Source organism: Marinobacter gelidimuriae (assembly GCF_000372805.1).
GTDB lineage: Bacteria > Pseudomonadota > Gammaproteobacteria > Pseudomonadales > Oleiphilaceae > Marinobacter > Marinobacter gelidimuriae.
Genome location: NZ_KB889829.1, coordinates 1 through 57,160, shown reverse-complemented (window position 1 = coordinate 57,160; position 57,160 = coordinate 1). Strand labels below are relative to the sequence as shown.

Here is a 57,160-nt window from a genome sequence, read left to right as displayed (position 1 = left end):
GTCGTCGCGAAGCCAACACGCTGCTGACCATCGCATTTATCAACGAGCTGGTTGAACAGATCCCCGTCGAGGCAGTTCGAGAAGCCATGCAGCTTCGGCTGAATGACTTTTTCAATCAAACGTTTCAGGAGGCCTGAGCCGTTATTCACGGCCCTGCAGAAAATCCAACGTCTTTTCGCCTGATGGAGGTGGAACCATGACAACCGAAGTATTCACACCAACCGTTGCCGTCACAATGACGCCAAGCGCGGTCAAACATGTGCGTAAACAAGTGGACAGGCACACGCAAGCCAAAGGCATCCGCCTGACCATTCGGAAGAGCGGTTGCTCCGGGTTCAAATACGAAACCCAATGGGCCGAAGATGTCGCAGCGGACGACAAAATCTTCCACATTGACGGTGTCGATGTTTACGTCAAAGAGGAGCACCTGGCGCTGGTCAACGGTATCGAAATCGATTTCGTGACGGAAGGCGTGAACTCCGTGTTCCTGTTCCGCAATCCGAATGCCACCGCTGAGTGCGGTTGCGGGGAAAGTTTCACCGTCTCTTGATTGACATCAAACAAGGCCCGATAAGGCATGCAAGAACGTGAAGTGGTCCTGACCAAACGCGAGGTAGACGCTCGACCGATGCTGACAGTGTGTCAAGAGCTTCCCTCATTTTCACAGTGCCTGAGGAGGTAACGATGACTTGCAACATGCCCGAGCATAGTAAAGACGAGAGCTGGGATCAGCACTTGAGGTGGCTGGATCTTGTAAGCAAAGAGTGTAAAACCAACCAGCTCAAGCGCAGGCGTGAAAACACAGAACACGGCGGGTATAGCTCGTGAACATTAATGCTGAAGTAACACCAGAAGCCCATGACTTCCTGATGTCCTTGCTTGCAAAGCAGGAAGTGCCTGGAATGGCGGTACGTGTTTATGTGGAGAAGGGTGGCACTGAGAAGGCCGAGACCTGCCTCGCCTTCTGCCCACGCGGCGAAGAGGCAGCCAAGGATGTCAGGAAAGAGTTTGATGACCTGATCTTCTATTTCGAAGCGGCGAGCCTGCCCTATCTCCAGGACATGCAGATCGGCCTTGAGGAAGAGGGTGGCCTTCAGACCCCGACGATCAAGGCACCGAACTTGAAAAAGCCGCCCAAGCCGCCCAAGACATTCGTTTTGCCAGAAGACTGTAGTGCCCTAAAGGTACCTTCCGGTGAGTCTGTCACGCTGACGCAGGGAGCGTCTGTCTCGATAACCCAGGCGCTCGGCGGCAGTTTCACCGTTAACTACCAGGGCAATCTGTATCGACTGTCCCCAGAAGTTACCCAGGAGCTGGGCTTTCAGTCAGACGCCATCGTGTTCGAACACCCTGAGGATGGGCAAATCAGTGAACAGCAATGCTGGGATGCGATGCGACTGGTCTATGACCCGGAAATTCCGGTGAATGTTGTCGGTCTGGGTCTCATCTATAAACTGGATATTGACCAGGACAAGTATTTTGTATTTGTTGAAATGACCCTGACGTCGGCGGGTTGTGGAATGGGCGCCATTATTGGCGGCGACGTAAAAGACAAGTTATTGCAGGTTCCGAATGTCAAAGACGCCAAGGTGGATGTGGTGTTTGATCCGCCTTGGAGCTACGACAACCTGGAGGAGGAAGCGCGGCTGGAGTTAGGGCTGATCTGAGCCAGTATCGTGACCAGTACTGGCCAGGCAGGCGACCATCAGAAACAAGTGGAATTTCTGGCCTACTCAGATCCCGCCTTGGAGCAACAACATACTGACCGATGAAGCCAAACTGATGCGGACCGCCAGAAATGACCGTACCACCCACAAACGAGCCGGATCTGTCGCAAATCTCATGGACACCCCACACTCGCCGGGCCGGGCCCAGGCCATCGCTTATGCCAATTTTGCCCTTGTCAAGTATTGGGGCAAACGTGATGCGGACTTGAACCTGCCGGACGTCGGGTCGATCTCGATCACGCTTGACGCGTTGTGGACCCGCACCCGGGTGGAACTGGATCCGGCACTGGAGCGGGACAGCTTCGAGCTCGATGGTCAGATTGAGGCCCACGGTTCGGGGCGCGTGACGGCACTGCTAGAGCGCATGCGCTCCATCGGTGGAAGTAAAACCCGGTCCCGGGTTTTTAGCCGAAACAATTTTCCTACCGGTGCTGGTCTGGCCTCGTCGGCGTCGGGTTTCGCCGCGCTGGTGACTGCGGCGGATCGCGCCTATGGGTTGGTTCTTTCTCCCTCCAGGCTTTCGGAGCTTGCGCGGATCGGGTCCGGGTCCGCCGCGCGCTCGATTTTTGGCGGATACGTGGAGATGCACCGCGGCGAACTCCCCGACGGCAGCGACAGCGTTGCCGAACCGTTGGCCGCGGCGGCGGACTGGCCGCTGGAGGTCGTGATCGCGGTCAGCGACCGCGGCCGCAAGTCGGTGGGATCCACCGAAGGCATGCAGCGGACCGCACAAACGTCACCGTTCTATTCGGCCTGGGTAAACAATCAGCCCGACGACCTGGCGCTGGCGCGAACGGCTATCGCGGCTCGTGATTTCGATGCGCTGGCGCACGTTTCCGAAGCGAGCGCACTGGCCCTGCACGGCCTGGCCATGTCGGCCCGGCCTGGTCTTCTGTATTTCAATGCAACTACCATGGAATGCCTGCATCGCATACGCGGGTTGCGCGGCCGGGGCGTTGCGGTGTTTTTTACCGTCGATGCCGGCCCGCAGGTCAAGGCGATATGTGCACCGGAAGCGGCAGATACGGTGGCCGCCGCGCTCGAGGATGTGGCCGGCGTAACTGAGGTTCTGCGTGCTGGGCTGGGCTGCGGTGCGGTGAGCATGGACGACGGTCAGACGTGAACGTGAACTGCGTCCAGGCCTCTGCGCCGGGCAAACTGCTGTTGATTGGCGAATATGCCGTGCTCGACGGGGCACCGGCGCTGGTGATGGCGGTGGATCGGCGGGTGAAAGTCAGGTTGCAGCGGGCATCGAGCGGTACGGGCTGGTTGAGTGCCGTCCAGCTCGGGTTCGAGCGGGCGGCCATGCGGGTCGAGGGCGAGACGCTGCGCTGCGATGGCGCGGATTCCTACGTGCTGGGCCTGACCGGGCGGTTGATACCGGGCATCATGCGGGCGCTGGGTCGGTCACCCGGCGAGATCATGACAATAAACATCGAGATCGATTCTGGGGCCCTTTTCGAATCCGACCGCAGACGGTTGGTAAAGCTGGGCCTGGGTTCCAGTGCGGCCGTCTGCGCAGCATTGGCGGTGGCGTTGACCGAATGGTTCGCGGGGTCGGCAGGTCCGTCGGATCCGCGCGAGCGTCTGCGTCGATGGTTGCCGGTCTATCGCGAATCACTGGGCGCCCGTGCCAGTGGCGCAGACCTGGCCGCGGCGTTTTGCGGTGGTATCAGCGAATTTCGATCCACCGGCGAATCCGCGATCTGCACGCCGGCGAACTGGCCGGAAGACCTGTATTGGCGCGCAATCTGGACCCGTCAGGCTGCCCAGACCACGGATTTTGTCGGTGCGTTCGATACCTGGAAGCTGGCTGATCCTGTTGGTGCAGGCCGGATCCGGTCCCGCCTGGACGATATTGCGCGCCACGCCGTGGCCAACGCGCACGACGGGGCTGTGCTGTTCGATGCCTGCGCCGCATACGCCGTTGAGATGGTTGCGCTGGGCGATGCCATGGGCAAGGAGGTCATGACCGCCCCCCATCGACGGCTGGCCGAGCATGGACACGAGTGCGGCGTGGTCTACAAGAGTTGTGGCGCCGGTGGTGGCGACCTTGGAATTGCCCTGGCGCGTGACCCGGAGAGACTCCGGGCATTCGAGCTCGGCGTCTCAGATTGTGGCGGGGTTCCATTAAACTTGGCAATGTCAGAATTTGGCGCAGAGGCTGTGCGGCGCCAGGTGCCCGAATCGGGCAGAGAACACTCATAAGGAACGAGCATGGCAAGAATTCCCGAGTTCTACAAACTTTCGGTTTCGCAGCGGGTTCGCGAAGTTCGCAAGCAGGGCCTGCTTTCGAGCCAGGATTACCAGGCGCTGGCCAGCGGCGATCACACGCTCTCGATCCAGTCGGCCGACAAGATGATCGAAAACGTCATCGGCGTCATGGGGCTGCCGTTGGCGCTGGGCCTGAATTTCCTGATCAACGACAAGGCATACGCCATTCCACTGGTCGTGGAGGAGCCTTCGATCGTTGCGGCGCTGAGCTCTGCGGCCAAGATCGCACGGGCCGGCGGCGGCTTCCGGGTGGAAAGCTCCGAGCCGATTTTGATTGGCCAGATCCAGGTCGTCGACGTACCGCATCCGCAGCGCGCCAAGGCGGCACTGCTGCAGCGCAAAAGCGAAATCCTGAACCTTGCCAACAGCCTGCACCCGAACATGGTGGCCCGCGGCGGCGGGGCCAAGGACCTCCAAGTGCTGATTCACCCATCGTCGGGCCAGCGCGGTGACATGGTCGTCGCTCACCTGCTAGTGGATACGTGCGACGCGATGGGCGCGAACCTCGTCAACACAATGTGCGAAGGCGTTGCCTCGCTGGTCGAGAATATCGCCGAAGGCAAGGTGTTCCTGCGGATTCTTTCAAATCTGACCGATCGAGCCCTGGTCAAGGCCCGGGTCTCGATTCCGCTGGACGCGCTGGCCGGCCGCGGCTTCGATGGTGAGCAGGTGCGCGACGGAATCATCCTGGCCAACGAATTTGCCTCGATCGACCCCTACCGTGCAGCGACCCATAACAAGGGCATCATGAACGGAATCGATGCCGTGGCGCTGGCCACAGGCAACGACTGGCGCGCCATCGAGACGGGCGCCCACGCCTGGGCTGCGCGCGGGTCCCACTACACGTCGCTGACCCAGTGGACGCAGGGCGAAGACGGCTCGTTGGTAGGCCAGCTCGAGATTCCGATCAAGGTCGGTATTGTCGGGGGTCCGCTGCAGTCCAATCCCACGGCGGGAATGAACCTCAGGCTTCTGGGCGTGAGTTCGGCGCGCGAGCTGGCCGAAGTGATGGGCGCGGTGGGTCTTGCGCAGAACTTTTCGGCAATCCGCGCGCTCGTGACCGAAGGCATCCAGCAAGGCCACATGACGCTGCACGCCCGAAGCGTGGTAGCCGCGGCCGGTGCAACACCCAAAATCTTCGAAACCGTCGTCGACCGGCTGATCGAATCCGGCGAGATCAAGATCTGGAAGGCGCGCGAGTTGATCGAGCAGGTCGTCAACCCTCGCGTGGAGGCCGCTGAGGAGCAGCCGCAGTCCGAAACCGCTGCCGAGGAACCTAACATATCCGGCGGACACGGCAAGATCATCCTGCTGGGCGAACACGCAGTTGTTTATGGGCGGCACGCGATCGCGACGCCGGTACCGCTGGCCATACAGGCGCACGTGCAGCGCGGCGGGGACGGCGTGCAACTGATCATTCCGCGCTGGGGCGTGGAGCAGCGATTGCACCGAAGCGCGGAAAAGCAGCATTCTTACGAGAAATCCTTGGCGATTATCTTCAAGACGCTCGGACTCGAACGCGAGAGCATGCGCGTGGAAATCTTCCCCAACGTACCGCGAGCCATGGGGCTGGGCGGGTCGGCGGCGATCGCGGTGGCCACCATTCGCGCGCTAGACCGCTGTTTCGAACTCGGCCTGGACGACGAGCGCGTCAACGAGCTGGCGTTCGAGTGCGAAAAGATCGCGCACGGTACGCCATCGGGTATCGATAACACGCTCTCGACCTATGGCCAGACCATGCTCTTCCGTTCCGGTGAATCGCCGCTGCGCAAGGTGATCGAGATCGATCAAGCCGTGCAGCTGGTCGTCGGTATCAGCGGTATCGAGAGCCTGACCGCGGCGACAGTCGCGCGTGTTCGCAAGGCACGCGAAGCGCACCCCGAACTGTACGAGAATATCTTTAACCAGATCGATTCGCTGGTGATCGAGGGCGTGGATGCGCTGGTCGGGCACAAGCTCGAAACGCTGGGAGAGCTGATGAACATTTGCCAGGGCCTGCTCAACGCGATGCAGGTGTCGAGCTGGGAACTGGAGGAAATGATCCAGATTGCCCGCCGCCACGGCGCTCTCGGGGCAAAGCTCACCGGTGGCGGTGGCGGTGGTTCCATCATTGCCCTGTGTCCGCCGGAACCCGGCGCTGCCGATCGCATTGAATCGGGTATCCGTGAAGCCGGCTATCAGGCGATTCAGGTTACAGTAGGAGGTAAGCCGAAAAATGGTTGAGGATATGCGCGAAAAAGTATCGTTCGATGACGAGCCCCTGATACTCGTTGATGAAGATGACAACGAGGTTGGCTATCGCTCAAAGGGCGACTGCCACGAGGGCCATGGAACGCTGCACCGGGCGTTCTCGATTTTCCTGTTCGACAAGCAGGGCCGGGTGCTGCTGCAGCAGCGTGCTGCGGGCAAACCGCTCTGGCCGCTGTACTGGTCCAACAGCTGCTGTTCGCACCCCCGACGCGGCGAGACGATGGACCAGGCGCTTCACCGCCGTCTGCGGGAAGAACTGGGGCTGGAAGCGTCGCTGAAATTCGTTTACAAGTTCATCTACCAAGCCGATTTCGGTGATCGTGGTGCAGAGCACGAATTGTGCCACGTATACATCGGCGCATCGGGCGGCGAGGCCCGGGTGCACCCGGCCGAAATTACCGACTGGCGCTGGGTGCCCATGGAAGAAGTGACTCGCGAACTCGAAGACGCGCCATCCGGGTACACACCCTGGTTCAAGATGGAGTGGAAGGCACTGATGGACCAGGGGCGCAACCATATCGACGCACTGCGCGAACGTGGGGCTGATGCTTAGCGGCGAGGGCCGCAATCCGAAGCTTTCCGGAGAAAAGCGTTTTCCGCTGGTATTGATGCTGGAGCCTCTTTTCCAGTGCAATCTCGCGTGCGCCGGTTGCGGCAAGATCGATTATCCGAAGGAAACCCTGCAAAAGCGCCTTTCCGTCGAGGAAGCGCTTCGGGCAGTCGGCGAGTGCGGGGCCGCCGATGGTTTGAGTAAATGACCACCACCCGACTGGATAAAGTACGATCAGGGGTGGTGCTGGAAATCACTGGTTTTCGTATCGACACTAGATAGTGAACGAACTGCCGCAACCACAGGTTGAGCTGGCGTTCGGGTTCTGCACGACAAATTGGGCTCCTTGTAGCCCCTCCTGATAATCGACCATTGCGCCCACAAGATACTGATAGCTCATCGGGTCGACCAGCATACTCATGCCGTCTTTTTGAATCACCGCGTCTTCATCATCTTGCACCTTATCGAACGAGAAGCCGTACTGAAATCCAGAACAGCCGCCCCCGGTTACGAACACCCGAAGCTTCAGGTTCTCGTTGCCTTCTTCTTCGGCTAATTCACGTACTTTGGACACCGCACTTTCACTGAGAAACAGCGGGGTTATGGTGTGTTCCTGGACTATGCTCAAAATTGCCTCCGGGTACTTTGATATTTGACTGTTGAATTTCTGACTAAAACCATAAACGGTTCCCTAGCCAGTCGTCATAGGGCCTTGTTGGGTGAATTGACTGCTTTTTACATCACGTGTTTGGCTGTGCTAAGCGTTGCAAATGTTTTTTAGCGATGGGGTCGCCTTGCTGTGCTGCAAGACGATACCAATGAGCCGCCAGGGTAATATCCTGCGCGATACCCGAGCCATTTTCGTAAAGCTCGCCCAGACTGCGGTGTGCCAAGGCAAAATTTTGTTGTGCGGCGAGCTGCATCCAATAAAAAGCGATGGCCTCATCTTTAGGCACTCCACGGCCGCGCAAGTATCGCATCGCCAATAAACGTTGCGCACGGGCGGAGCCCTGTCCAGCATCGGTTTGTAAGGCCACCACCGATTCTTCCCATGTCAAAAATGCTTTTTTTTCGTTAAGTTGATCAGCCATGCCCATGGCTCCTATCGATCTTTTCGTCACGCCTCATAGCGTCTACGCTCAGGTGGTTTTCGATCAACTTTTCCGTTACTTTTTGGGTCACGATGAGCAGCTATAATACGACGAGCCGCCAACGTCGAAGAGCTCCAGCGGCTTCAGCCGATAGTATTTTTCCTCTACGTCTTTCGATTGCTCGGCGTATGGCTGCGTCATGACGTCCTGCAGTTCTCGCACTAGAGAGTAGTTACCGGCAGCTGCTTGCTGATACGCAGGCACAACGAACCACTCCCGCAAACTGTATTTCGGGTTGACGAGTTTCATCTGTTGAGAGAGTTCCTCACGAGCGCGCGGCGCAGTTGTAGTTGCGTCGGTTGTGCTGAGAATGCCGACATGCATTTTCCATTTTGTGAGCCACTCTGCCCAACGCTTGTCCATGCCTTCGAGGTCTGTTTCAAAAGCTGAGCCCTTGTAAAAGCTTTTTTTGAGTAGGCCAATGTCGTCGGGCACCGTCGAGAGCTGGCGAAAGAAAATGGTGTAATCAACAGGCGTTTGCACCATCAGCGTGGCGAGCTCACTGAACAAGGCCTCGTGAAAGGTGGCGAGTCCAAGTTTGGCAGCCCACATCTTCTCCATTTGTGTTTGCATCGCTTTCGGGAAATCACTTTGAATCTCGTCGAGCTCAAGCAGACAGTCCTGATGCGCCGTCAGCAACGGGCGCAACGCCGAACAAAACATGTGGAAGTTGCGTTCGGCGGCTTCTGGCTGATTCAGAAACGAGAAGTGATGTCCGCCACCCGTCCATGGCTGGAACTGCGGATTAAATACATCGCAGAATCCGAAGGGGCCGTAGTCGAGTGTGAAGCCGCCGGCCGCACAGTTGTCACTGTTGAAGTTTCCCTGGCAGTAGCCGACACGAATCCAGTTCGCCACAAGCGATGTGAGTCGGCCGCGGAACTCCCGCGCAAGCAACACCACTTTTTCGGTGGTTGCCAGGTTCTGATCGATGACGTCACCGTATTCACGGTCGATCAGGTGCAACACAATCTTCTCAAGCTCTTCCACCGCTTGTGGGTGTTCTTTCTTGCGAGCACGGCGACCGAAGAGCTCCAGTTGACCAACCCGAATAAACGAAGGTGCAACCCGCGTCGAGATGGCGACTGGCTCCGATACAAGCGTGTCTGGATCTATCGAGCGTGAGCCCTCCGAATACCACGGCCGCTTGACCTTCTCCGTTTTCGACACGTACAAACTCAGCGAACGTGACGTTGGCACCCCAAGCGCGTGCATGTGCTCCTGCGCCAGAAATTCCCGGACACTCGACCGCAGGACGGCCCGACCGTCCGCACCGCGGCAGTATGGTGTCCGGCCGCCACCTTTTAACTGCATCTCCCAGCGGTGACCGTTAATGACGGCCTCAAGCACTGAAATTGCGCGACCGTCGCCGTATCCGTTGCCGGTTTGGAATGGGCACTGTTGATTGTATTCGGTGCCGAAGATGGAAAGTGCATAGCCACACGCCCAACCGACCTGGCGCATCGGCTCCGGAACGAACGCGATGTTGCCGGAGAACACGCGGATGAAGTCGGCCGACTGCGCCATTTTGTCGGCGAAGCCCAGTTCGCGAAACAGGTTTTTGCTGTGCGCGACGTACTCCGGGTTTTCGATTGGCGTGGGATTGACGGGAACATAGTGGCCCGTGAAGACTTGTCGTGGGGCGTGGTCGCGTCCATTTACTTTCGCGTCAGGGTCGCAGTTGAGGGAATCCATGAGCGAATAGTTTGCCAACGTTGCAAGATCGTCGAGGGTCGACACAATAGGGGCGGCTTTCTGGGGCGGTCGCTTTATCACAATGACGCCTTATGGCGCGGGTAGAAAGGTTGCGTTCCTGCTGCGTGGTCGGTCACATCAATAATCTCCTCGATTTCTGGGGCGACTCTTTTGAGCATGACTTCGAATCCCTGCCTCAGCGTTACCTGAGAGGAAGCGCATCCCTGGCAGCCTCCGCTCATGGTGATAGAAAGCTTCCCTTGCCGGACCCCCACAATAGAAATTTTTCCGCCGTGGTTAGCGATTGAACGATTGACCTCTTTGTCCAGGAGCTCCTGAACAGCCGTAGTGAGCTCTGCATCGGTTTTTCCTTGCCTGCAGTTATGAACAGGCATCTCCAGGATCGCCGGCACGCCACTACGCAGCTGCGTACGGATGGCCATTCCGATACCTGCTTTCAGCCCTGACCAAGAGGCGGCCGGCTCTTTGCAGACGGTCACCACGCTATCGGCAATGAGCAAGTTAGCCACGCCAGGGAGTGCGAACAGTTGCTCTCCGAGCGGCGAACCAACGGCTCGTTCTTTGTTGCCAAAAAAGAACGGGCCGCCAGGATGCAAGGTACGGCTGACGATGAACTTACACGTGTCGGGGTCGGCGAGCGAAAACTCGGCACGAATACTGACCGGCTGATCCGCAAGCAGGAAATCAGACATTTTCAACATCGCCCGCTGCAGCGCTCGCACCCAAGGCACGTAGGTTGTTAAACGAATATATTCCGCTGCTATGGCCGTCGTTCCAATCGAATTTGACCGCGTAGTTACCAATGCTCACGATCTGTTGCGGAGCCACATCAGGCCGTATCGTCTTTGGATCGAGCAGCTTGCGTCCGCTCATCTCCTCGACACAAAGGGCACAATGACATGCCAGGCGCAGATCGCGGACGTCGAAGTCGTCGCGATGACCGTCCTCCCAGAGAATGGATAAAGTGCGCGGATCGCGACGCAGTAAACCGATTGGGGTGTTCTGCGATCCAGCAGGCCGCGCCGCACCCTCCGCCCAGTCAGGTGCCCCCTCGTTACTGTCCCACGTCCAGACAAAGGGTTTTAACACTGTAACCATCGCGTGAAGCTGCTCCACAAGCGCCGTTGCGATGGAGGCATACACCTTGGCGCTGACCGATGTTGGCTGTCCCGCCACGATCGGCCGACCTTCATCACCGCTGGTAACGACATCGGCATCGAGAGGTAAGGCGCCCAGAAACGGGACGCCAAGCTCCTCGCTCATCTGCTCGCCGCCGCCGTGACGAAAGATATCCGTGTTCTCGCCGCAGTGAGGACAAGTGAAGGTGCGCATGTTCTCGACAAGCCCAAGAATCTTGACCTGCACCTTCTCAAACATCCGCAAACCTCGGCGGGCGATCTTGAGGCTCACGGTCTGTGGCGTCGTTACGATCACCACGCCCGACAGCGGCATACTCTGTGCAAGCGTTAATTGGACGTCGCCTGTGCCGGGTGGCAGGTCAATAATCAGGTAGTCCAGCGATCCCCATTGCACGCCGTCGACGAACATTTTTAAGTATTTTCCCACCATTGGCCCGCGTAAGACAGCCGGCTCGTCGTCTCCGGTGAGCATGCCCATCGACACCACCTTCAGGCCGTGCTGTTCCGCCGGAATCATTTTTCCCTCCGGGGTCGTCGCTGGCCGCTCACCGGTTGGGATGCCGAGCATGCCGGGGATACTGGGGCCAAGAATGTCGGCGTCGACGATACCGACGCGCGCGCCTAGCCGCTGCAGTGCCAGGGCTAAATTCACACTCACCGTAGATTTTCCGACGCCACCCTTGCCACTTCCGACGGCGATGATATGACGTATCCCCGGCAGTTTATCGGCGCTAACGGCCGACCGGGATGACGCGTCAGGCGCGTGAGATTGATTATGGTCAGTGGTCTGCATGGTTAAGTTCCTTGTATTTTCAATTAACGGGGGAGAAATTGGCTTTGATCTCTGCCGCCAAAATAACAACCAATCCCAATTCATACGCTTATTGCCTATCATCATTTTTGCGAAAGTCGATAAACCTGAAACTCAATAGGTCGGCATCGTGCCGTCGATTTGCAGAGCCCAAGCATGAACGCCACCTGTAAGGTTGCTAACGTGGTTAAAACCATGCGCCCAGTTCTGGTGCAGTCAAGCTTTGCATCGTTGGAAGCCCGCCCCTCACCGGTTTCAATGTCATCAATCCAGCGCTGATTGGAGCAATTTCTGCAGTTCACCTTGCTCATACATTTCACGCACAATATCGGCACCACCGACAAACTCGCCCTTGATGTAAAGCTGAGGAATGGTCGGCCAGTTGCTGTACACCTTGATGCCATCGCGGATTTCCGGATCGGCTAGCACATCGACAGCAGCAAAATCCTGCACGCCGCAAGCATTTAATACCTGCACAGTCGTATCAGAAAAACCACACAGCGGAGACTGGGGGTTGCCTTTCATGTAGAGCACAACGGTATCAGTTGTGACCTGACTGAGAATTTTTTCCTGTACGTTCATTTTTCATTTCTCCGACGTTATTTGGTGGCTGGTCGCGCCCAGGCTTGGGGCGTAAAAGTGCGCATGGCCAGCGCGTGAATCTCCGAGCGCATCCGATCTCCGAGTGCCAGATAAACCAGTTGATGCTGCTGTATCTTATTTTTCCCGGCAAATTGCTGGCTCACGATGACCGCTTCGAAGTGCTGGCCGTCGTCGCCCTGCACTTCCACATGATCGCAGGTCAGGCCACTCATGATGTAGTCTCTTAAATTATTCGCTGTCAGCATTCTGTCCTCCCAAGGGTTACCAAGGCCTCATGACCTTCACCAATACGGCAGGATTATAGTATCGTTCCGAAACTATAATATTGTCAAGATAGTTTAAAAACGCGACTTTCAAAACATAACGAAAGGGGTTGAATATAGACAGTCGTGCGATCGCAGATTTGGTCTATCACTTGGGGCGTATCGCGAACGCCATCCGCCTTCGACACTTTCCATGGCACGACCCGGGGTACGGCTTCACAGACAATAAAAAACATCGAAACCCTAGGGCCTGTTGACAATTGCTGAAAGAATCTGGCGAAGATAGCGTAAGCCCATGTATTTAATGATGTAAGCTCGTATACTGAATTTCCAACAAAACAATACACGAGCCTACAATGCCCCGAACAATGCTCAGTGACGAGCTCTGGTCGAAACACAGAGAAATAATGCGTCAGTTTACTATATATGACAAGCCTGGCCTGAGAATGGCGGTCGAAGGCGTACTCTTCAGGATTCGGGTTGGATGCCCATGGAGAGACCTTCCAGAGGCGTTCGGTAAATGGAATTCGGTTTATAAGAAGTTCAATCAGTGGTCTAAAAATGGCATATGGCTAAAGCTGTTTCAGAGCCTGACTTCTGATCCTGATACGGAGTGGATGTTCATTGACGGCAGTTACGTCAAGGCTCATCAGCGAAATATTGGGGTCAGACCTATACATTGAACTTTTCAAGCAGACACCTTCCCTATTCTGTACTCCCGTTAATCTGTCGCCTTGTGCAACCGTTCCAGCTGCCTGAGCGAGATTCACCAATGAGAGTACGGTCATGGTCTCTGTTTCCTCCAAAAATCACTCAATGCCCGACCGCGCGTATCGCTGTTTCAGCTGGGCCGGTGCCTACGCTCCGATATTAATGCTGTTTTTCGCAATACTGTTGATCGGAGGTCTTTCCCGGGCGTTGTTGGTGGCGTGGCAGTTTGACCGGGTTGTGGAGACGTCCGTATGGCCCAGCATATTTTTCCATGGCTTAAGGGTCGACCTGATCATGGCTGGCATGGCCGTAGCACCGCTGGTTTTGCTCCTGCCGATTCTGGGCCATCGTTTCAGCTGGACTGCCTGGAAGCGTGTGACAGGGCTGTGGGCGCTGGTTGTCATTTTCGGGTTTCTGTTCATGGAGCTGTCAACGCCAACCTTCATCACTGAATACGATACTCGGCCCAACCGTCTGTTTATCGAATATCTGAATTATCCCAAGGAAGTGCTGAGCATGCTTTGGGAAGGCTATTTGCCAACCGTGGCCACGGGTGTCTTTCTTTGCGTTTCACTGACCGCTGTTTTCGCCTGGTTAATGCGGCCTTGGTTACGAGAGGCCACGCCAGGCCGCTATGGCAGAGCGATTCTGGTATGGCCAATCGTCGTTCTCGCCGTATTTATGAGCATTCGCTCCACCACTGGCCACCGCCCTGCCAATCCGGCGATGTTTGCGTTGACCTCCGACGCACTCGTGAACTCGCTGATTATCAACTCTACCTGGTCCGTGGCGTTTGCGATCTACAACCTCAAGCATGAAGCAGACGCGAGTGCCCGTTATGGCGATATGGAAATGGCTGACATGCTGGCAGAGGTCAAGAGCGCGCCCTGGCTCAGTGGCTCAGACTTTACCTCCCGTCAGTTTCCGACCCTGCACCATCAAACCCCTGTGCAACAGAAACCGCGCCCTCTTAATTTAGTGATCGTTCTTGAGGAAAGCCTGGGTGCGACCTTTGTTGAATCGCTTGGTGGCACTCCGGTTACTCCTCGCCTGGAAGCCTTGAAAGAATCCGGTTGGTGGTTCGAGAATTTATACGCAACTGGCACAAGGTCCGTTCAGACCAGCCCGGTCGGGCGGTGATGCAATTCAACGATTATTACGCGTGGATGGACGACCGCTACAACGTGACAGTATTACGCCCCGATCAAAAGCCGTTGGCAGGAATCTATTCACGGGAAGCCAGGAGCACCCAATATCTGGAAGATGCACCCGAAGAAATTGCCGTAAGAAAAGCGTTGGCCCACGCACTTCTTCCTCTGGAACTGTATCAGGAGAAGGCCTATGGGCTACCTGGCCAGCCTGACCCGGGCCGCTAGATTAATGGATTACTGTGCAGCGAGCCGTGCCTGTCAGGCACGATTGTGAACGTGTATCAGGAACTCCGTTCCCTTGTTGTCTGACTGTGCGATCTCCAGATTCCAGCCCAGTCGTTCACAAACCAACCGCACGATCAGCAACCCAAAGGTTGTGTTACTGAACTCTTCGGCCGTGGAGGTAATGGCACTGGGAGCTCCGGTAGCGCTCAAGTGCTCCGTTATTTTACTAGGAAGCCCGGGGCCGAAGTCTCGCACCGAGATTCTGTTTTCGATCATGCGAACCTCCACCCCGGCATGAGTGTGCCTTAGCGCATTCTGCAACAGGTTACGGACCAACATTCGCACCAGAGCGGGATGGGTTTTGACTCTCAGGTCAAGGTTATTGTTGCAGACAGTGATTCGCCCGGCGTGAGCCGGATTTCCATGTTCCAGGTCATCAATGGTGCTTTGAATGATGTCCTGCAGCACAATGGTTCTGGCGTCGCCTTCGGACGCCTCACTGCGGGCAAGCTCAAGCAGTACGTCGGTATCGTCGCGCATGGTTTGCATGGCTCGACGAATACGGGCAAGGGTTTTCTGATCAGGCGCCGACAAGCTTTGGCGTTGTTCCAATACATTCAAGGCACCGCTCATCACCGCCAGAGGCGTACGCAGTTCATGGCTGGCCAGCTTCACAAAAGATTTTTCCCGCTCGATATGATGTTCAAGCGCAGATAGAAAACGGTTAAACGCCTCGGCAATATCGCAAAACTCCTGATCACGGTAATCCGTGGCGATTTGCTCCATCGAGGATCCGGGCACTGTGTTCAGTACTTCGTGGGTTAACTTTCTGAAAGGACGTATCAGGTACTGCGCTCCTGTGCGGGCAACGAAAAAGCCGATAAGGAGCATTAAACCCGCCACACCCACCAGGACCAGCAGAACCAAACTCTCACGATTCTCCATGATGGTGATATCTTTGGCCAGAAAGAGCTTGCCTGAAGGCGCTTCAAGCTGCCGGCCGTAAATCAGCAGAGTTGTCTGCCCTACTTCGATTTCTTGGGAAAACGGCAAGGAAAGGCTCCGGAAATATTCCGGCATCACTGCGTCTGCCTGGCCTTCTGGTAGAAAAACGGCCACAAGCTGCGCCGTTTTAATGGTCTGAAAACGCCCTTGCTGAAGTTGCTCCGTGAAATACTCGGCTTCAGCCTTGAGCTCCAAACCCAGAATGGTGTCCTCAACGTCATTAACAAACAGTTCGACAATAAACATCGACGTCGCTGTGGTGGCGGCAATCAGAAAAAAAAGCGTTCGCGCCAGGCGTGCGGTCAAAGACGACTTCATGGCGTCTCAGGATTCCCTGTTGCTGGCACTTCCAGGCTGTACCCCCGCCCATGAATTGTTTTTACCAGCCCATTGCCCAAGCCTGACTGCAAGGATTTTCGAAGCGTATAGATATGAGTGCGAAGACTGTTGCCTTCGGTTTCTCCATGATGAGCGCCCCATACCGCATCGGTTAACGCCTCGTGACTGAGAAAGCTCGGGTACGCCCGCACCAGCAATTCAAACAGACGGGCTGGTGTGCCAGACAAAGTCGTTTTTGATCCGCGCAGCTCCACTTCCAGCGTACCTGGATCGAACCTTATATCGCCGGCCGTTAAAACCGGCCTTTGCGGCGAATGGCGTCGATGCAGAGCTTCAATTCTTAGCTGTAACTCGCGCAATTCAAACGGTTTCACCAGGTAATCGTCGGCACCGCAATCAAACCCTTTTTCCTTGTCGCTAAGGGCGCTGAGTGCCGTCATCAAAATGACTGGGGTCTGGCACTGCAGGTCTTGACGGATACGCCGGCAAATATCATAACCGTTGACGCCGGGTAGCATCAGGTCGAGTACGATAACGTCATAACTTTGCGTGGCCAGCAGATGCAATGCCGTCAAACCGTCAGCGGCGAAGTCCAGGGTATAGCGGTCTTCGCCCAAAAACTCGAACAGGTTTTCTGCAAGATCCACCTGATCTTCCACAACCAATAGTCTGAGAGGGGATTGGAAAGGGGGTTTGAGAGAGACCTGGCTAGATGTCATTCGAGCGAACTCCGTTGGTGTCAGACACCGGTTGTTGATCACTGGATAATCCCTCAACGACCAACAGTTGATAGCGAAAATTTTCCATAACCTTTCTAGCGGACGGTAATAAACCAGCCACTTTGTCGCTTGACCATTTTCGGGGCACAGCAATATACAGATTTTGAAATGCACGAGTGCCGGGCAAGTTATCCAAACCGTCCCTCGTGACTTCCAGAGCCGTTCCACCTGAGTAAAATCTGGCTGAAAATGGCAGGTCATTCAGATAGATCAGCGGACTGTCATCGGCTTCCCTGATTTCCTGATAATAGCTTACCAGTTCCTTCTCTGTTTTGAGCGGTGTCCAGCCCACGACGGCGGCACACACAAATCCGGTCAGTAAGACAGGCACAAGCGCGACCAAGCCACCACGCACGGAAGATAACCAGAAAGGCTTACATTCTGACACCCAGCGGCCGATCAAAATGGCGGTAAACGGCAGCGAAGGCAGGATATAAGTCCAGAGTGTATTACCTGCGAGCGTGAAAAATAGCATCGGTGCCAGTGCGCTTACCAGCAAAAAGCTAACGCCCGGGTTCGATAGTATCTTGCTTACGATGCCGTGTCTTTTGCCCCTGAACCACGCCAGTGCCAAGCTCAGCACCGCAACTATGCCCCAGGGGAACGAGGCCCACAACCAGAACATCCAGATCATGCCTTTTGGCTGATTATGGGCGCTACCGTAAAGGTCACCCGCCCACCCCGGATCCAGAAACCGACGAATATGTTCCCCAATGATAAAGTAATCCATAAATCCGGGCGTCTTTAACTCAGCCAGTATGTACCACGGGCAGACCAGCACGACCGTCATCAGTGTTCCTCGCAACCAGGGCAGTCGCCTCAGATTGTTGGCGGCTTCGCGCCATGAGAGCAGCAACCACAGCACGATGGGAATTCCGATCAGCACCACGGCCAAAGGCCCCTTGGACAGCAGCCCGATCACCAAGCCAACAAAGAAAATCCAGCGCCACCGATCGCTTTCCCCCATCATCACCAAACAGAAACTGACTAACGTGAGGGTTGTGCCCAGGGCTAGAAAGGCGTCTGTCATCACCGCGCCGGCGCTGATGTAAGTCAGGGCCATGGTGGCAAAGACCAGACTGCTCCATTGAGCCACCTGAACACTCCAAAGTTGCCGCGCCAGTCGCCAGACCAGCCAGACCATGGCAAGCGTTGCCAGCCAGGAGGGAAAGCGCAGCGAAAACTCCGACACACCAAACACCTTGATGGCCGCCGCCTGAGCCCAGAATGACAAAGGCGGCTTACCCCAAAAAGGAACGCCGGGCTCAAACCAGGGTGTAATCCAATCACCGGTTTCGGCCATCAGGCGGGCAATCTCGGCGTAACGGGGCTCGGTGGTGTCGGCAAAGGGAAACAGCGCCATGCCGATGAAGCGACTGACCATTATTGCAGCCAGTATCAGCAGCCAAACGTTAAACCGCTTTGACATGACGCGTCTCCGTCATTTTTTGCTTAGCCTGTTGTCGCAGACCATCGCGGCTTTCGACCACGTCTTCGGTCAGGTAAATCGGTCGCTGCTTTGACTCCATATAGGTCTTGCCGACGTATTCGCCCACGATGCCTACGCTCATCAGCTGAATGCCCCCCAAAAAGCTGATGAGCGCCACAAGCGAGGGGTAACCGCTGGTCGCATCGCCCAGCATGATGGCCTTAACCACGATCCACAGTCCGAAGACCGCGCCCATACTGGCGGCAATGAGCCCGATCACGGTCGCCCAGCGCAATGGTGAAATAGAAAACGAGGTCAGCCCTTCAAGAGCCAGGCCTACCAGCCCGGGGTAATCCCACTTCGTCTCCCCGGCCACTCGCGGTTCACGGTCGTACTGGATCACCTGAGTGGGCATGCCAATCCAGGCAAACAACCCTTTCATATAACGATTGCGCTCCGTCAGCACCAACAGAGCGCTAACGGCTTTGCGGCTCATCAATCGGAAATCGCCGGTATCCACTGGAATATTCGTCCGACTGGTTCGGTTCAGCAAACGGTAAAAAAGATGTGCACTCCAGCGTTTGAACACGGTTTCGCCTGCCCGTGAACGACGCTGCATCAGAACAACGTCAACACCAGATTGCCAGCATTCGACCATAGCCGGAATTTGCTCCGGCGGATCTTGCAGATCAGCGTCCAGCACGATCACCGCATCGCCCCTGGCGTGTTCCAGCCCCGCCGTCATCGCAGCTTCCTTGCCAAAATTGCGGCTTAGTTTGATCAGACGGACGCCCGGCGTTCGATCGATAACACTGCGAATGTACTGGGCACTGCCATCGTCACTGCCGTCATCAACCAGCACGATTTCCCAGCGCAGGTCCAGTGTGGCAAGCACTGTTAGAACCCGGTCAAAGAAGATGGGCAGCATCGGGCGCTCATTGAATAGCGGCACCACCAGTGATAGCAGCTGCTTGTCAAACGGACCATCAAACGGTAAAGCGTTGAATTCAAAGCGTTTGTTCATGGAAAACCAGCCTTTGGTAGACGATGTAATTCAGTGCGGCAACAAGGCCTGTAGTAACGACTTGTGAAAGCGTGACAGGAAGTGTCAGAACGTTATTGAGCAGGAAGAAAAAAACGAGATTACAGAGCCAGGCGACAAAACAGGCGCCGACATAGCGCCATAGAGTGAACTTATGAGGACCGGCATTACGAAACGCAAGACGCCGCTGTAAACCGTAGTTTAATACCGCTCCAGATACGCTTCCGCTTGCGGTTGCCAGCACTGGATCAAGCCCGGCGGCGATCAGCGCAGCCATAACAAGCCAGTGAAAAAGCGTGGCAAGGCCGCCGGCCGTTATGAAACCTTGCAGTTGGCGAGGTAAAGATATACTCATGATGAAACCACCACTTTGGCGACTAAAAAAGTCGACCTGACATTGAGAGCCTACGATAGCCCACCCCATGTCATGGCTTTGTGGAGGTTTCATCAGGAAAATGTCAAAACTTGACAGATTGCGGTCTATCTCAGAAGATTTTTTAAACTGGGATGTTTGATGATCCGCAGCCATCTTCCCTGAGGCCTCATGCAACTCCAGTATCAGACTGAGAGCTGACGGACACGTACTCACCCGCAGCCATAGACATAGCGCCTGCAACTAAACCAGCAAGTCCTGCTAGCAGAATACCTTCATGAGCGCTGCTGGCCGCAGCAACACCAATAATAAGGCTCGCTGTAGACACTATTCCGTCGTTGGCACCGAGGACTGCAGCGCGTAGCCAACCTACGCGATGTAATCGATGGATTTCAATATGGCTCATAGGCTTCACCAATCACTCAGGTTATAGAGAACGACGCTGTAGACAATTCCTTTAAAGAGAATAGTCCGCAGCAGGCTCAATTCTTGACGGTCAATTCATTATTGATGGTGTGGGCGCCGTCCGCCCCCTGCGCCAGCTTCACAGCAGCATCGATTTGCGTCTGCGTGTCAACGACACCCACCAGGCGCACATCACCCTTCCGCGTGGTCACGCTAATATCAAAGCCATTAATAGCAATATCACCATCGAGCGCCATCTTGACATTTTTCGTCACGTCGGCATCCGCTACGTTGACGGCGTTCGAGATATTCTGCTGTATACCTTCGAAGTTTCCAGGGGGCTTGTTGCAAGCCGTCAACAGCAAAAGGCTGAACAAGGCAATGCTAAAAAATTGTGTTCCACGATAATGACTCATTTTAGTCCACTCATTGCTGGCAGGGTTTCCGCCAATTTATAATTTATCAGACTGCGCCTACACGCGACGCCGGCCTGTGCGTTGCCAAACACCATCAGCCCTTCAGTGACCGGGGCTGAAAGACGAACTCTATTTCAGCGAAACTCAAAAATTTCCTGATGAAAGCGTACCGACACGGACTGTTGCTGGAGTCCGCTTCGCAGGGCTTTTGCCAGGCCTTGCGGCCCGCAAAACCAGACGTCCACTTTGGGGGCATGGATCAGCAGTTGGCTTGCGGTCAATCGCTGCCCCTGCAGGCTGTCGTAGATGTGCAGTGATATTTCCGGAAGTTGCTCTGTCAGTTGTTGCAGACGAGTCACCATTGGGTCATTCACGGCTCCGGCGGTGCAGTAGTGGAGTGTCACCGCTGGATGTCTCTTTTCTTTATTTATCAGTCGGTTGTCCAGTACTGCCAGAAACGGTGTGATGCCGATGCCGCCCGCCACCCAGATCTGCTGGGCGCTTTTTCTGCCGCTGTCGAGATCAAAACGACCATAAGGGCCTTCGAGCGTCACCGCCTGGCCACTGTGTAGCTGCTGCGGAATTTTGCGGGTGTAGTCTCCTAACGCCTTGATCTGAAAGCTGAGCTGACCGGTGGCATTGTCAGCACAAGACAGGCTGAAAGGATGTGCCCCTTCGACCCGGTCGAATGTCACCAGGGCGAATTGCCCGGCGCGATGCCCGGGCCACCGCTTGCCCATGTCACAGACAACTTCCGTGATGTTCGCTGAGGTCTGCTTGACCGCCTGAACCAGCCCCTTGTAGCGGCGACTCCTGCCGATTTTTCCAGTCAGTGATTGCAGGCTCGCGGTGGCACCACCGACTATTAACAGCGCCATCAGCCAGCCGGTGGGTTGTTGCCACCACAGCAGCGGAGCCAACAATAGTGCATGGGCGGCCAGTGCCAGATAAATCAGTGGCATCACCCGGTGCAGGTAACGCCAGTAACCGTAGGGCACCCAGCGAATCAGGGTAATAACAACCAGAAACACCAGCAGATACAGGCCGGGTTCGCCCAGATCTTCAGCGCCATCCTGCAGACTGTCCAGCAAGCCCGAAAAGTGTGCTTCCTTCAAACTGCGATCCGAGCCAAACAGGGCTTCAAGAGCATCATCCGCCATTTCGATCAGCCAGTGCGCCAGGGCAAAACTGACGGCCAGAATGCCGGTCCATTTATGCAACTGATACATTCTGTCCAGACCACCCAACGGGGATTCCAGCCACCCAGGGCGGGTAGCCAGCAGCATAGTGATGGACATGAAGTTGATGGCAAGGTATCCACTGAGTGTCAGAAATTGCTCATAACTCAACCCAGGAGTCCAGAAACTCAACTGAACCGCTAAAAGCAGAAAAAGGACGATACTGGTACGCAGGTTGGGCACAAACAAACTCCGTCTGGGTTTGTTTGAATTGTGCAGGGTTAACCTGACACCAGCCTTAAACGTCCGGCTTTCATTCGACCACAACAATATTGAGTTCGGCTTCAAAACCGTCGCTCTGGCCCGAGGCTGGTGACCGCAGGTTCAGGGTTATACCCGCGCCGCTGGCGATGGCTTCAACAATCGCAAGCCCGATGCCCGAGCCCACTGCTTTTGTGTTGGAGCGGACAAAGCGATTACGCAACAAGGAGAGCTTCTCCGGCGATACAACCTCACCGCGATTGACCACTCGCAGGATACCGTCATCTGTCAGGCTGATATTCACTGGTTGATCGGCCGCGCCATGCCTGAGGGCATTTTCGATCAGATTCCGAACCAGAATGGCGAAGGCATCAAGGTCGAGTAATGACGTAACGTCATCATCAGGCAGGTTGAGCAGGAGTCGGCCGGGCGCCTGGTGGTCATAATCGCTGGCGACCATCCGCAGTATGGGCACAAGGTTATTACCCTGTTCCGATAGGGCACTGCCACCCTCAGCCTTCGCCAGTTCCAGCAGCTTCTCTGACAGTCTGGAGAGCGTGCGAAGAGACTCTTCAATCTCGCTGGCTCGTGCCTTAACTCCTGCATCCTGCGTTTCCGTTTTTAACCGCTGGAGCTTGGCCAGCGCCGTTGCCAGTGGGGTTCGCAATTCATGGGCGCTGTTGGCGGTAAAACTGCGCTCTGCTTCAAGGGCGCGGCGCAAGCGGTCCAGTAACCGGTTCACCGAGATCATGATGGGTTCAAACTCTTCCGGCAAACGCTCGACTGCGACGGGAGAAAGATCGCCACCACCACGGACTTCTATCGACTGCTGCAATAGTACAACCGGACGAAGCGAACGTTTTATCACCCACCACACCCCGACCAGGCTGATGGGAATTAAGAATATGAGGGGCAGGAGCAATGCAAGGCTCGTTTCCAGCACTGCTACGCGTCTGTGAGCCAAAGGTTCGGCAACCTCAATGTACAGGGTTTCGCTGATGGCTGACTCCCCGTATATCCGGTGAGTTAGCGTTTGGGAGAAGCCTTCTCGCGGAATGGCGCCGAAAATTTTTGGGTCCGCGTCGTGGGATTGCAGCAGCAACTTGCCTGACTTGTTACGAATCAGGTAGGTGAGATACTCGCTGTGCTCTTTCAGGGCCAATACCCGCTCCAGACCCGGGTCCCCTTCACGATTCAGTATGTCGGTCACCGCCAATGGCAGGATACGCTGCGCTGTTTCCTCCAATGCACTGTCGAACACCTCGTTCATTTCGTGCCGGGCCACCACGCCTGACGCGATAACACCCAACAGCCAGAGCAAGGTTACGCCAAGGGTAAGCCAGGTGCCGAGGGTTTTGTGTAAGCTGGTTTTAGTGCTCATTTGGTTCCAGCCTGTAACCCATCCCTCTGACGGTCACTATGGCATCGTGCCCCAGTTTTTTGCGCATACGGCTGATATAAACCTCTATGGTGTTGCTTTCAATTTCAGCCCCGAATTCGTACAGCCGGTCTTCAAGCTGAGCCCGCGATAGCAGTATTCCCGGGCGTTGCAAAAACCCCTCAAACAGCGCCCATTCACGGGCAGTAAGCTCTACTGGCTGGCCGTTGCGGTTGATGCGGTGGTCACCCAGATCCACTTCAAGGTTGCCAACACGCACCAGAGGATTCGGGTTACCACGATAACGACGTGCCACGGCGGCCACCCGGGCAGACAACTCTGATAAGTCAAAGGGCTTCACCAGATAGTCGTCGGCACCGGCATTCAGCCCTGCAATGCGGTCTGACACTTGGTCCCTGGCGGTCAGAATGATCACGGGGGTTGTGTCACCGGTTGCCCTCAGTTTTTTCAAAAAATCAAAACCGTGACCGTCTGGCAGCATCAGGTCGAGCAAAATCAGATTATAGGAGGTGGTCTTCACGCTCGTCTCTGCAAAACCGAGGCTCTGAACCCAGTCCACGGCATGGCCATCGTCGCTGATCTGATCCCGCACGGCCTCCCCCAACCCGATTGTATCCTCAACCAAAAGCACCCGCATATTTCACCCTTTCCTCGATCGTGATCAAAAGATACTACAGCCGTTACCTGACCGCAGCCTGAAGCAGCATTGTTACCGTTCAGGCCAGTGTCAGGTAGCAACTTTAAGATGGCTTCAACGGACTCAACGGGAGACATGCCATGAATATAAAACCCATTGTTATCACCTTTTCGTTGCTGCTAATGAGCGGCAGCGCCTTGGCCGACGACGATTGCGATGACCCGGTTGCCGGATGGCAGCCACGGGAGAACCTGCGACAGAAGCTTGAGGCGGAAGGTTGGAAGGTGTTCCGCATTAAGGTAGATGACGGCTGTTACGAGGTTAAAGGACGGGACCCGGAGGGTCGTCGTGCGGAGGCCGAGTACTCGCCAGCGACCTTTGAGCTGAGGGAAATGGAGCTGGAAGACGATGACGATGACGATGACGATGACGACTATCGTGGCAAGTCCGGGAACGATAGCAAATCGATAAACAAAGAGCAGGCTCCGCGTAAGGGCATCATCACAGGCCGACCCACAGTGACTGTTGAATAGTGAAAGGAGATTACATCATGAAGAACATTCTGTTTGCACTCGGGCTTGCGACTGCCATGGCACTGCCGGCATATGCACAGGCCCGGGAAGTCACCTTCACCACACAACTGAGCAATTACGGCGGTGATGGAGCTTATCTTGCGCTCTACCTCACCGATGCGGATGGCCAATACCAAGGGACTCTCTGGATTGCTGGCCAGAAGAGTAAGTATTACAAGCATCTGCGTGACTGGGCTCGGGGCAGTGGTGAGAGCCAGGCTGAATACGATGGCCTGACCGGTGCCAGTGTGACCAGTGGGCGCTCCCTGAACGTGACGCTGGAACTTGACGACGCACTCATCGACTCCGGTTACCAGGTTCGTGTAGATACCGCCGTTGAAGATATGCGTGACAACCGTTCAGACGTGGTGGCCCCGCTGACCACGGAAGGTTCTGGCAAGTCGGTTTCTGGCCGTGGCTACGTCCAGTCTTTTGTTTATAACCTCAAGTAACTGACGGGAGCCAGCTTCATGCTACGCAAGCTTCATGGTTGGCCCGGATTGGTCGCCGCACTGCTGCTTTTGGTGCTGGCGACCACGGGCGTTGTTTTGTCCGTTGTACCCGCCATTGAACGGGCGGGCGCAGCCATCCCGCCGACCGGTGAAATCAGCGTTGCTGACCTGTCTGAGCGTGTAGTGGCGCATTATCCGGGCACCGAGCAGATACAACGCTCTCTTTCAGGCGAAGTTGTCGTCTATTACAGCCGAGACGGCCAGCCAGGCGCGGACCTGGTTAACCCCCTGACCGGTGAGAGTATTGCCCCTTATCAGCCCTCAGCCTTTTTGCGCTGGGTAAAGAACCTGCACCGCTCATTTCTATTGGATGATGCAGGCCGACTGCTTGCAGGCGGCTTGGCGGTAATGATGCTGCTGATCTGCCTATCCGGCATGTTTCTGCTGGCTCGACGTATGGGGGGTTGGAAAGCCATTTTAAAGCCGATTGCAGGTTCCGGTAGCCCGCGGATTCACGCCGAGCTGGCACGGTTTGCGGTGATTGGTTTGTTGCTGTCGGCACTGACCGGCAGCTACATGTCTGCGGTGCGGTTTGGCCTGCTGCCGGAGGCTGCCAATGCGGAGCCATCGTATCCGGCGGAGGTCTCAGGCGGCACGCCGGTACCGGTGAGCTCTTTGATCGCGCTAAAAAACGTGGATGCCAATGAGCTCCGTGAGCTGGTATTCCCTTATCCGGATGACCCCAGTGATGTCTACTCTCTGAACACCACCCAAGGTGCCGGGTTCGTTGATCAGTCAACCGGAGAACTGTTGCAGTACCAGCCCCGCCCGACCGGTAACCATTTCCAGCACTGGATGATTCGTCTACATACGGGTGAAGGCCTGTGGTGGTTAGGGCTGGTTCTCGGAGCAGCTGCGTTGACCGTGCCCGCGCTGTCGTTTACCGGAGTGCAGATCTGGTGGCAGCGACGCTCATCATCCGTGCGACCCGCTAAAGGCGCCAGCATCGAATCGGCTGATGTGGTTATTCTGGTGGGCTCGGAAGGCAACACCACCTGGGGTTTTGCCAGGGATCTTCAAAACAAACTCAATCAGGCCGGCAAGAAAGTACATTGCGCGCCGATGAATGACCTGGCAAAACGCTACCCGCAGGCCTCGGTGCTTTTTGTTCTGACATCAACCTACGGTGACGGTGACGCGCCCTCCTCCGCCAGTCAGTTCATGACTCGACTTGAACACTTTCAGGCGAATGACGGATTGGAGTTTGTGGTTCTCGGGTTTGGTGACCAACAGTTCCCAAAATTCTGTCAGTATGCGCTGGATGTAGACGCTGCCCTCAGTAGTAAAGGCCTGCAGCAAATGGACCTTGTTACACGAATCGATCGCGGCTCCGCCATGCAGTTTCGTGAATGGGGCGAGGCTATCGGCGAGCACATGGGCATCTCATTGGCGCTGACCCATAATCCCGCGCCAGCCGCCACTGCGGAATTCGAGCTTGTTGAGCGCGTAGACTATGGCGTTGCGGTAAACGCGCCTACCAGCATATTGCGTTTCAGGCCGGTACAAGATCGCAGAAATGTATGGCAGGTGTTGTCTTTCAGAAGCCGGTCACATCTGCCGAGTTTCGAGGCGGGTGACTTGTTTGGCGTTGCGCCACCCGGAGATAACACGGCCCGATTGTATTCGCTGGCGTCTTCGGCCTCGGATGGGCAGTTGGAAATCTGCGTCCGGAAACAGACCAATGGCCTGTGTTCAGGGTATCTGCACAGCCTCAAACCGGGAGATCGTATTACCGGGTTTATCCAGCAAAACCCAGGCTTTCGTCCGGCGGGCGGTGCAACGCCCATAATTCTCGTGGGCGCCGGCGCAGGAATAGGCCCACTGGCAGGCTTTATCCGAAAAAATACTGACCTTAGTCCGATGTACCTATACTGGGGTGGACGCAATCCGCAATCGGATTTTCTCTATCAGCCGGAACTTGGTGGTTATCTGGATGACCACCGTCTTACCGGACTGAATACGGCGTTTTCACGATCAGCAGAAAAAGCCTATGTTCAGGATGCCATCATGGCTGATGAAACCGCGTTGCGGCAATTGATTGAGAAAGGCGCCCAGGTGCTGGTATGTGGTGGCCGGGATATGGCTTCTGGTGTAGGTCAGGTGTTTGACTCCATCCTCAAACCCTTGCACATGGATGTCGATGAGCTGAGAGCCGAAGGGCGCTACCTGGAAGATGTTTACTGACATGGAATGCAGACGCAGTTGCAGCTCCGTCACACCGTATTTTTGACGACCACATTGATGACCAAGGGCTTAACGGGAAGCCTCTTGCGCCACCGGAAAGTGGCCGCGGGTGGCGTTGGCAAAGCGCACCAGAGCCAGCATAACGGGCACCTCTACCAGCACACCCACCACCGTTGCCAGCGCCGCTCCGGACTGCAAACCAAACAGCGCAATGGCGACCGCCACGGCCAGCTCGAAGAAATTACTGGCGCCGATTCTTCCAACTGGGCGGGGCAAGCGATCAGCGAGGATGTCAGCGGCTCACAGACCTGCGGGTGGCCTGCACAACAGTCATTGACCAGAAATTGGATCGACCTTTGCAATGCTTGCAAGATTTGGATAATCTCCGAGCGTTAATGAGGGTTGGCAGACAAACGTGAAAAATTCCCCAGAAACGCTCCCAACCTATTGAAATATAAATTTTTGGACCACGGTTTTTATCCTGATTCATCTTCGGGCCTCGCCCGATCCTTGGGCTTTCCTTGAGGGGCAAGCTCAGCAAGTTTCAAATCAAATAGCTGTTGCCCTACCGGGCGTCTAAAGTCCAACGTGTAATCTCCGAAACGATTGATATGGCGGGTTCGGTACGGCGATAGTGCTTTCAGGACATCCTCCGTGATGGCGATTCCTTCCGCTGCCATTTCGCGCAACACCCGGCTGAGGGCTTCGACGTTGTGTAAGATCAGCATGTTCGCCACCAGGTGATTGTACTTCACCACCTTTTGCTGCTCGTGCCGGAGGTTGGCCGTAATGATGCCCTCGGCAGTTGTACAGCAGGCTGCGTTTGGAGCGAAACGGTCGCAACATAAAAGGCAGATAGTTGTTGCCCGCATAGGCCAGATGCTCCTCGCATTCGTCCAGCCACCCCTGGCGATTGTCTCCGACAACGGCCTGAAGCGATTGCCAGGGATTTGGCTCGGCCTCCATTGCAGTCAACACGTCTTTAAAGCAGGACACCAGTCGATCTGTGCGCTGAGTCTGTTCCATTTGATAGGTCAGGAGATTTTGCTGGGCAGTGGTTTCAAGTTGCCGGGATTGATTTGACCTCTGGCAATTGCTCGACCATGCCCTTCAACCACCTGAGATGTTGCAGGTAAGATCGAATTTCCTTGTTTGTCGGCTTGCGAATTTCACGCTTCAGACGTTGCCAGCCGCTAAGTGCGATCCCCGGCGGTGATACCAGCAAAGCATTGATCAGTGCTTTTGCTTCGTCGGCGAGTTCGCTGACGCACCAACTCCTCCAGAAGGATATTGATGATATCGGACGGCAAATCAACCGTTGCGGAGAAGAAGCCTTGTTTCTGATAGGCCTTCAGGTGCAATAGTAAAAAGAAGCGATGTTGAAGTTGCTTGGCACATCGACGAGCCCAGCGTTGCTCGTTGGGTGTGGGCGTGTAAACCGCATCAAGTTCGTGTTGCGGGATATCCGTCCGAAACCGTGGGTAGGCCGTGTCCGTGATCAGTGTCTCCACCCAGCATGCTTTGTCGGACGCAATACGGTGTATCTCATCAATCAAATCGTCCATCATTTCGTCCAGCTGGTCATCCGACGTCGCAGGAACCTGGATGTGGTAGTTTCCATTGTTTTGATGTTGCACCTCGAACGGTTTCAGGCAGTGGGTTTCGATCACCGTGCGGGCCTGGTGGTGTTTCCGGCTGCGAGGACGTTGCGGCTCTAAGGTTAGCTGAACGGTCAATGCCCGGTGGCGCGGTTCGGATGTGCTCGCAAGGCGTGGTTGACCGACAGCAGGCGCGACCTCGGTTGGAATTTGCATCAGTGCCTGCTCGAACGGTGACTTGGCTTCAATGTATCGCAAGGCCGTCTGGGCATCCTGCCAACCTACGCACTCCAACTGGAAGCAAAAAAGGTGTTATAAACCATTTATTTCAGCCGCTTACGGCTGTTTTTGGGGGATTTTTCACGTTTGTTTGCCAACCCTCCTAATCGTCCAAAACATACGCATTGCGGCCGGCTTTCAGACCTGCCAGCGCTGCACCTATGCCGATCGCAATGAGAAATCCGCCGGCGGCCTGCCAGCCGCCGAACAGATCGCGCAGCACGCCAACCAACAGTGGCCCAAAGGCCGCCATGATATACCCAAGGCTTTGAGCCATGCCGGAAAGGCGCCCCGCGCCTTCTGCGTCCCGTGCTCGCACCGCCAGTAAGGTAAGCGCCAGGCTAAAACTGCCGCCCTGACCAAGACCCAACAGCACAACCCACAACCACATCTGATCCATTGGCCCGTAAATACAGCCGGCGAGGCCCGCGATAACCAGCAACATCACCAGAGAAATCATCGCCCGCTGATCGCGCATTTGGCTGGCAATTAAAGGCGCTGCGATGGCGCTAACCACTTGCACTAAAATAGACACAGACAGCGCCAGGCCGGCTTCAACGGCGCTGATGCCGCGGTCTTGTAAAATGGTTGGCAGCCAGCCGAATACGGTATACGCCAATGACGACTGTAAACCCATATACAAAGCTATTTGCCACGCCAGTCGATCACGGTATATGGATTTTCCACGGGTTTTCCCCGGTTTGACGCCCAGCTTTTTATCACTTAACTGAACCCACCAGGCCACAAACGCAATAACAGCGGGCACCAGCCAGAAAGCCAGTGCCGGACGCCATTGCTGATGAAACAGCTCCCGCAGGGGTTCGGTTGTGCCCGCCGCAATGGCTGCACCTGAGCAGAGTGCCGCGGTATAGATGCCAGTCATTAAACTCGCATGGTTGGGGAAATCCCGTTTCACAATACCCGGCAGTAACACACCAATAATACCGATGCAGCCCCCGGCTATGGCTGTACCGGTAAACAGCCCCGCTAAGCCAGAATAGGGCCGCACGAGCAGCGCAAGCGCCAACATAACCAGAACAACCAGAACCGTTCTTTCAATACCCAGGCGGCTTGTCAGCTTTGGCGCCAGCGGTGCAGCCAGTCCCAAAAAAAGTACTGGAAGAGTCGTCAGAATACCCAGTGCTGAAGACGACAAGGTAAAACTGTCGCCGATCGTGCGCAGCATAGGGCCGATACTGCTCAGGGCTGGGCGCAGGTTAAGGGCGACCAGCAGCAGACCGATAAACGAGAGTACCGCTTGCCGGGTTTCGAGTCTGCTCATTGCGGTGGGAATCCAATTCTAGGAGTTGAAGCTACATTAGGTTTGCTTAGCAAATCTTTGTAGTTCTTGGAAAAAGTTCAGAAAATGCTGTTCCAGCTGAACGTCGTTAGCGCGAATCTCATCAATAATGCCGGCAAACTGATTGGGGAAACGAATGCGCTCGGCCACCCTGTCCAGGGCGTCGCCAATACTGCCCAGATTCTGGTAAGCACCAAACCAGTCATGGCGCACCATGTGGCGTGTCACCCTCACCATGGGCGCTGGCATCAGGTGTTCGTTATGCTGAAGCTCCTGATACACGCGGTGTACAAACGCATCGCGGGACGCCGGGCTAAAACTCTGCCAGTGGCGCAGCAGGTAATGATCGTAAAGTACGTCCAGGGCTACCCCGGCAAAGCGCCTGCGTTGGGGCGAAAACAAACGTTTGCTGGCTAGCACCTCGGCGTGGCTGTCCGTGAACACGTCAACGGCTATATGATGGCGAACACCTTCCTGCACTTTGCCCGGTAACGCAGATAGGTCAACGCCGCGGCTGAAGTCGCCCAGAATGCTACCAACACGACATTCGGCAGAATCCGGGGCCAGAAAAACGTGGGCAAGATGATTCAAGGAAAGCGTCCTGTCGGGTTATTTATCAATGTATGCCTCTAAGACTGCAACCGGCCATTACAGTGCGTATTTGCGAATGAACTGTCCGACTTCCTTAATTTCCTCAAGGCACACGCTGTGTTCCATAGGAAAGGTCATATAGGCCGGCTGATAGCCCATTTCCTTGAGTGCTTCCAAACTGCGAAGGCCCAGCACTTCCGGAACCATCGGGTCAGAAGTTCCGTGATAGATATTGATTGGAATACCGGCGTTGGCCTGTGAAGGCTTCACCGACTTTGCGGTGGCAAAATAGGTTGAAAGCGCCAGAATACCGGCAAGACGCTTCGGATACGTCAGGCCTAATTCATAGGCAACCGCTCCACCCTGGGAGAAACCGGCAATTACGATGTTTTCGGAAGCGATGCCGCGTTCGATCTCCCGATCCACCAACTTGCCGACTGCGCGGGCCGAAGCCATCAGTTGCTCGGTATCGATAATACGGTCAAGGTCCATGGCTTTGATATCGTACCAGGCCGGCATGGACATGCCGCCGTTGATCGTGATCGGCAGATTGGGCGCGTGTGGGAATATAAAGCGCACGGCGGCATCTGGTAAACCGAGTTCGGGTACTACGGATTCAAAATCGTGTCCATTGGCGCCCAGGCCATGCAGCCAGATAACGGCAGCCGTGGGGTTAGCTTGGGTTTCAATCTCAATAGTCTGTAGATCCTGCACCTTACACCTCGTTTATTTGGAACCTGTAATCGCAACCAGGGGCAAAGCCCGCGCGGTAATATGTTTCTGCATGATCGCACACTCATGAGCAGCCATGAAGGCCAGAATACTGCGCTGCTGGTCGGTAACAGCGGCGGCCTGCGCTATTTTGAGTTCTGCGTGTTGTTGACGGTAGGTGCCGCGCTGCAGTCCAGCGCCGGCCAGTCTTGCGGCGACAAATTCCAGACGTTACTGCTGCGGGCGATTTCTCGTTTCCCTCCCTGCAGCAGCTTGGTAATGGCCTTAAATTCGGCTTTCATTGCTTCTTCGCAAAGTCATGCCGGTTATGTAGAGGTTGTCTTTGTAAAGCGGATCCAGCTGGCTTTTGTATTCCACTGTAATCTGGCTCTGGTCGTTGGGCGCCAGCGAGTCGATCTGTGCTTCCAGCGTGGACAGCCAGGTGGCCGCATCTAATGCCAGACCGCTGCCGCTGAGGGCCTCTAAGGCATCAATTTCGCCGTCGCCAATATCGCCATCCACCACGAACTGCACCAACTGTTCAATCAGCTCGTCCACCGGATCTTCTTCTTCGGGGTGAGAGGCTCCGGCAACGTCGAATTCGACGGTTTGCAGAGCAGCTGCAGGTTCAGTGCCTTGCTGGTCGGTGCCCAAGGTGCGGGCGGTTTGCGCCAGAGTAATCAGGTCTGCGTCGTCTGCCGGGTCATAAATATCACCACGAGCGACGATCGCGAAGGGCACGACATTGTTCAGCGGCGCCGGGCAGTGGCCCAGATCCAGGTCATCGATAAACGGAATGTAACCGCGATTGTTGGCGAAATAGCTTTCAAAGCCACCGACCAATTTACTCAGGCGCTGATCTTCGCGCAGGCGCACCAGCGTCAGGCGCAGCTGATTAAGGGCATAGCTGAGGTTTTTCTGGCCTTGTTCCAACGCAGCCGGCAGATATTTCAGCAGCAGTCGTTTCAGGAACGGATCGTTGCCGGCCTGATCGGCCAGGTCCTGGGTGTTGAAGCTTTCAAACAGGCTATTTAGTTGCCCTGCCCGCTCAATCACTTCGTGGTTCTTGCGAATTCGTAGATCCATATCGGTGATGTAGCTGAAGCCGCTGCTGATGTAAGACGAGAAGGTATCGGTGGCGTTGCGGATGTCTTCAATGATTTCCGACAGGCATTCTTTGATTTCACTCTCAATTCGCGATTTGTCCGTAAACGCTGCGCGCTTTTTGGCTTCGCGATAATCCACAAACAGCCGATTCAGATCGCTCCAAAGGCGGTCAACCTGGGCGCTGGCAAAACGCCGGCGTTCCGATTCGGTGATGTGGTCTAACAGCCGCACCAGAACATTTTTCAGCTGCAGGTCTTCGGTGTCCCCCAGGCGCCACACCAAGCGGTGGTGTTCCAGGGTTTCCAGTACGCCAACGTTGTCGTCGTTCAGGGCAATTCGGTTGCCACGGTTCAGATGGGCTTCCAGAATCACGTCACCGTAGGTGGCCAGCGCCCGCAGGGTGGATTGCGCATCGTGGGTTCTGGCCATCAGACAATCCTCAGCTGCGGGTCGTCTTCGGCGCTGTCTTCGCGGATGCCTTCATGGGTCTGAATGAAGGTCATCACGTCGTACAACCAGCTCCATTTTGCCGTCGCCAGAAACACGCTGCCGCTGGTGCCGATGGGTTTCAGGTAGCCGGCTTTGGTCAGGTTCTCCAGTACCACGCGCAATTGGCCCGCGCTGTCGCTGCGCTTGGTGCGGAACAGGTCTTTTTCACACAGCGAACGCAGTTTGGCTTCCAGCGACGGCGCGGTGGAAATGCGTTCCAGCAATTTGCCTTCACGCAGGTGTTCGCCGGCGGGAATGGGGCGTTGTGCGGCTTCCACCATCATCACCAGCCGTAGAAACTGCACCAGGGCTTCCAGGTGGTTGGCTACCTCTCGAAATTGCTGGCGCACGGCGTCTTTGGCGTCGGGGCGTGACAGATCCTGGTAAGAACATAGCCAGGCATCGTGGCTGCTGGTTTGGCGCAGGGTGCGGTTCATCTGTTGTAGGAAATCCGAAACTTTTTGCTGCACAGGTTGCGTCAGTAAATAGTTATACAGTTCATCGTGGCTGTATTCGCAGATGATTTCACCGGCCAGTAAGGCGCTTACCGTGCGTTCGAACAGTGGATTAGTTTGCATGGTTGCCTCCTTCGGTGGCGCTGGTAAACAGATCGTCTGTTACATCAGCTACCGACCGCGGGCGGGTTACACTGGCCAGCAAATCGCTTTTCGGCGCGCTCGGTGCGGCGCTTTCAAAGTTGTGTACGCGGCCGTGCTGCAGGCTGATTTTGTTTTCAAAGAACTTGCGCAGCGGCCGGTCCAGTTTCGGACAGGCTGAGATCATGGTCAGGTTGTTGTGTTCCAACATTTCTGCCATGCGTGCGATGTTATTGGAGCTAAGGGTGCCCAACTCGTCTATGGGCCAGGTAATGCGGGTGTTCTTGTCTGGGCACAGGTAGCGGGTCAGACCCATGAACACCGCCATAATGGCCAGGTACGTCAGGCCTTGGGAACTGGCGGTCAGGAAGTCATTGTCGTTACGAATCACCGCTTCGCGACCGTTTTCTTTCATGGTCAAATGCATATCCACCATGGATTCCACGCTTTCGCCGAGGCTGGCCGATTTCAGGGTGTCGCTGACCAGCTGGAACGCCATGATGATGCTGTCATCGGGCATTTCACGGCGGTGCACTGCGTGCCAGTCGCGCCACTGCACCACAAAACTCTTCAGTGGCTGCCAGCTTTCGTCGTCTTCAATACGCGGCCTTAGCACCACTTGAATATCGCTTAGGGACTCAATGCGCTGATCGGTGTTGATTTTCTGGCGCAGAGTGCGTGACACGGCTTTCACTTCCCGGGCCATGGTTTCCAGGCTGTCGAAGTAACGGCACAAAGTGTTGGCTTCAGAGGTAAACTGATCAACCAAAGTAGAACGCAGCTGCGGAATGTCGGTGTCCAGAAGTGAACGCAAGTCTTGCACTTGCATGAGCTGGAAAGCTTCATCGTATTCCTGGGCTGGGTCTGTCAGCCGCTGCCGGCGGAATTCACTCAGCTTCTGCCACGCGCTCTGGATTTGGGTGCCGTTGTACTGGTTCAGCACTGTGAGCGCGCGTTTGAAGGTAGCCATTACCTCGCGCCGAAGTTTGTCCAGACGCTCGTAGGCATCCTGCAGTTCGCCGGTCAGATTAACCATGTTGCCCGGCATCGCCATGTCATCGGGGGCGGCTTCGAACTTCTTCAGAATACCTTCGGCTTCCTCGATCTGCTTGGCCAGCGCGCCAATTTTCTGCTGATGCCGAGTGATGTCCGCATTCACCTGTTTACCACTTTCCTGGTACTTGCGCTGACGTTCGCTGCGTCGGGTTTTTATGTCTGCGACCTGTTTCTCCAGCAGGTTGCAGTCGCCGGTCAGGCCGTCTTTACGTGACCAGTCCTTGTCGAGCCAGTTTTTGTATTCGCGCACTAAAGGCTCGGCTTGCTCAATTTCCTGCACCCGGTTTTTCAGGCTTTCAGCCTTGGCACGTGCCTGCTGCACCACTTTCGGATCTATGCCTTCGTCTTCTAGTTTCTGGTTAAACGCCGTTTGTTTCAGTTCCAGGCGTTGTTCGTGTTCGCTACGGGCTTGCTGAACCCGTTGTTGGGCGTGGTCGATGTTTAGCTGCAGCTGGGATTCGCGCTCGGCCCACTGGCCGCGCAAATCCATCAAGCGCTTGGCAAACTGGCTGATGGTGGCGGTTTCGCCCATTTCACTGTCTTTGTTGAACTGCTCCAGGAGGCTCTGCAGTTCGGTCACTTTTGCGCCTTGGACTTGCTTGCGTTCATTCAGCGCCTGGCGGATTTTCTCCCGCAGGGTCTTCAGGTACTCACGCTGCCGAATGAGCGAGTCATCGGTGAGCTTTTTCTCAGTGTTCATGTGTTCTACAGCGGAACACCGGGACTGGTAGGCCTCGTTCCGATTACGCGCGGCTTTTTCTGTGTCATCACGGGTTTTGCGGGCAGCCTGGCGTTTTTGATCAATGTTGTACAAACGCGCTTGCAGCTCTTCTTCTGAGGCCGCAAATTCCGGGGCGGATATCGCATCGGTGTTCAGTACCCAGCCCATGACTTGTCGGCGGTCAGCAGCTGCGGTGCTGTGCATTAGCGGGTTGAGGTCGGTGCGCATCAGCAGGTCGGGATGAATGACTTTTGCCAGGCCTTGGGCCCATTCCGGATCTTGTTTGCGCAATGCCCAGAGCCAGGTGTCGTTATCTGGCGAAATCTGCCGCTGTAAATCTTCAAACGCCGCCGTTAGCGTATCGATCTGCTCTTGAGCGTGGAGAAGGTGTTTCTGGGCGGTATCGCGATCTTCCCGAGCCTGGTCTTTTTTGCGGTTAGCGTCGATCAGCTCGCCAGAAACATGCTGCGCCTGTTCTTCGGCGTTTTGCACGGCCGCTTCGACAGCGGCTATCTGGCCGGTTTCGTCATCGTTATAACTTTGGTTATCGCGCAGGGTTTCGGCGCGGGCCAACTGGCTTTGAATGGCGGAGCGTTCCTGACTGCGCTCTTCGCGCTGCTGGCCTAGTTCACGGGTTTTCTCGTGGTCCAGAGCGCTGATGGCTTTGTCATGTTGGTAAGCCGCGTCTTTGCGCGCGGTCTCCGCGTCGCTGACCTTCCGCTCGCGATCGCCCTGCTCGCGGGAAAATGCACTCTTCAGCTCGCTGATCTCGTGCCTGAACTCGCTTTCTACCTGAGTCACTTTGCTGGTCAGGCCAGCCAGATCCGAATCGGCATCGGCTTTTTGGCGGCGATATTCACCAATATTCTGCAGATCCTGGCTCAGCTCAGGCGCTCTTTCGCTATCGTAGTACTCGCGCTTTTTATAGATGCCGTCAAGGTCACCTTCTTTCACTTTCAACTCGTAGGTTTTATCCGCCAGAACCCCCGCAATCTCGTCGTCGGCCTGGCGCTGCTGTTCGCTTTCCTCGTTAATACGTTCTTTCAGTTTGGCGATGTCGCGGCCAATGTCGGCTTTACTGTCATTGGCCTCGTCGACTGTCGCCGTCAGGCTGGCGACAGTGCGCCGGCTGGCAGCCAGAATGGCCTGGCGCTCATTTTCTTGCTGCAGGCACTCGCGAATTTTGGCTTCTTCTTTTTCAAAGGCCTTGATGCTGCGAATGTCACTCACCAGGCCGCTTTCATCGATGGTTTTGGGCCGACCATGAATGTGAATATTCTCAAACTGAGTTTCGCAAATCATTGCTTTGAAGCTGGACATCAAACGGTTTTTATTCAGCACCACGTGGGTCAGGCGTTCAATATTGCTCATGTGCATGTCGGCACTGCCCAAGCCAAAGTCCGCTGCAAGGCCGCGCAGTTTGCGCGCATCGGCGGCGGAACGTTTCAATAGGCGGGGGTTGCGCTGGATAATGGCGCGGTAATTGGTGATGGTGTCGATTATTCGAGACACATTGCGCTTTAAATTGCGAAGCTTTTCAAAAACGGCGTCGGCGGTGGCGCCGGCTTTTAACATTTCGATGACTTCTGGCGCAAAGAAAGTGTCAGCAGCCGAGCCTTCCACAAAGCGGTAGCACAGCTTCCCCGAGTGGTGCCGAAACATAACGGAGCAACAGGTACCGCGGTGGCGGCTGTACTCGAAAATCACCAGGCTTTGCAGGCTCGGCAAGTAATAATCCAGAAACGACAGGCGGCCGGAACCCTTGCTGACAATGCGTTCGGGTTCTTCGCCATAAAACGCCGGAATCAGCGACAGAATCGAGGTTTTTCCGGCGCCGTTCACGCCGCCTACATGGGTGCGCTCGCGGCAGTCGATGCGAATGGTCCGGCCCTTCACCTGGGTAAATGAGTGGTGCAGAATAATGCTTTCCAGCCCATAATCTTGCTTGGTTTCAACCACCGTTTTCTCCTTGCTTTAATGCCCGATCAGTAGATTTCCGGCGAGTATTCTAGCCTGTTTTAAGCGTAAACCCGTGCTTAATCGAAAGGAATTTGTGCAATCTGCCGCGATCAAGACGTCAACCGCGCTTTATTAGCGGTTTGATCAACGTCGTATCGTCCGGTCACCTGTTGACTGTGCGTAATGTTAGATGTTGAGGCCACGCTAATGTTTTATTATATTTATGCATGTTGGTATAGTTTTAACAAAACAGGGAGTGTAAATGGCTTATTCGCTTTTACAACTAGACACTCTTCAAAAAATTGTTCTGGCGGTTGAATGCCTGGAGCGCCTCTGTGCCGACGCCAAACTCTTGCTGACGCAAGCCACCCCGATTCAGTGCCGCGTCTATCAAATCCCACGCACTGTTCGTGAAAACGAGAGCCAGCCTGTTACCAATATAAATCCCATCGATCTTTCTGGAACAGAAGCCTTTAATGCGGCTCTTCATGCACTGACTGATTGGTACGGCCATCCGCAATACAGCACCAAAGTTGTCAACCGGGTTCCCGGTGCGTTGGTGTTAGCCAACGTCGATGAAAGTCAGGTTCTAGATCGAATGGCTGAGATCAATCGCAGCAAGACCGCCATAGAGGCTCTAATACCAAGCCTTGGCAACCGGGATGATCGTTTCGAACTGCTGCACAGGCATTTTCCCTGGCTGATTCTGGCCCAACTTACCCGACGTTTGCAGGTTTTGCCCTGCTCTCCCCCACTGCAGTCCTGCACCTTTACCTGGGGCATAAAAACAGAGATTAAAAAGATGACTGCGGATCAGGTATGCGAAAGGCTGGAATCATTCCGGCAGCGCCCGCGCTCAACGATTGATGACGTCCCCTGGGACATCAAGATCGACCGAGAAATCATGTCTATTCGCTCATTGCCAGCATCCGCACAACTGCGGTCGCGCCGAGTGCTTCGTGTTCGCCCTTTGGCGAACCTTCGCTATCACGGGATTGATGATGAACCGGCAGAAACCTACATGCGTGAAGCCCACACGCCTATCCTGATCCTGAATCCCGGCCGGCCGGTCAAACTGGGGGCTTTGAAAAACTACGATGTGCAAACGCGAAGCGGTCGCCAGCGGCTCAAAGACCGCGGGCACTATGAGAAAGTGAGTGATTTGTTGCCCATTTATCGGCAGTCGTAGAATTTTTGCGCGCGACGGCCCCCTTTAACGTAACGGCAGCCGTCGCGCTGCAGGTTTACGATTCGGCCTTGTTGTTTTCAGCAATTTCTTCCAGGCTGATAAACTCACATTCTTTGCCGGCAATAAAACCGTTGGCAGAGTCCACCAGAATGTTGTCATCGCTCATGAAACGACGGCTCAAACAAACCCAAGCGTTTCAGCGGGGCGTTTACCGCTCTCATCGGCTTTGTCTTGGGCACTGGCCAGGGGCGCACACAAAAGCGCGGCGACAAGCGCCGTGATGAGCAAGAAACGTGCGTGAATCATAATGCGTCCTGTTTTATGAGAGATAACGTGTACAAGCAGTAAAAGGCCCTCAAGATAACCTCCGATAAAGAATGATAAAAGCACCTGATCATGCTTTTACGGCGATGTAATTGACCGGTAATCAGGGCCATGCACCGCCCTGTTCCCGGCCCGCCAAGTTGCGGAGCTGGCGCTTCGGGAGTATCCTTGGCCGTCTTTGTATAACCTCGATTCGAGTGCCGTTTGAGAAACCTCACACCCGTTGTCTTTATCATCAGCGTCATGTTTATACTTTTGAGTATTTTCATGATCTTACCGCCACTTATTCTGATGGGTTCTGACGCTCCTAACAGTGCTGCGTTTATGGAATCGGCGGGTATTGTGTGCGTATTGGGGCTGCTGGGTATACTGGCAACCTATCGCCAGTCCAGAGACTTGAAACCGCGTTTTATGTTCGTGCTTACCGTGTCGAGCTGGTTCTTCATCGCCATGTTTTCTTCGCTGCCTTTTTACCTGAGCAACAACAACATATCGGCGGCAAACGCATTTTTTGAGGGCGCCTCTGGCATCACCACCACTGGCGCAACGGTATTCAGCGGTCTGGACGCTATGGACCGCGACCTGCTGCTTTGGCGTTCTATTCTGCAATGGATTGGTGGCATTGGCATTATCGGTATGTTCGTTGCTGTGCTTCCATTTTTGCGGGTAGGCGGCATGCGCCTGTTTGCGACCGAATCGTCAGAGTGGACCGACAAAGCACTGCCCCGGATGAAAACCCTGAGCCGCGGATTATTAGGGGTTTACCTATTTTTCTCAGTGGTCGCAGTACTGACCTATTGGGTGTCGGGCATGACATTATTTGATGCCTTTAACCACGGCCTGACAAGCATCTCCACCGGCGGCTTTTCTACTTCAGATTTATCTATGGGCAAATTCAACGACCTGATTCTGTTGGAATCTACGTTTTTCATGATTTTAGGCAGTGTGCCATTCTTTCTGTTTGTGCGGGAATTGCATGGCCAGCGTGGCGTGTTGTTCCGTGACCAACAGGTGCGGCTATTCCTAACCATCCTGCTGATTGTACCCGCGCTGTTAACGCTGTATCGCTGGGCGGTATCTGCCGTTCCCTTCGATCCGGTTAGCAATTACATATCCACACTGTTTAATGTCACCTCTGTGGTCACCACCACCGGTTACGCGTCGGAAGATTACTCTGCATGGGGCCCGTTGGCCTTTGTTGTGTTCTTCTTTTTAATGTTTGTGGGCGGTTGCTCCGGCTCCACCTCTGGCGGCATGAAGATATTTCGCTTTCAATTGTCAGTCATTGTTCTCCGTGAGAATCTGATGCGCCTGCTTCATCCCCGGGCGGTGTTAACCCGTAATTACAACGGTCGTGCCGTCAGCGACGAGATCATTGCCTCGATGATTGCCTACACCTTCATCTTCCTGCTGTGCCTGCTGGTTTTGACGGTCTCACTGGCGGCTATGCAGCTGGATTTCATCACTTCTTTGTCCGGCGCATTGACGGCTCTAACCAACGTTGGCCCTGGCTTGGGTGACATCATTGGCCCTGCCGGAAATTTTGGGCCGCTGCCAGATGCCGCCAAGTGGATGTTGGGTGTAGGTATGCTGATGGGACGTCTGGAAATATTGAGCGTGGTAGTGGTGCTGTCGCCGGCTTTCTGGCGCAGTTAAACTTGCCGCGCCCAAGCGCGGCGGTTCAGTTCTTTCCAGTCAATTCATGCCAAGTTCTCGTCAAGTTCCAGCACTCTTGTCAAGTGTTTAGTCATCCGTGCTCAAGGCGTTCAGCGCACTCGTTACCGGGTTAGCGTACATGTCCAATAGGTAGGGCCGTGCTGCTGCTTCACAAACATTTAGACGTTTCTGCAGCTCGTTCTCAGCGGCTTCCAAAGCCTGGCTCGTGCAGCTTGCGGCTGCAGCTAGAGAAGCAAACAGACCGGCCTTTACCGGCCCCCTGCCCGCCGCAGCTTCACGCAACTGATACGCCACCAGATTGGATGGGTGCAAATGGTAATGGCTGTGAATTTCCCGGTCAATCCGCGCCGCCAAGGCTTTTGGGTCGGCTTCTGCGTCTTCGATGGGTGCGCCGAAGTGCACGTGTACGTGGCCTTTAAAGCCGGTTAGTCCACGCATAATCTGGCTGGTATCTTCGCCTTCTGCTTTCAGGTAAGCACCGGTGCGGGCCCGGGTTTCCAGCTCATTGGCTTTATCCAGATCACAGGGGTCAAATTCATAGGCAATCGATACCGGCACAATACTCAGCCGGTTTATCGCCGTTTGGAAATCCAGTCCGGATTTTTTCGGGCTCATGTGGAACATCTTCACAATAGCAGGATCTGTGCGGTCTATACCGTCTTTAGCCCGCCCTTCACGTTGGGCAATCCACACCCCGTTGTGGGTCTCGATGCTGTGATTGATAAAATCGGACAGCATAAGGTAGGCGTCGCGTATTTCCCGTGGGCTGGTCATGCTACGCCGCACTACAAAGCTCTTGTTTAATCGCATCATTTCAGCAAATACGCGATTTTCGAGCAAATTGTCACCAATGGCGATGCGAGTGGTTTTTAGCCCTTGGTTGTACAACAAGAAATTGACAATCATTGGGTCAAAAACAATGTCGCGATGATTGCAGATGAACAGGTGGGTAGATTCCTGCTCCAGATTCTGTAACCCGCTCTGGGTAACCCGGGTGGTGGTATTTCCGACCAGTTCGCCAACATAGCCCGACAACGACGCTTGCAAATCGTCGATACGGGTGAAACCACCAAAACGGCGGCGCAACCAATAACTCACAATCCCCCGCAGCATCGCCGGCGCCCAGCGTGCAGCTCCGGGCGATTTGATGCGGCCAATCAAGTTCAGAAATTCCCGATCATGCACTAATCGTTGTATTACGGCGGAAGTCTCCTCGTCCGAGTAAGGACGGATGGCATCAAATTTCTGCATTAATAGTAAAACCTTGTGTTAGTCGAGAGCCGCGAGCCTCGGTAAGAAACACGCTTTTGCAGAGGCAGTAAATTTTTAACACTATTGTATCGTTTTAAAAGCCAATTTTCCTTAAACGTTAATGAAGCTGCACGAATTTCCACTGCTCCTTTGCTCTTAAATGACGACGCTGACGTACTACTACTGGGCTCAGGCTTGTATTGACAATCCCACGGGGCAAAACACCCACCCTGAAATCTGCTATGATTCTGCCGCAGAAATACACAGTGCCACTCGGTCGGCGCTGCTCCATTCAGGCTGCTTGCGGGTAAACCGGTTTATTATGTACTCCCATCAGGACTTCGAACAGCTCTCAAGCGAACGGCCCACAGCCGTGCAGACTCCCGAACAGGTGTTGCATGAAGTGTTTGGCTATGACAGCTTCCGCCCGTTACAAGAGGACATCGTAAAAGAACTGTGCGCCGGTGGCGACGCGCTGGTGCTTATGCCCACCGGCGGCGGTAAATCCCTGTGTTATCAGGTTCCGGCCCTGGTACGCCCGGGCACCGGTATCGTGGTGTCGCCGTTGATAGCTCTGATGCAAGACCAGGTAAATGCCCTGAAAGAATTGGGAGTTCGAGCCGCCTTTTTGAATTCCACTATGGACTTCGAGCAAGCCCGAGCTACTGAATACGCTCTGATGTCGGGTGAGCTGGATTTGCTGTATTGCGCCCCGGAGCGGCTGATTCAGCCCCGCACTATAGAACTGTTACACAATACCTCCATCGCTCTGTTTGCAATCGACGAGGCTCATTGTGTTTCCCAATGGGGTCACGACTTCCGTTCGGATTACTTGCAGCTGAGCATGCTGGCGCAAACTTTTCCGGACATACCACGTATCGCTTTGACTGCCACCGCCGATGAGCGCACCCGCAAAGAGATTGCCGAGCGCCTGTCGTTAACCCAGGCCCGACATTTTATCAGCGGTTTTGACCGCCCTAATATTCAGTACAGAATTACGCCAAAAATAAATGCTAACAAACAGTTACTGGATTTTATTAAAACCGAACATGAAGGCGATTGCGGCATCGTTTACTGTCTTTCACGCAAAAAAGTGGACGCCACCGCAAAGTTATTACAAAGCAAAGGTTACAACGCTTTGCCCTATCACGCAGGCCTGGCCGCGGATGAGCGGGCATCAAACCAGGACCGTTTCCTGCGTGAAGACAGCGTTATTATTGTGGCTACCATCGCGTTTGGTATGGGCATAGACAAACCGGATGTGCGCTTTGTTGCCCACCTGGATTTACCAAAAAGCCTGGAAGCGTATTATCAGGAAACCGGCCGTGCTGGACGTGACGGCAAACCTTCCACCGCATGGATGGTTTACGGCTTGCAGGATGTGATTAAACTGCGGCAAATGCTGGAAACATCCCAGGGTAACGATCACTTTAAACGGGTTGAGCGGCAAAAGCTGGACGCCATGCTGGGCCTTTGTGAGGTTACCGGTTGCAGGCGCAAGGTACTTCTGAACTACTTCGGCGACGAACTGGACCAACCCTGCGGTAATTGCGATACCTGCCTGACACCGCCGGAGACCTGGGATGGCACAGTCGCCGTACAAAAGGCTCTGTCTTGCGTATTTCGCACCGGTCAGCGTTTTGGTGTGACCTACCTGATTGATGTGTTGCGTGGATCTGAAAACGACCGCCTGGTTCAGATGGGGCACCAACAGGTGTCCACTTACGGAATCGGTAAAGACTTGACCGCCAACGAGTGGAAATCGGTGTTTCGCCAACTGGTGGCAAACGGCTATCTGAGAGCAGATCCAGACGGTTACGGTGCTTTGCAACTGACTGAACAGTGCCGCCCCTTATTGAAAGGCGAAGCCAGCGTTCAATTACGTAAAGATCCGGAGCCACCAAAAAGCACAGCAAAAGGCAGCTCACGCTCCGCTGCATCGGTACGGGAGCAGATTACCGATCACGACGGCTGGGAAGCGCTGCGGGCCTGCCGCAAACAGCTCGCTGACAAGCAAGGTGTGCCGCCCTACGTTATTTTCCACGACACCACGCTGTTCGACATGCTGGAGCGCCGGCCCGCCACTCTGGAGGCGCTAGCCGAAGTCAGCGGGGTGGGTGCTGCCAAGCTGGAAAAGTATGGAGATCTGTTTTTACAAACGCTGAACAGCTTGCGCAGCTAAACGGAACGTCATGCCTGGATTTTCAGCTTCTGTTAAACTCTATCGTCTTTGACTCTCTGGGAGCGCGTGTTTTCACCGCGCCACCAACTGACTGAACGCCCAAGGGAGCCGCTGTTTATGGCCCATGAAGAACTGCATTTGAACCTTCGCAACCTGACGTTGGATGATTACGACCAGCTGCAAATACTAATGGACCGGGTTTACCATGATATTGGCGGAGCCTGGCCCCGCGATACCATCAAAGCCCTGGTAGACCAGTTTCCAGACGGCCAGATCTGCATTGAAGAAAGCGGCGAATTGGTAGCCGTGGCGCTGACAGTTACCGTGCAGTACGAAAGATTCAGCAATCCACACACCTATGACGATCTTATCATGCGTGATGAGAAGCTTCGACACGATGCAAAAGGCGATTCTTTGTACGGGTTGGATGTGTTCATTCACCCGGAATACCGCGGTTATCGCCTGGGCCGACGGCTTTATGAGGCTCGCAAAGAATTGTGCCGCTCCATGAACTTACGCGCCATTCTAGCGGGCGGGCGCATTCCTTTTTACCATAAATACAAAGACCACTGTACACCGGCCGAATACATCGAGCGGGTAAGCCGTAAAGATATTTATGACCCGATCCTGAGTTTTCAGCTGTCCAATGAGTTTCAGGTAACCCGCTTGTTACACAAATATTTGCCGGAAGATGAAAAATCTCTGGGCTATGCCACCCTGCTGGAATGGCGGAACATTCTGTATGTTCCCCCCTCCTCGGTGCTGAACACACGCAAAACCCAAGTTCGCATGGGTGCGGTGCAGTGGCAGATGCGTGAGTTCGCATCGGTTGAGGAAGTGTTAACGCAGGTTGAGTATTTTGTTGATGCCTTGTCGGATTACAAAAGCGACTTCGCCCTATTTCCTGAGTTTTTCAACGCGCCTTTGATGGGCCTGACGGATCAGGTTGACCAAACTCGTGCAGCACGTTTCCTTGCGGGCTTTACCGAGCAGTTTCGTAACGAAATGTCTGACATGGCGGTCAGTTACAACATCAATATCATCACCGGCTCCATGCCGCTGCTTGAAAACGACCGGGTCTACAACGTCTCGTACTTGTGCCACCGCGATGGCCGCGTTGATGAACAACGAAAAATTCACATCACCCCACACGAACGCCGTGACTGGGTGATTGAAGGCGGCAACGAGTTCAAGGTATTTGAGACAGACGCCGGCCGCGTTGCTATTCTGATCTGCTACGACATTGAGTTCCCGGAACTGGGGCGCATGGCAGCCGAGCAAGAAGTAGACATCATTTGCGTACCCTTCTGGACTGATACCAAAAACAGCTATCTGCGGGTACGCCACTGCGCCCAGGCCCGTGCTATTGAAAACGAGTGCTATGTGGTGATCACCGGCAGCGTTGGCAACTTGCCCAAGGTGGAAAACCTGGATGTGCAGTACGCCCAGTCTTCGGTGTTCTCGCCCTCAGATTTCGCCTTTCCCCACGATGCGGTGATGGCAGAAACCACTCCGAACACCGAAATGATCATGTTCTCCGATATGGACCTGGAAAAGCTGACGCTGGTGCGCAATGAAGGTTCGGTGACCAACCTGAAAGATCGCCGGGTTGATCTCTATCAGCTAAAAACACGTCCATTCTAACAGTGGCTTGCAGTGGCTTGAAAACCCGGTCGACACCGTTATTCCCGACCTAATAACGATCACGTTCATTAGGTCGGGAGCAGCGTTACAGAAAATGGCCTGAACAAGCTCTACACTGATTCATGTAGCAATTCGCGGAATGATTCATAGCGACTCAGTTCTGCCACACATCGCAAATTGATTACCCAACCCGCCTGAGGACACCATCATGGCCAAGAAAGAAAAGCCAAAAAACGTCGAAAAAATTGTAAAAAAAGTAAACAAGAAGTTCGCTAAAACGACGTCACACATTGAAAGTCTGTTTAGTGATGCTCTGAAACAGTTCGGCAATCTGCAAACCCAGATAAAACAACCTGTGCACAAGCTGCGTAAGGACATTGACGAACTGCGCGATCGCGAAATGAAGCGCTTCAACGACGAATTCGAGCGTCGGCTTCAGGAATTTCAAGAGATGCAGAACAGCCTGCTGGAACGATTGGGCATTGGACACGCAGACGAAGATAAGCCGGACAACAAGAAACCGGCGTTGCCGACTCCTGCAGTACCCAAGAAGAAAAAGGCAAAGTCTGAGTCTGTAGTACCCTCGGAATCCGCGCCATCAAAATCAAAAGCACCGAAATCTAAAGCACCCAAAAAAGCCAAGGCAAAAACAACTCAACTGGCAGATCCCTCCGACCTGACCCGAGTCAAAGGCATTGGCCCCGCTACCCAGAAAAAAATGAAAGAAGCCGGGTTGAACACTATCGGCCAGATTGCCTATCCCAGCGCCGAAGACCAGGAAAAGCTGAAAGCGTTTACCAGCATAAAGGGCTTTGACCAACTGGCGGCTGAAGCCAAGAAAATCGTTTAATGCAAAAGCCTGACCAGCCTGTATTACAGGACATTGTCCTGATTGGAGGCGGGCACAGCCACGTCGGGGTTCTGCAGCAGTTCGCCATGAATCCCGTACCTGGCGTGCGTTTAACGCTGATTTGCCGCGACACCGACACGCCCTACTCCGGCATGCTGCCCGGTTACATTGCCGGCCATTACAGCCATGACGACATCCATATCGATTTAAGCCGACTGGCTGAGTTTTCTGGAGCGCGCTTTTACCGGGACGAAGCCATCGGCCTGGATGCTGCCACCCAGCAGGTTATCTGCCGTGATCGCCCGCCCGTCAGCTACGATTTGCTCTCTATCAACATTGGTTCTTCACCACGTACTGCCGATGTAAAAGGTGCCGCCGAACACGCAGTACCCGTGAAACCTATTAACCGCTTTAATCGGCACTGGCTGGACTTGCTTGACCGCATAAAGCAACACCAGGGCCCGTTCACACTGGCTGTGGTAGGTGCAGGCGCTGGCGGCGTTGAAATGGTTCTGGCTATGCAATACCGCTTGCAGAACGAACTACGCAACATTGCCAGCCAGGCGGTAGAACTCCATGTGCATATACTGGATGCCGCTGACACGATATTGCCCACCCACAACCCAAAAGTACGCACCCTGTTTGAACGCACCCTGGCTGAGCGGGGTGTGAATGTTCATTTGGGTGTGGCAGTAACCGAAGTAACCGCCCGAACCTTACACATTGAAGGCGAAAAATCGCCCTTAATGGCGGACGAAGTGCTCTGGGTGACCCGCGCCGGCGGCCCGAAATGGCTGACCCAAACCGGGCTGGCACTGGACGACGGTTTGTTTATTCGAGTTCGCGATACGCTTCAGGTTGAAAACAACGATCGCATTTTTGCGGTTGGCGATATTGCCAACATGATTCACCACCCGCGGGAAAAAGCCGGGGTATTTGCGGTACGCCAAGGCAAGCCGCTGGCGGATAATCTGCGCCGGATGGCCCTTGGCAAAACGCCGTTGAACTATCACCCTCAGAAAAAATGGCTGGCGTTGATTTCCACCGGTGACCGCTACGCGGTGGCGTCGCGCGGAAAGCTGAGCGTATCCGGCGCGTTGGTGTGGCGTTGGAAAGACCAAATCGACCGTCGCTTTATGAAGAAATTCAAAGAGCTGCCGGCCATGCCTGATAAGCTGGTTAAACCGGATACCGACGCTGCACGCTCCACCGAAGACGCCGCCCAAGCGCTGTCGTTGGCCACCATGCGCTGCGGAGGTTGCGGCGCTAAGGTCGGTAGCACGGTATTGTCCCGCGCGTTGTCAAAGCTGCAGCCGGTGAACCGCGATGATGTAATTGTTGGGCTTCACGCTCCGGATGACGCAGCCGTATTGCGCATTCCTCCGGGCAAAGCCATTGTGCAAACGGTGGACTTCTTTCGTGCCTTTATTGACGATCCCTACCTGTTTGGTCAGATTGCCGCCAATCACAGCCTGGGGGATATTTTTGCCATGGGTGCAATACCGCAAAGCGCTACGGCTATCGCCACCGTGCCCTACGGCATCGAAAGCAAAGTGGAAGAGCAAATCTACCAGATGATGGCGGGTGCTGTGTCGGTGCTGAATAACGCCGATTGCGCTTTGGTGGGCGGGCATACCGGCGAAGGCCAGGAACTGGCTCTGGGGTTTGCGGTGAACGGCCTGATTGATCCGGATGTGCTGATGAGCAAGGGCGGAATGCAACCCGGTGACGTCATTATTCTCACCAAGCCCATAGGCACCGGTACGCTGCTGGCCGCACATGCGAAGCTTATTGCCAAAGGCCGTTGGATTGACGCAGCCCTGCGCTGCATGGTGCAGTCCAGTGCCAGCGCTGCCGAGTGTTTTCAGCAACACGGCGCCACAGCTTGCACCGACGTTACCGGCTTTGGCCTGCTTGGGCACCTGGCAGAAATGCTGCGCCCCTCGAGTTGCACTGTGGAGCTCAATCTCGCCGCCATACCGCTACTGGGCGGCGCATTAGAAACCAGCAGCCAGGGCATTCTAAGTTCGCTTCACATGGCCAACAGCGGCGCAGCTAGCCGTATTGAGCAGGTCGGCCAGTGGCAAAATCATCCGGTTTATCCGCTGCTGTTTGACCCGCAAACCGCAGGAGGCTTGCTGGCAAGCGTACCTGCGAACAATGTTGAAGATTGTTTAATGGCATTACGCCAGTGTGGTTATGCTCACGCCGCGGTTGTCGGCGTCGTCAAAGAAGGTGCAGAATGGGTTGTAGAAAAACCCGCAAGCGGCGGTGAAAATGTCGCCAACGCCGACATAACCCTGGTAGATCAGTCGGCCTGAAACACCATCCTGAACGGCGGTTGATCGGCCAGCGGCGTCATGCCTTTTTGCAAGTCTACGCGCCAATTCATAGCGTCGCCGGTGGTACAAAAAGGCGCGGAAAATTCAGCGTAATAGTCATTGCCGTTGCGCGCCAGCGGCACCGGGTATTCGCCCATGTACATAGACTCGCCGCGCAACACCACTAACAGCGGCTGAGGCGCCCCCGGGGCAACAATATCGAGGCGGTAATTGTTCTCGGTGTCGTTATTCTTGGTGATGTCAGACAGGCTGACCCGCCAGTTCTGGCCCTGTTGTGGCCAGTCACAGTCGCTCTTTTGCAGGTTACAGGTGCTGGTCTGCTGCCCGGTCTTTTCGCTATTCGAGCTATCCAGCCAGCGCAGCGCCAGAACAGCGACGGCAATCAATACGATAATCAGCCCTATTTTCAAACTCGAAACCTTTATCCCACGTATCATTGGCACACCTTGCTGGGGAAATCGGCATTATGGACAGTTCTGCCGCCCATTCAAAGGTTTCTAAAGCGACCGAAGGCGCAAAATCGATGATCGCTTGCTATCGTTCCAGCCAGTGTTTACCTATTTGAAAAAAGACCATCGTTTACTTTTTTTAAAACAGGCCAGTGTTTACTTTTTTTTAAAACAGGATAATGCCGTGCAACCGGAAATTTCCGTAAAAAATCTCAACAAATCCTACGATGACGGCTTTCAGGCCCTGAAAGACATCAATCTGGACATCAGCCGCGGCGAAATTTTTGCGCTATTAGGCCCCAACGGCGCGGGCAAAACCACGCTGATCAGTATTATTTGCGGGCTGGTGAATATGTCGTCGGGTCAGGTTCTGGCGGCGGGTAACGATATCATCCGCGACTACCGCAAGGCTCGGCAAGCCATAGGTCTGGTGCCGCAAGAACTCGCCACCGATTCGTTTGAAACCGTTTGGGCCGCTGTATCCTTCAGCCGAGGATTGTTCGGTAAACCGGCAAACCCGGCTCACATTGAAAAAATATTGAAGGCACTATCGCTGTGGGACAAACGCAACAACCACATAATGACGTTGTCTGGCGGCATGAAGCGCCGAGTGATGATTGCCAAAGCCCTGTCTCACGAGCCACGCATCCTGTTTCTGGACGAACCCACCGCCGGTGTAGACGTAGAACTGCGCCGGGATATGTGGGCGCTGGTGCGCCAACTGCGGGAAAGTGGCGTCACCATCATTCTGACCACCCACTACATTGAAGAAGCCGAGGAAATGGCGGATCGTATCGGGGTTATCCGCCAGGGTGAAATCATACTGGTGGAAGACAAAAACCGGCTGATGAACAAGTTGGGGAAAAAAGAACTGCGCCTACAATTGCAGAACAAACTCGAGTTCTTACCCCCCGAATTGGCTGCGGAATCCCTGGAGCTGTCAGAGTCCGGCCATGAACTGATTTACACCTTCAATGCCCAACACGAGCAGACCGGTATTGCTCGCCTGCTGAGAACCCTGGGCGACCTTGGCATTGAATACCGCGACTTGAAAACCCGGGAAAGCTCCCTCGAAGACATATTTGTTGGGCTGGTGCGCCAATAAACACCCTACGGAGAACGGTATGAATTTTTACGGCGTAAGCGCCATCTACAAATTTGAAATGGCCCGCATGAAGCGGACCCTTATGCAAAGCATACTCTCGCCGGTGATTTCCACGTGCTTGTATTTCGTGGTTTTCGGTTCGGCCATAGGCGCTCGCATGGGCGATATTGGCGATGTGCCCTATGGCGCATTCATCATCCCCGGGTTGGTAATGCTGTCACTGCTGATGCACAGCATTTCCAACGCATCTTTCGGCATCTACATGCCAAAATTTTCAGGCACCGTCTACGAGGTGCTGTCGGCGCCTATATCCTATATCGAGGTGATACTGGGTTACGTAGGTGCTGCGGCCACAAAATCGGTGATACTGGGGTTAATCATCCTGGCTACATCGAAGTTTTTTGTGGATTACAGCATTTTGCACCCGTTCTGGATGGTGTCTTTTCTGGTACTAACCTCCGTCACCTTCAGCCTGTTCGGCTTTATTATTGGCATTTGGGCTGACAATTTCGAAAAGCTACAAGTTGTTCCGATGATGATTGTGACTCCACTGGTATTTTTGGGCGGCACCTTTTATTCCATCGACATGCTGCCAGAGGTCTGGCAAACCATCAGCCTGTTCAATCCCGTGGTGTACCTGATCAGTGGATTTCGCTGGGCATTTTTCGGCGTGTCTGACGTCCACATTGGCATTAGCCTGCTTATGACACTGGGTTTTCTGACCGCCTGCTTGGTGACCATCAGTTGGATTTTCAAAACCGGATATAAGCTGCGCCCATGAACCTGGTAGCGTTGAAGCCAAGGGTCATCGCCCTGAGCACATCGCTGCTGATGGCAGCCTGCACCACTGGCGCCCGGGCCCTTGAGTCCCAGGTGTTGCCGGCGCAAGCAGCGTGCTTTGTGGGTGAAGAACAGAGCGTTTCTGTTAGCCTGGAATGGGCCGAAACAGCAGAACAGCGGCGCATCGGCCTGATGGGACGGGAAAAACTGGAAGAACGCAGCGGCATGCTGTTTGACTACGGCAGCCTTCAGCCTGCCGAAAACAGCTTCTGGATGCGCAACACGCTGATAGCGTTAGACATTGCCTATGTAAACGCGCAAGGCAGCATTGTGGCCATTAATCGGATGGAGCCTTGCGAATCTGTTGCGGCGTTCAACTGCCCGACCTACCCGGCGGGCGCCGAATTTGTCCAGGCTATAGAGATGAACGCCGGATTTTTTAGCCGTTATCAATTAACTCTGGGCGATCGCTTACAGACAGCTCCGGCGCTTTGCGCCAATGAATCTTAGCGATCCTGCCACTTAGCCGGCCGCTTCGCCAGAAATGCGCAAATCCCCTCTTCCGCATCCTCAGCTTCCAGGTTCTTCGCCATCACCTGCGAAGTGTAGGTATAGGCTTCGTGCAGGGGCATTTCCAGCTGACGGTAAAACGCCTGTTTGCCAATTTTCAGAGTGTGGCCAGATTTACTGGCGATTGTACTCGCCAACTGCGCAACCGCATTCTCCAGCTCGCTATCGGCAACCACCCGATTCACCAGCCCGATCTGCTCGGCCCGGGCAGCACTGATCATCTCGCCGGTGAGCAACATTTCCATGGCGTGTTTGGGTGATACATTACGGGACAGCGCCACCATTGGCGTGGAACAGAACAAACCGATATTCACCCCGGGCGTCGCGAAACGCGCCGTCTCACCGGCCACCGCCAGGTCACAACTGGCCACAAGCTGGCAGCCGGCCGCTGTGGCTACGCCATCAACTCGGGCGATCACCGGTTTCGGCAAATTCACAATCTGCTGCATCACCTTGCTGCACAACTCAAACAGCGACAGCATAAACGGCGTGCTGCCGAGCTGACCCTGCACCTCTTTCAAATCGTGACCGGCACAAAACACCTTGCCACTGGCCGCCAAAACCACAACCCGCGTGGCGGCGTCATCGGCCAATATCACCAACTGGTCATGCAGCGCCTGAAGCATCGCCATCGACAAACTGTTGCGACCGGCCGGATTGTTCAGCGTCAGCGTGGTTACGCCGTCCGTATTATCGACTAACAGCAGGGAATCCGATTCAGACGTCATGGTTTGGCCGTACCTGGCGCTGCAAGCCTAGTAAAAAGTTTCGAAGCATTTGATCCTTACACTCTCGGTAATTCTTATTACCTGGCTTACGGAAAATCGCACTTAATTCATGGTTACTTAATTGAAATTCTACCAACTGAAAAATGGCCAAAATATCATCAGCCTTTAAATTTAAAGCAATTCGCAGTTTCTGGAATACAATATTATTGGTCAACTGCGTTTCTGGCTCTGGCTGCTCGCCATCGCGTTTACCACGCTTATAAATAATAAAGCCATTAAGAAAAACAGCTAATGCCGTGTCATTAAGCTTCAGAAAAGTATCGTCTTCTTCCTTTTTCAGCCAGGCAGAAACTTGCTCTTCGGTTACGGTAAAATCAGCCAAAGCAAAAATTTCAATCGTGGTGCTGTCATTCAAATCAAAGATATAACGTACACGGCGCAAAACATCGTTATTGGTCAAAATATAACCCCTAGTCTTAGGTGAATTCAGCACTGGATCAAAACAGTCTTTTGGAAGATTTTATTTTACCACAACTGCGAATACGCATTCAGTGATCAAGGCTGTCAGCAAATCGGTGATTAGCATCCCGATCGGGAAGCTGGCTCCGACTGAAGACTCTCCAAAGCAAGAGCAAGCGGCCACCGGGTTCGCGCGGGTCGTTAATTAGCCCTTTTTTCGTGCTTCAGGGCGTTGTTTTTTGGCATATCAAGAACCTACTCAGCTCTCTCCATAAATGCCTGTATGTAAGGTTTGGGTATCACAACTACCATACTGCCATGCCTACGGCCGTTTATTCTAACCTTGAAGTCATTCATTCCTGCTAGATGCCTCGTTCTAGACAACGGAGCAAATCCAATCTCAGTATGATTACACGCCATTTGCGTGCATGTACTCACATTGCGGTCTACTTCTTGGAGCGCAATAGTTTCTTTGCCTAGGGTCGTAATGCTCTCTAAATATTTCCAATCTTTTTGATAGTAGTTATGAACACGTAGGTAATAGTTATCGTTTTCGGTTTTCACTAGCTGAACAGACAGATCATCTACAATGACCATATTGCCATACGACTTTAGCTCTTAACGCGAAGCTTTGCGGCAATTTTGGAGCCGCAAAGCGGTGGAAAAATGGTCCGACAACAGCGGCTGGTTATGCATTATTCGTAGTGACTCCAGAGCCGGAGAACTTTTACCACTCGTTCGTCTTCGAGCACTTGGTAAACAACACGATGCTGGATATTGATGCGGCGAGAGTATGCTCCAGCAAGATCACCAATGAGCTTTTCAAACGGCGGCGGCCTCCTATACGGATCTTCCGCAATCAGCGCCAACAATTCCTGAGCTTTTGGCTTGAGGCTGCTAGAGGCTAACTTCTTTGCATCTTTTTGGGCCTGTTTGGTGTAAACCAACTTCCATGTCACCAGTTCAGCTCCTCATCGCACTGATCCACAGGGGTATCCATTCCCTCTCGAATAGACTCGCGCATACTTGGTACAGATAGCAGGTAAAGCGTTTCCTGAATTGCAGACCAATCTTCCTCGGAAACCAAGACGGCTTTGTTCCGTTTGCCCATGATGATGATTGGTTGGTGGGACTCGGCAGTTTCGTCAATCAACCGATAAAGGTTGCTGCGCGCCTCAGTTGCTGTAATTCCGGTCATGAAGCACCTCTGATGTGTTCAACTTTTCACCAGTGTACGCCTTTGGGTACGTACGTCAAGACGAACGTTTCGTATAACGCCAAAATTACCGGAAGGCAAAAGCGTAGCGACGAGGTACGAGGAGTGTAGCTTTTGACTTTCCGAGTACATTTTAATTGTTATGTTTTATGGTCGAACACTTACGCCAAACACCTCATAAATTTTATCGCCGCACGGTCCTAACCATATAGGTATATCGTGGTTAGAGCTACGTATACAGCTGACACGATGAAGTTCAGTTCCTATAATACCCATCACTGTAACTGAGCGCATTGAGTCATCCATATTTATTTTTACAATGGCAAGCTTCTTTCCTCCGGCAGTAACATATACCGAATTTGCATCTAATTTTGGTTTGAATTCTTTTGGGTTATAACCAAGCGCAGTAAAGTTATTCCTGCCTTTTTTGAGCATCGTTTCTACAATCCAATTTTCAAGCCCCTTTAAACCCTCTTGATCTAGGTCAGCTTCCGTTGCCCCCTCTGCACTTTGAATTGTAGTATAAGCCTTGACTGGTTTTATAGTGGATGACTTTTTAGGTTGCGACTTGGGCACTGATGTCTGTGAAGTTTCAACTGGAGGAATAAATAACGGTGCAGTTGCCATAGCAAGGAAAATGGCACCTGCTAAGTAACCAATAGGTAATAATATTTTGACTATAAGCTTTCCTTTGTTTGGTAATCTGCCACTATTTATCGAGTTGACAAGAAACTTTGAAAGGAAATAACCTAGAGCGACAGTACCAACTGCAATAATGGCGGCGGTTCCTGCGTAGCTTGATGCTGCCGAGTGACCAGAACCTCTAAGGCTTCCAAGCAAAAGTTGTGAAAGCCCACTAACATCAGAATAAGCCTTTAAACAAACCCCTCCCCATAAATGAAAAAGAATCCACCATCGGGAAAGGCTGTCGTTTTCATTTTTTTGATTTTTAATGTTTTTCTCTTCATCAATGTTATCTGGTGTGTCCATCCAAGTTTCTGGGATGAAGTTTCGTGATATAAGCTCTTTTTTCAGTGCTTGTTTTTCTATTTGAGTTAATGTTGATGATTTAAGCAGTTCAGTAAGCTCAGAAGTTTCCATACCTGAATAATGCTGTTGCAATTCTTCCATTGATGTTTCCACTGCCGTCTCCTTTTAAACATAACGCCTTGCTCACCGGTGGAGTAAGTTGGCGCGCGTTTTTGCGTTTTTTTACAAAAAACGCGACAGCTTACGGAATCCGCGTGCAGCAACTTGTTAGCTTTTATTTATACATATTGGCAATTACAAGGCTATTTGTCATAAGATCAAATAGCTTTTCGTATTTTTTAAACCCACCTCGATCGGCCGGATCACCATTTATAGATGTCATTACTTGGCCTTGGATTTGAATCATTTTGTTTTCGTAAAAAATGGTATACATAATCGTTTCCATGCCAACTGTACTCCTCACCCTCGACATATTTGTTTTGAAATGCACCCAAAAACCAGGCAGACTCTCTAATGTTAATTTCCCGCTATTAAGATAGACTCCGCCGTCAGGTATAAAATCTTGAATGTCTTTCGGGTTTAAGATTTCCAATACATCCTTTTCTGTTATTTTCTCTCCGGGCTGAAGTGGTACTTCTTTGATTAGGATGAGCAGTAACTCAAGCCCTCTGCCGTTCTCACTAACAAATTTTTGTACGATATTAGGTCGATTACCTTCTTTCGCCACCCAGGTTTTTGGGGATTCAATAGAGAACGCCACGTTCTTTGCTTTTCCAACACCATTTGTTGAGTACTTATATTTAAAACCGTCAAGAAATTCACGCTCTGGATCATTGTTATAACCAGGCTTAAAAAGTAGCAGCGTCTCAATAACTGGAGATTCTATATTTCCTTTAACTCTTTCGCGGACTAGCTCAACAAACTGGTGAGCTTGCGTTTCTGATATTTTATCAATGTTGATAGAACTAGAAATTTGTGTGGTTAATTGTTTCTTTATTTTATCCCATTCGTTCTTGGCGTATTTCGCCATTAACGCATCCATACCGTCAATAGAAGATTTGAAAGTTGCTGAGAATTCTTTCTCTGCTATGAACGCCAACCCTGATATAGATGGATATTTCTTGGAAATTTTACTCAAGGAATAATTTTGACCTAAGTAGAAGCCATAAGCTTGACCAATATCTTTAGCCAGTGCATTTGATAGCTTGATTTCCGCAAATGCATTTGAAGTTAATGCAATCAAAAGAAAAATCATTGAAATTTGGCGAATTATAATTTTCATGGCTAATCCTTAACTTAGTCTACTTACTATATTCAATTAAGTATCAACATAGCCGCACCAATTCCTGAAGCCCCCCCTAAAACTGCGGATAGTAGAATCGAACCTAGCGTGCCAATTTTTGGTTGAAGCCAGAAATAAGAACCAATGGTAACTAGTCCACCAATCAGCCCCAATGTTTTGGCCAAGATCATTCCTATGATCCCTGGAATAATCCATCCCCAACGACTTGGCTTTTTTGCCTCACTCTCTTGCACTTCAGTATTTGGTTCTTTTTCCATTTACCTTCTCCTTGAGAATAGTTATTGAGTAGCTAAAGTTTCCAACTGTAAAGCTAACGCCACGTTAAGCGGACTAAAACTGTTGGTTATAATGTGTAGCGAAGCGAAACCTAACCAACTGTTTTAGTTCCGTTTTCAACGTCTTGTTATGTGCTANTTTATACTCCATACAAAATCTATTACACTGGCATATTTAGAGTTTTCTGCATTTATGTTTATTGCCCCTTCATAAACATAAGATGCAGCATCTTCGCCATTTCCAACCATACTGACATAACCATGAGAAATTCTAATTTTTTGTTCGTGCAATTTAAACCCATCACTATCAGTTATTA

Annotated in this window: 57 protein-coding genes and 3 pseudogenes (1 of these 60 cut by a window edge); 23 read left to right on the top strand and 37 right to left on the bottom strand. The window is 53.8% G+C overall.

What is annotated here, in order from left to right:
* The 8 genes from sufD to A3OI_RS0102350 all read left to right on the top strand — a co-directional run.
* Positions 1–137, top strand: the 3' portion of a protein-coding gene (sufD, locus tag A3OI_RS0102390) for a Fe-S cluster assembly protein SufD (protein WP_018402756.1). It extends 1,150 nt beyond the left edge of the window; only the last 137 of its 1,287 coding nucleotides appear in the window; its start codon lies off the left edge, out of view; it ends in the stop codon at positions 135–137.
* 59 nt (positions 138–196) lie between these two features.
* On the top strand, positions 197–550 hold the full coding sequence (locus A3OI_RS0102385) for a HesB/IscA family protein (RefSeq protein ID WP_018402755.1): 354 nt from the start codon (positions 197–199) through the stop codon (positions 548–550).
* A 274-nt stretch (positions 551–824) separates the two neighbouring features.
* Positions 825–1,667 (top strand): iron-sulfur cluster assembly protein, encoded by an 843-nt coding sequence (locus tag A3OI_RS20990; RefSeq protein ID WP_018402753.1) that lies wholly within the window; start codon positions 825–827, stop codon positions 1,665–1,667.
* A 175-nt stretch (positions 1,668–1,842) separates the two neighbouring features.
* Positions 1,843–2,850, top strand: a complete 1,008-nt coding sequence (gene mvaD / locus A3OI_RS0102370) for a diphosphomevalonate decarboxylase (protein WP_018402752.1) — start codon at positions 1,843–1,845, stop codon at positions 2,848–2,850.
* A complete protein-coding gene (locus A3OI_RS0102365; protein WP_018402751.1) occupies positions 2,847–3,935 on the top strand; it encodes a mevalonate kinase family protein in 1,089 nt (362 codons plus the stop codon). The genes mvaD and A3OI_RS0102365 overlap by 4 nt, the downstream gene beginning before the upstream one ends.
* Positions 3,936–3,944: 9 nt before the next feature.
* Complete coding sequence (locus A3OI_RS0102360; RefSeq protein WP_018402750.1) at positions 3,945–6,224, top strand: hydroxymethylglutaryl-CoA reductase, degradative; 2,280 nt, start codon at positions 3,945–3,947, stop codon at positions 6,222–6,224.
* Positions 6,217–6,804 (top strand): isopentenyl-diphosphate Delta-isomerase, encoded by a 588-nt coding sequence (idi, locus tag A3OI_RS0102355; protein WP_018402749.1) that lies wholly within the window; start codon positions 6,217–6,219, stop codon positions 6,802–6,804. Before A3OI_RS0102360 ends, idi begins: the two co-directional genes overlap by 8 nt.
* Positions 6,797–7,009 (top strand): hypothetical protein, encoded by a 213-nt coding sequence (locus A3OI_RS0102350; RefSeq protein ID WP_018402748.1) that lies wholly within the window; start codon positions 6,797–6,799, stop codon positions 7,007–7,009. Before idi ends, A3OI_RS0102350 begins: the two co-directional genes overlap by 8 nt.
* Positions 7,010–7,075: 66 nt before the next feature.
* On the opposite strand, the gene erpA is transcribed toward A3OI_RS0102350, so the two are convergent.
* The 7 genes from erpA to A3OI_RS0102310 form a co-directional block, all read right to left on the bottom strand.
* Positions 7,076–7,429, bottom strand: a complete 354-nt coding sequence (gene erpA, locus A3OI_RS0102345; protein ID WP_018402747.1) for an iron-sulfur cluster insertion protein ErpA — start codon at positions 7,427–7,429, stop codon at positions 7,076–7,078.
* A gap of 112 nt (positions 7,430–7,541) precedes the next feature.
* A complete protein-coding gene (locus A3OI_RS0102340; protein ID WP_018402746.1) occupies positions 7,542–7,892 on the bottom strand; it encodes a tetratricopeptide repeat protein in 351 nt (116 codons plus the stop codon).
* 87 nt (positions 7,893–7,979) lie between these two features.
* Positions 7,980–9,728 carry a protein adenylyltransferase SelO gene (locus tag A3OI_RS0102335; RefSeq protein ID WP_018402745.1) on the bottom strand — a complete coding sequence of 583 codons (1,749 nt, stop codon included), beginning with the start codon at positions 9,726–9,728 and terminating at the stop codon, positions 7,980–7,982.
* Complete coding sequence (locus A3OI_RS0102330) at positions 9,725–10,360, bottom strand: NifU family protein (protein ID WP_018402744.1); 636 nt, start codon at positions 10,358–10,360, stop codon at positions 9,725–9,727. Before A3OI_RS0102330 ends, A3OI_RS0102335 begins: the two co-directional genes overlap by 4 nt.
* Positions 10,353–11,600 carry a P-loop NTPase gene (locus tag A3OI_RS24380; protein WP_018402743.1) on the bottom strand — a complete coding sequence of 416 codons (1,248 nt, stop codon included), beginning with the start codon at positions 11,598–11,600 and terminating at the stop codon, positions 10,353–10,355. The genes A3OI_RS0102330 and A3OI_RS24380 overlap by 8 nt, the downstream gene beginning before the upstream one ends.
* A 282-nt stretch (positions 11,601–11,882) precedes the next feature.
* Positions 11,883–12,200, bottom strand: a complete 318-nt coding sequence (gene grxD, locus A3OI_RS0102315) for a Grx4 family monothiol glutaredoxin (protein WP_018402741.1) — start codon at positions 12,198–12,200, stop codon at positions 11,883–11,885.
* 17 nt (positions 12,201–12,217) lie between these two features.
* Positions 12,218–12,466 (bottom strand): BolA family protein, encoded by a 249-nt coding sequence (locus A3OI_RS0102310; RefSeq protein ID WP_018402740.1) that lies wholly within the window; start codon positions 12,464–12,466, stop codon positions 12,218–12,220.
* 374 nt (positions 12,467–12,840) lie between these two features.
* On the opposite strand from A3OI_RS0102310, the pseudogene A3OI_RS19100 reads away from it, so the two are divergent.
* From A3OI_RS19100 to A3OI_RS0102295, 3 genes and pseudogenes are all read left to right on the top strand, one after another.
* Positions 12,841–13,149: pseudogene (locus A3OI_RS19100) on the top strand (transposase); the annotation flags it as partial.
* 121 nt (positions 13,150–13,270) lie between these two features.
* Positions 13,271–14,335 (top strand): LTA synthase family protein, encoded by a 1,065-nt coding sequence (locus A3OI_RS19095; RefSeq protein ID WP_018402738.1) that lies wholly within the window; start codon positions 13,271–13,273, stop codon positions 14,333–14,335.
* Positions 14,335–14,571: a hypothetical protein gene (locus A3OI_RS0102295; protein WP_018402737.1), complete on the top strand. Its 237-nt coding sequence runs from the start codon at positions 14,335–14,337 to the stop codon at positions 14,569–14,571. Before A3OI_RS19095 ends, A3OI_RS0102295 begins: the two co-directional genes overlap by 1 nt.
* A gap of 33 nt (positions 14,572–14,604) precedes the next feature.
* On the opposite strand, the gene A3OI_RS0102290 is transcribed toward A3OI_RS0102295, so the two are convergent.
* From A3OI_RS0102290 to A3OI_RS0102250, 10 genes and pseudogenes are all read right to left on the bottom strand, one after another.
* Entirely contained in the window at positions 14,605–15,894 is a 1,290-nt protein-coding gene (locus A3OI_RS0102290) for a sensor histidine kinase (protein WP_018402736.1), read from the bottom strand.
* Positions 15,891–16,634, bottom strand: a complete 744-nt coding sequence (locus tag A3OI_RS0102285) for a response regulator transcription factor (RefSeq protein WP_051078054.1) — start codon at positions 16,632–16,634, stop codon at positions 15,891–15,893. Before A3OI_RS0102285 ends, A3OI_RS0102290 begins: the two co-directional genes overlap by 4 nt.
* Positions 16,624–18,123 (bottom strand): ArnT family glycosyltransferase, encoded by a 1,500-nt coding sequence (locus A3OI_RS0102280; RefSeq protein ID WP_018402734.1) that lies wholly within the window; start codon positions 18,121–18,123, stop codon positions 16,624–16,626. Before A3OI_RS0102280 ends, A3OI_RS0102285 begins: the two co-directional genes overlap by 11 nt.
* A complete protein-coding gene (locus A3OI_RS0102275) occupies positions 18,107–19,147 on the bottom strand; it encodes a glycosyltransferase family 2 protein (RefSeq protein WP_018402733.1) in 1,041 nt (346 codons plus the stop codon). The genes A3OI_RS0102280 and A3OI_RS0102275 overlap by 17 nt, the downstream gene beginning before the upstream one ends.
* Positions 19,131–19,694 carry a GtrA family protein gene (locus tag A3OI_RS0102270; protein WP_018402732.1) on the bottom strand — a complete coding sequence of 188 codons (564 nt, stop codon included), beginning with the start codon at positions 19,692–19,694 and terminating at the stop codon, positions 19,131–19,133. Before A3OI_RS0102270 ends, A3OI_RS0102275 begins: the two co-directional genes overlap by 17 nt.
* A 25-nt stretch (positions 19,695–19,719) precedes the next feature.
* Positions 19,720–19,944, bottom strand: a pseudogene (locus tag A3OI_RS21455) (VIT1/CCC1 transporter family protein); the annotation flags it as partial.
* 76 nt (positions 19,945–20,020) lie between these two features.
* Entirely contained in the window at positions 20,021–20,359 is a 339-nt protein-coding gene (locus A3OI_RS21450; protein WP_018402731.1) for a BON domain-containing protein, read from the bottom strand.
* Between the two features lie 134 nt (positions 20,360–20,493).
* Positions 20,494–21,708, bottom strand: a complete 1,215-nt coding sequence (locus A3OI_RS0102260) for a ferredoxin reductase family protein (protein WP_228702862.1) — start codon at positions 21,706–21,708, stop codon at positions 20,494–20,496.
* A gap of 142 nt (positions 21,709–21,850) precedes the next feature.
* The gene (locus A3OI_RS0102255) at positions 21,851–23,179 is read right to left on the bottom strand and encodes an ATP-binding protein (protein ID WP_018402729.1); all 1,329 of its coding nucleotides are present in this window, start codon (positions 23,177–23,179) and stop codon (positions 21,851–21,853) included.
* Positions 23,169–23,834, bottom strand: a complete 666-nt coding sequence (locus tag A3OI_RS0102250) for a response regulator (protein WP_018402728.1) — start codon at positions 23,832–23,834, stop codon at positions 23,169–23,171. The genes A3OI_RS0102255 and A3OI_RS0102250 overlap by 11 nt, the downstream gene beginning before the upstream one ends.
* Positions 23,835–23,974: 140 nt before the next feature.
* Here A3OI_RS0102250 and A3OI_RS0102245 point away from each other — a divergent pair, with 140 nt between their 5' ends.
* The 3 genes from A3OI_RS0102245 to A3OI_RS0102235 are packed head-to-tail and all read left to right on the top strand — an operon-like array spanning position 23,975 to position 27,102.
* The gene (locus tag A3OI_RS0102245; RefSeq protein WP_018402727.1) at positions 23,975–24,367 is read left to right on the top strand and encodes a PepSY domain-containing protein; all 393 of its coding nucleotides are present in this window, start codon (positions 23,975–23,977) and stop codon (positions 24,365–24,367) included.
* Between the two features lie 17 nt (positions 24,368–24,384).
* Positions 24,385–24,858: a DUF2271 domain-containing protein gene (locus A3OI_RS0102240; RefSeq protein ID WP_018402726.1), complete on the top strand. Its 474-nt coding sequence runs from the start codon at positions 24,385–24,387 to the stop codon at positions 24,856–24,858.
* 18 nt (positions 24,859–24,876) lie between these two features.
* Complete coding sequence (locus A3OI_RS0102235) at positions 24,877–27,102, top strand: PepSY domain-containing protein (protein WP_018402725.1); 2,226 nt, start codon at positions 24,877–24,879, stop codon at positions 27,100–27,102.
* 69 nt (positions 27,103–27,171) lie between these two features.
* Here the strand turns inward: A3OI_RS0102235 and A3OI_RS0102230 are convergent.
* The 10 genes and pseudogenes from A3OI_RS0102230 to A3OI_RS0102180 all read right to left on the bottom strand — a co-directional run.
* A pseudogene (locus A3OI_RS0102230) lies at positions 27,172–27,369 on the bottom strand (arsenical-resistance protein); the annotation flags it as partial.
* 209 nt (positions 27,370–27,578) lie between these two features.
* Positions 27,579–27,974, bottom strand: a complete 396-nt coding sequence (locus tag A3OI_RS0102225; protein ID WP_081622863.1) for a Tn3 family transposase — start codon at positions 27,972–27,974, stop codon at positions 27,579–27,581.
* Positions 27,975–28,295: 321 nt separating this feature from the next.
* Positions 28,296–28,958, bottom strand: a complete 663-nt coding sequence (locus A3OI_RS23040) for a DUF4158 domain-containing protein (RefSeq protein ID WP_018402721.1) — start codon at positions 28,956–28,958, stop codon at positions 28,296–28,298.
* 124 nt (positions 28,959–29,082) lie between these two features.
* Complete coding sequence (locus A3OI_RS0102210; RefSeq protein WP_018402720.1) at positions 29,083–30,261, bottom strand: CynX/NimT family MFS transporter; 1,179 nt, start codon at positions 30,259–30,261, stop codon at positions 29,083–29,085.
* A 36-nt stretch (positions 30,262–30,297) separates the two neighbouring features.
* On the bottom strand, positions 30,298–30,870 hold the full coding sequence (locus A3OI_RS0102205) for an acyl carrier protein phosphodiesterase (protein ID WP_018402719.1): 573 nt from the start codon (positions 30,868–30,870) through the stop codon (positions 30,298–30,300).
* 57 nt (positions 30,871–30,927) lie between these two features.
* Positions 30,928–31,584, bottom strand: a complete 657-nt coding sequence (locus tag A3OI_RS0102200) for an alpha/beta hydrolase (protein ID WP_018402718.1) — start codon at positions 31,582–31,584, stop codon at positions 30,928–30,930.
* Positions 31,585–31,727: 143 nt separating this feature from the next.
* Positions 31,728–31,883, bottom strand: a complete 156-nt coding sequence (locus A3OI_RS22520; protein WP_018402717.1) for a hypothetical protein — start codon at positions 31,881–31,883, stop codon at positions 31,728–31,730.
* Complete coding sequence (locus tag A3OI_RS0102190; RefSeq protein WP_018402716.1) at positions 31,867–33,117, bottom strand: hypothetical protein; 1,251 nt, start codon at positions 33,115–33,117, stop codon at positions 31,867–31,869. The genes A3OI_RS22520 and A3OI_RS0102190 overlap by 17 nt, the downstream gene beginning before the upstream one ends.
* The gene (locus A3OI_RS0102185) at positions 33,117–33,755 is read right to left on the bottom strand and encodes a condensin complex protein MksE (protein WP_018402715.1); all 639 of its coding nucleotides are present in this window, start codon (positions 33,753–33,755) and stop codon (positions 33,117–33,119) included. The genes A3OI_RS0102190 and A3OI_RS0102185 overlap by 1 nt, the downstream gene beginning before the upstream one ends.
* Positions 33,745–37,509 (bottom strand): ATP-binding protein, encoded by a 3,765-nt coding sequence (locus tag A3OI_RS0102180; protein WP_018402714.1) that lies wholly within the window; start codon positions 37,507–37,509, stop codon positions 33,745–33,747. Before A3OI_RS0102180 ends, A3OI_RS0102185 begins: the two co-directional genes overlap by 11 nt.
* 262 nt (positions 37,510–37,771) lie before the next feature.
* Here A3OI_RS0102180 and A3OI_RS0102175 point away from each other — a divergent pair, with 262 nt between their 5' ends.
* Positions 37,772–38,698 carry a DNA replication terminus site-binding protein gene (locus A3OI_RS0102175; RefSeq protein WP_018402713.1) on the top strand — a complete coding sequence of 309 codons (927 nt, stop codon included), beginning with the start codon at positions 37,772–37,774 and terminating at the stop codon, positions 38,696–38,698.
* A 177-nt stretch (positions 38,699–38,875) separates the two neighbouring features.
* On the opposite strand, the gene A3OI_RS24200 is transcribed toward A3OI_RS0102175, so the two are convergent.
* Positions 38,876–39,004: a hypothetical protein gene (locus A3OI_RS24200; protein ID WP_018402711.1), complete on the bottom strand. Its 129-nt coding sequence runs from the start codon at positions 39,002–39,004 to the stop codon at positions 38,876–38,878.
* A 261-nt stretch (positions 39,005–39,265) separates the two neighbouring features.
* On the opposite strand from A3OI_RS24200, the gene A3OI_RS0102155 reads away from it, so the two are divergent.
* On the top strand, positions 39,266–40,678 hold the full coding sequence (locus tag A3OI_RS0102155; RefSeq protein ID WP_026223951.1) for a TrkH family potassium uptake protein: 1,413 nt from the start codon (positions 39,266–39,268) through the stop codon (positions 40,676–40,678).
* A gap of 87 nt (positions 40,679–40,765) precedes the next feature.
* Here A3OI_RS0102155 and A3OI_RS0102150 read toward each other — a convergent pair whose 3' ends face one another.
* A complete protein-coding gene (locus A3OI_RS0102150; protein ID WP_018402708.1) occupies positions 40,766–41,950 on the bottom strand; it encodes a 1-acyl-sn-glycerol-3-phosphate acyltransferase in 1,185 nt (394 codons plus the stop codon).
* Positions 41,951–42,272: 322 nt separating this feature from the next.
* Here A3OI_RS0102150 and recQ point away from each other — a divergent pair, with 322 nt between their 5' ends.
* The 4 genes from recQ (at position 42,273) to selD (ending at position 48,947) form a co-directional block, all read left to right on the top strand.
* Entirely contained in the window at positions 42,273–44,132 is a 1,860-nt protein-coding gene (gene recQ, locus A3OI_RS0102145; RefSeq protein WP_026223950.1) for a DNA helicase RecQ, read from the top strand.
* Between the two features lie 117 nt (positions 44,133–44,249).
* Positions 44,250–45,776 carry a GNAT family N-acetyltransferase gene (locus tag A3OI_RS0102140; RefSeq protein WP_018402706.1) on the top strand — a complete coding sequence of 509 codons (1,527 nt, stop codon included), beginning with the start codon at positions 44,250–44,252 and terminating at the stop codon, positions 45,774–45,776.
* Positions 45,777–45,984: 208 nt separating this feature from the next.
* Complete coding sequence (locus tag A3OI_RS0102135; RefSeq protein ID WP_018402705.1) at positions 45,985–46,626, top strand: hypothetical protein; 642 nt, start codon at positions 45,985–45,987, stop codon at positions 46,624–46,626.
* Positions 46,626–48,947: a selenide, water dikinase SelD gene (gene selD / locus A3OI_RS0102130; RefSeq protein ID WP_018402704.1), complete on the top strand. Its 2,322-nt coding sequence runs from the start codon at positions 46,626–46,628 to the stop codon at positions 48,945–48,947. Before A3OI_RS0102135 ends, selD begins: the two co-directional genes overlap by 1 nt.
* Here the strand turns inward: selD and A3OI_RS0102125 are convergent.
* Positions 48,935–49,405 carry a hypothetical protein gene (locus A3OI_RS0102125; RefSeq protein ID WP_018402703.1) on the bottom strand — a complete coding sequence of 157 codons (471 nt, stop codon included), beginning with the start codon at positions 49,403–49,405 and terminating at the stop codon, positions 48,935–48,937. The genes selD and A3OI_RS0102125 overlap by 13 nt on opposite strands.
* 196 nt (positions 49,406–49,601) lie before the next feature.
* On the opposite strand from A3OI_RS0102125, the gene A3OI_RS0102120 reads away from it, so the two are divergent.
* The 3 genes from A3OI_RS0102120 to A3OI_RS0102110 are packed head-to-tail and all read left to right on the top strand — an operon-like array spanning position 49,602 to position 51,812.
* Positions 49,602–50,522, top strand: a complete 921-nt coding sequence (locus A3OI_RS0102120; protein WP_026223949.1) for an ABC transporter ATP-binding protein — start codon at positions 49,602–49,604, stop codon at positions 50,520–50,522.
* Between the two features lie 19 nt (positions 50,523–50,541).
* Complete coding sequence (locus A3OI_RS0102115) at positions 50,542–51,303, top strand: ABC transporter permease (protein ID WP_018402701.1); 762 nt, start codon at positions 50,542–50,544, stop codon at positions 51,301–51,303.
* Entirely contained in the window at positions 51,300–51,812 is a 513-nt protein-coding gene (locus A3OI_RS0102110; protein WP_018402700.1) for a DUF192 domain-containing protein, read from the top strand. Before A3OI_RS0102115 ends, A3OI_RS0102110 begins: the two co-directional genes overlap by 4 nt.
* On the opposite strand, the gene A3OI_RS0102105 is transcribed toward A3OI_RS0102110, so the two are convergent.
* The 7 genes from A3OI_RS0102105 to A3OI_RS0102070 all read right to left on the bottom strand — a co-directional run bounded on the left by A3OI_RS0102105 (position 51,809) and on the right by A3OI_RS0102070 (position 56,825).
* The gene (locus A3OI_RS0102105) at positions 51,809–52,600 is read right to left on the bottom strand and encodes an enoyl-CoA hydratase (RefSeq protein WP_018402699.1); all 792 of its coding nucleotides are present in this window, start codon (positions 52,598–52,600) and stop codon (positions 51,809–51,811) included. The genes A3OI_RS0102110 and A3OI_RS0102105 overlap by 4 nt on opposite strands.
* Positions 52,590–53,060, bottom strand: coding sequence for a YehS family protein (locus tag A3OI_RS0102100; protein WP_018402698.1), 471 nt, complete (start codon positions 53,058–53,060; stop codon positions 52,590–52,592). The genes A3OI_RS0102105 and A3OI_RS0102100 overlap by 11 nt, the downstream gene beginning before the upstream one ends.
* Before the next feature lie 694 nt (positions 53,061–53,754).
* Complete coding sequence (locus tag A3OI_RS0102090; protein ID WP_007348113.1) at positions 53,755–54,018, bottom strand: Txe/YoeB family addiction module toxin; 264 nt, start codon at positions 54,016–54,018, stop codon at positions 53,755–53,757.
* Entirely contained in the window at positions 54,015–54,257 is a 243-nt protein-coding gene (locus tag A3OI_RS0102085; RefSeq protein WP_018402696.1) for a type II toxin-antitoxin system Phd/YefM family antitoxin, read from the bottom strand. Before A3OI_RS0102085 ends, A3OI_RS0102090 begins: the two co-directional genes overlap by 4 nt.
* A 165-nt stretch (positions 54,258–54,422) precedes the next feature.
* On the bottom strand, positions 54,423–55,418 hold the full coding sequence (locus A3OI_RS0102080) for a hypothetical protein (protein WP_018402695.1): 996 nt from the start codon (positions 55,416–55,418) through the stop codon (positions 54,423–54,425).
* Positions 55,419–55,539: 121 nt separating this feature from the next.
* A complete protein-coding gene (locus A3OI_RS0102075) occupies positions 55,540–56,547 on the bottom strand; it encodes a hypothetical protein (protein WP_018402694.1) in 1,008 nt (335 codons plus the stop codon).
* Between the two features lie 32 nt (positions 56,548–56,579).
* Positions 56,580–56,825: a hypothetical protein gene (locus A3OI_RS0102070; RefSeq protein WP_018402693.1), complete on the bottom strand. Its 246-nt coding sequence runs from the start codon at positions 56,823–56,825 to the stop codon at positions 56,580–56,582.
* Positions 56,826–57,160 lie beyond the last annotated feature (335 nt).

Excerpts from the sequence above, each read along its gene's own strand:
- A3OI_RS0102385 (WP_018402755.1), top strand. The coding sequence starts at position 197 with ATGACAACCGAAGTATTCACACCAACCGTTGCCGTCACAATGACGCCA.
- mvaD (WP_018402752.1), top strand. The coding sequence starts at position 1,843 with ATGGACACCCCACACTCGCCGGGCCGGGCCCAGGCCATCGCTTATGCC.
- A3OI_RS0102360 (WP_018402750.1), top strand. The coding sequence starts at position 3,945 with ATGGCAAGAATTCCCGAGTTCTACAAACTTTCGGTTTCGCAGCGGGTT.
- idi (WP_018402749.1), top strand. The coding sequence starts at position 6,217 with ATGGTTGAGGATATGCGCGAAAAAGTATCGTTCGATGACGAGCCCCTG.
- A3OI_RS0102350 (WP_018402748.1), top strand. The coding sequence starts at position 6,797 with ATGCTTAGCGGCGAGGGCCGCAATCCGAAGCTTTCCGGAGAAAAGCGT.
- A3OI_RS0102340 (WP_018402746.1), bottom strand. The coding sequence starts at position 7,892 with ATGGCTGATCAACTTAACGAAAAAAAAGCATTTTTGACATGGGAAGAA.
- A3OI_RS0102330 (WP_018402744.1), bottom strand. The coding sequence starts at position 10,360 with ATGTCTGATTTCCTGCTTGCGGATCAGCCGGTCAGTATTCGTGCCGAG.
- A3OI_RS24380 (WP_018402743.1), bottom strand. The coding sequence starts at position 11,600 with ATGCAGACCACTGACCATAATCAATCTCACGCGCCTGACGCGTCATCC.
- grxD (WP_018402741.1), bottom strand. The coding sequence starts at position 12,200 with ATGAACGTACAGGAAAAAATTCTCAGTCAGGTCACAACTGATACCGTT.
- A3OI_RS0102310 (WP_018402740.1), bottom strand. The coding sequence starts at position 12,466 with ATGCTGACAGCGAATAATTTAAGAGACTACATCATGAGTGGCCTGACC.
- A3OI_RS19095 (WP_018402738.1), top strand. The coding sequence starts at position 13,271 with ATGGTCTCTGTTTCCTCCAAAAATCACTCAATGCCCGACCGCGCGTAT.
- A3OI_RS0102295 (WP_018402737.1), top strand. The coding sequence starts at position 14,335 with ATGCAATTCAACGATTATTACGCGTGGATGGACGACCGCTACAACGTG.
- A3OI_RS0102290 (WP_018402736.1), bottom strand. The coding sequence starts at position 15,894 with ATGAAGTCGTCTTTGACCGCACGCCTGGCGCGAACGCTTTTTTTTCTG.
- A3OI_RS0102285 (WP_051078054.1), bottom strand. The coding sequence starts at position 16,634 with ATGACATCTAGCCAGGTCTCTCTCAAACCCCCTTTCCAATCCCCTCTC.
- A3OI_RS0102280 (WP_018402734.1), bottom strand. The coding sequence starts at position 18,123 with ATGTCAAAGCGGTTTAACGTTTGGCTGCTGATACTGGCTGCAATAATG.
- A3OI_RS0102275 (WP_018402733.1), bottom strand. The coding sequence starts at position 19,147 with ATGAACAAACGCTTTGAATTCAACGCTTTACCGTTTGATGGTCCGTTT.
- A3OI_RS0102270 (WP_018402732.1), bottom strand. The coding sequence starts at position 19,694 with ATGGCTGCGGATCATCAAACATCCCAGTTTAAAAAATCTTCTGAGATA.
- A3OI_RS21450 (WP_018402731.1), bottom strand. The coding sequence starts at position 20,359 with ATGAGTCATTATCGTGGAACACAATTTTTTAGCATTGCCTTGTTCAGC.
- A3OI_RS0102255 (WP_018402729.1), bottom strand. The coding sequence starts at position 23,179 with ATGAGCACTAAAACCAGCTTACACAAAACCCTCGGCACCTGGCTTACC.
- A3OI_RS0102250 (WP_018402728.1), bottom strand. The coding sequence starts at position 23,834 with ATGCGGGTGCTTTTGGTTGAGGATACAATCGGGTTGGGGGAGGCCGTG.
- A3OI_RS0102245 (WP_018402727.1), top strand. The coding sequence starts at position 23,975 with ATGAATATAAAACCCATTGTTATCACCTTTTCGTTGCTGCTAATGAGC.
- A3OI_RS0102240 (WP_018402726.1), top strand. The coding sequence starts at position 24,385 with ATGAAGAACATTCTGTTTGCACTCGGGCTTGCGACTGCCATGGCACTG.
- A3OI_RS0102235 (WP_018402725.1), top strand. The coding sequence starts at position 24,877 with ATGCTACGCAAGCTTCATGGTTGGCCCGGATTGGTCGCCGCACTGCTG.
- A3OI_RS0102225 (WP_081622863.1), bottom strand. The coding sequence starts at position 27,974 with ATGCGGGCAACAACTATCTGCCTTTTATGTTGCGACCGTTTCGCTCCA.
- A3OI_RS0102210 (WP_018402720.1), bottom strand. The coding sequence starts at position 30,261 with ATGAGCAGACTCGAAACCCGGCAAGCGGTACTCTCGTTTATCGGTCTG.
- A3OI_RS22520 (WP_018402717.1), bottom strand. The coding sequence starts at position 31,883 with ATGAAAGCCGAATTTAAGGCCATTACCAAGCTGCTGCAGGGAGGGAAA.
- A3OI_RS0102190 (WP_018402716.1), bottom strand. The coding sequence starts at position 33,117 with ATGGCCAGAACCCACGATGCGCAATCCACCCTGCGGGCGCTGGCCACC.
- A3OI_RS0102185 (WP_018402715.1), bottom strand. The coding sequence starts at position 33,755 with ATGCAAACTAATCCACTGTTCGAACGCACGGTAAGCGCCTTACTGGCC.
- A3OI_RS0102175 (WP_018402713.1), top strand. The coding sequence starts at position 37,772 with ATGGCTTATTCGCTTTTACAACTAGACACTCTTCAAAAAATTGTTCTG.
- A3OI_RS24200 (WP_018402711.1), bottom strand. The coding sequence starts at position 39,004 with ATGATTCACGCACGTTTCTTGCTCATCACGGCGCTTGTCGCCGCGCTT.
- A3OI_RS0102155 (WP_026223951.1), top strand. The coding sequence starts at position 39,266 with ATGTTTATACTTTTGAGTATTTTCATGATCTTACCGCCACTTATTCTG.
- A3OI_RS0102150 (WP_018402708.1), bottom strand. The coding sequence starts at position 41,950 with ATGCAGAAATTTGATGCCATCCGTCCTTACTCGGACGAGGAGACTTCC.
- recQ (WP_026223950.1), top strand. The coding sequence starts at position 42,273 with ATGTACTCCCATCAGGACTTCGAACAGCTCTCAAGCGAACGGCCCACA.
- A3OI_RS0102140 (WP_018402706.1), top strand. The coding sequence starts at position 44,250 with ATGGCCCATGAAGAACTGCATTTGAACCTTCGCAACCTGACGTTGGAT.
- A3OI_RS0102135 (WP_018402705.1), top strand. The coding sequence starts at position 45,985 with ATGGCCAAGAAAGAAAAGCCAAAAAACGTCGAAAAAATTGTAAAAAAA.
- selD (WP_018402704.1), top strand. The coding sequence starts at position 46,626 with ATGCAAAAGCCTGACCAGCCTGTATTACAGGACATTGTCCTGATTGGA.
- A3OI_RS0102125 (WP_018402703.1), bottom strand. The coding sequence starts at position 49,405 with ATGATACGTGGGATAAAGGTTTCGAGTTTGAAAATAGGGCTGATTATC.
- A3OI_RS0102115 (WP_018402701.1), top strand. The coding sequence starts at position 50,542 with ATGAATTTTTACGGCGTAAGCGCCATCTACAAATTTGAAATGGCCCGC.
- A3OI_RS0102110 (WP_018402700.1), top strand. The coding sequence starts at position 51,300 with ATGAACCTGGTAGCGTTGAAGCCAAGGGTCATCGCCCTGAGCACATCG.
- A3OI_RS0102105 (WP_018402699.1), bottom strand. The coding sequence starts at position 52,600 with ATGACGTCTGAATCGGATTCCCTGCTGTTAGTCGATAATACGGACGGC.
- A3OI_RS0102085 (WP_018402696.1), bottom strand. The coding sequence starts at position 54,257 with ATGACCGGAATTACAGCAACTGAGGCGCGCAGCAACCTTTATCGGTTG.
- A3OI_RS0102075 (WP_018402694.1), bottom strand. The coding sequence starts at position 56,547 with ATGAAAATTATAATTCGCCAAATTTCAATGATTTTTCTTTTGATTGCA.
- A3OI_RS0102070 (WP_018402693.1), bottom strand. The coding sequence starts at position 56,825 with ATGGAAAAAGAACCAAATACTGAAGTGCAAGAGAGTGAGGCAAAAAAG.